A 56,048-nucleotide genomic window follows, 5' to 3' on the forward strand; every position below is an offset into this window, starting at 1 on the left:
GGAACACCCCTCATCCGTCGCCTTCGGCGACACCTTCTCCCACAAGGGGAGAAGGAAGAAACTGCACTACGGCCTCCTGAACCCGGTCGGGCCGCCATAGAGATAACCGATGCGATCAACCGCGTCCTTCAGCCCTTCGCGCGACACCAGCATGGTGTGGCCGTTGGCATGGATCATCGTGTCGGCGTCGGTCATGACGGCGACATGGCCCTTCCAGAACACCAGATCGCCGCGTCGCAACCCGGAGAAATCAGATCCTGGTTCCAGCGGCTCGCCAAGTGTCGCCGCCTGCATGTCGGAATCGCGCAGCACGTCTCTGCCGGCCATTCGCATCGCCAGTTGCACCAGGCCCGAACAGTCGATGCCGAAACCGGAAGTGCCACCCCAGAGATAGGGCGTGCCGAGAAACGCCTCGGCAACTGCGACATAGTCGGGGGCAGCTTCACTGAGCGGCCGCAGATGAACTGCAATCAGCGTCTCCCCGGAAGGCAGGACCGCATAGTGCGTACCGCGTGTCTCGGCAGCCTCGGTCACTGTCACCGTCGATCCCATCGACAATTGTCCGGCGATTGGAAAGCGCAGATCCGGCCCGGGGTAGAGGAAGGTGCGCGGCACGCAGACGATGTGCGTCGGCGCATGGTCCCGTTTGCCCAGCATCGTGTCGGCGACGTAGCCGACATAGCCGTCGCGTTCGGCCTGGACCCAGGCCCAGCCCTCAGCGACATCGAAGACCAGGACATCGTCGCCGAACAGCGCTTGCGTGTTGACACCGGCGTCCGGCCGCGGCGCCTTGCGCATATCGGCCACTGACGCGGTGACCCGCGCCGGCCGGCCGGCGACGAAGCGCTCGGCGGTGACCTCGCCCTTCAGCCTTGCATCGGCGAGGTCGGAGCGAAAAGCGTGAAGGCGGGCATCCCTGGCAGTCAAATCGAACACTCTGTTGAAAAGGTAATGCGCTCACATCGGCAGTTCGAGCGCCTTGGCGATGATACCATCGCCGAAGCGCTCGACAAAGAGCGCGCCCTCGACCGTGCGCCTGATCAGAACATTGCGCTTGTCGAGTTCGTCGCGATGGCGCGACACAAGTTTCAAAGCGCCCATCGTGTCGAGGGCGCGGGTGATCACCGGCTTGGTGACATTGAGGCGCGCGGCGAGCCCGCGCACGGTATGTGGCGGCGGATCGAGATAGATGGTGAACAGGATCGCCGTCTGGCGCATGGTCAGATCGGGCGCGTCGTCGCGCACCTGTGACAGCATCACTTGCTGCCACAGTCGCAAGGCCTGGCTCGGGCGCATAGCAATCGACATCGCGCCAGCATGACGGCAAATTGTTTCGGTTCCGTTTCAGTCGAGGCAATTTTGCCGGCTCTGCCTGCAACCGTCAGCCGTAGCGTTTCGCGATGATCCGCTCTAGGGCGCGGATGCCTTGTGCCTCGCCGCCGGCGGGGCCATGCGGGCGATCGGCCGGGTTCCAGGCGAAGATATCGAAATGCGCCCAGCCCGCGGTCTTTTCGACGAAGCGTTTCAGGAACAGCGCCGCCGTGATCGAGCCGGCGAAACCGTCTGATGTGACATTGTTGATGTCGGCGATCTTCGACGACAATTTTGCATCGTAGGGCCGCCACAGCGGCATGCGCCACAGCGGATCCTCGACCGCGACGGAAGCCGCCGCAAGATCGGATGCCAGCGCTTCGTCACTTGTGTAGAACGGCGGCAGATCGGGGCCGAGCGCGACGCGGGCAGCCCCGGTCAGCGTCGCCATGTCGACCAGAAGCTGCGGCTCCTCCTCGTCGGCCAGCGCCAGCGCATCGGCCAGCACCAGCCGCCCCTCGGCATCCGTATTGCCGATCTCGACAGTGATGCCCTTGCGGCTCGCAAGCACATCTCCGGGCCGGAAGGCGTTGCCGGCAATCGAATTCTCAACCGCGGGAATGAGCACGCGCAGCCGCACATTCAGCCCGGCAGCCATGATCATCGAGGCGAGGCCAAGGACATTGGCAGCACCGCCCATGTCCTTTTTCATCAGCAGCATGCCGGACGATGGCTTGATGTCGAGACCGCCCGTGTCGAAGCAGACGCCCTTGCCGACCAGTGTCACCTTCGGCGCCCCTTGCTGCCCCCATCGCATATCGATCAGGCGCGGTGCGCCGGCCGACGCACGGCCGACAGCATGGATCATCGGGAAATTCCGGTCGAGGAGATCGTCACCCTTGACCACCGAGACTTCGGCCTTGTGCCTGGCGGCCAGGGTCCGCACCGCCTGCTCCAAATCTTCCGGACCCATGTCGCTGGTCGGCGTGTTGACCAGATCTCGTGTGAGGAAGACGCCATCGGCGATGCGGCCTACGCGCCCGGCATCGACCCCGGCCGGCAGGCCGAAGCGCAGCGCCTTGCCTGACTTCTTGCCGTAACGGGTGAAGACATAGCCGCCGAGCAGCAGCGCGGTCGCCGCGAGGTCCGGCTCGGCCGGCGCCGAGGCGAAATGCCAGTCGCCTTCCGGCAAGGCTTTCGACAGCGCGCCAAAGGCGAGCGCGCCTTCGCCATCGCCGATACCAAACAAGGCGCCGCCGAGCGCCCCGTTTTCGCCGGGTACGACCAGCGTCCTGCCTGCCTCGCCGGAAAAGCCGTTGGCCCTGGCCCAGGCGACAGCGGCCGGCGCAAGGCCGGCCGCGTCCAGACCGTCCCTGGCGACCAGATGGACCGGCAGCGCGCCCGGCAATGTCTTCCTGACGAGTTCGACAGGCATGCGATGTTCTCCGTGTGAGTCGCCGTTCTTAACCGTCCGTTAGGGTTAACAGAATATTTCTGCGGGAGGGAAGACGGCCACGCAATGGCCGCGCATGAATGGAGGCTTAGGTGGCCATGCCGACCAACCGCAGGATCAACGCCAGGGGAAAACGGCTCATCACCACGGCCCTTGTGCTGGCGCTGGCGGCGGGCGTCGCCGGCTGCGGAACCGACAAGCTCTCCACCGGCTCTATCGCACGCACCAGCGGCAAACCGCTGGAAAGCATGTCGGCCGGGGAACTGCACAATGCCACCGGCGCACTCGGCCAATCCTACGCGAAGAACCCCAACGACAAGCGGATCGCGACGAATTATGCGGCGGCATTGCAGATGGATGGCGACGCCGATCAGTCGCTGGCCGTGATGCGCAAGCTCGCCATCGCTTTGCCCAAGGATCGTGACGTTCTTGCCTCCTATGGCAAGGCGCTGGCCGCCAATGGCCAGTTCGAGGCGGCACTCGACGCCGTGCGCCGCGCTCAAACACCGGAATATCCCGACTGGAAGCTGGTGTCGGCCGAAGCGGCCATCCTCGACCAGACCGGCCAGAAGGACGATGCGCGCCAGCTTTACCGCAAGGCGCTCGACCTTAAGCCGAACGAGCCTTCCGTGCTCTCCAATCTTGGCATGTCGTATGTGCTGGAAGGTGACCTGCGCACCGCCGAAACCTATATGCGCTCGGCCGCGCAGCAGCCGAATGCGGACAGCCGCGTCCGCCAGAACCTGGCACTGGTCGTCGGCCTGCAAGGCCGGTTCGACGAGGCCGAGAAGATCGCCTCGCAGGAGCTCTCGCCCGAACAGGCGCAGGCAAACGTCGCCTATCTCAGGCAGATGCTGGCCCAGCAGAATGCCTGGAGCCAGCTCAAGGACCAGGACAAGCCGAAATCCGCGACCAACTGAGACCACAATCCCGATGCCCAACGAAGAAGCCGCGCTGCATGCGCGGCTTCTTCGTTTGAGGGAATGCAGGAATTTGCCTTGCCGCTACTGGGCGTTTGTTGCCGGCGCCGGATGATCGCCGAAGATACCGCGCTGGCTGACCTGAATGCCGGCGGGACCCAGGATGATGGCGAAGAGCACCGGCAGGAAAAACAGGATCATCGGCACTGTGAGCTTTGGCGGCAGGGCGGCGGCCTTCTTCTCGGCCGCATTCATGCGCATGTCGCGGCTTTCTGCGGCAAGCACGCGCAGTGCATGCGCCACCGGCGTGCCGTAACGCTCGGCCTGGACGAGCGCCTGCGACACCGACTTGACCGAATCCAGGCCGGTGCGGCTTGCCAGGTTCTCGTAGGCCTGCTTGCGCTCCGGCAGGTAGGAAAGCTCGGCGTTGGTGAGGATGAACTCTTCCGCCAGCGCCACCGATTGCGCGCCGATCTCGTCGGCGACCTTGCGCAGTGCCGCTTCCACCGACATGCCCGATTCGACGCAGATCAGCATCAGATCGAGCCCATCCGGCCATGCCATCTGGATCGACTGCTTGCGCTTGGTGGCGCGGTTGTTGACGTAGATGACCGGTGCGTAGAAGCCGCCGTAAGCAACGAGGATGCAGACGAACAGCCTGATGACCAATGGCTTGTCGGGCAGTCCTCCGAGCACGAAGATGTAGATTGCGGCCAGCGCGAAACCGACAAAAGGAAGCACGAGACGGAAGAAAAGAAACCGCGTCAGCGGATTCTGTCCACGAAAGCCGGCCACCTTGAGTTTCTGCAAGGTGCCTTCATCGGCGAGCGCGCGTCTCAGATCCAGCCGGTCGACAATGTTGCGCATGCCGATCGACTGTTCCTCGCGCAAGCCCTTGCGACGGCGGTCGGCCTCGACCGCAAGCCGGGCGCGCTGTTGCGCACGCAGTTCGTCGCGTTCCAGCGCAACGGATTTCATGCGTGATTTGAGCTGGTTTCCGCCAAACGCCGGAAGCAAGGTGAAGACGGTCGCAAACACCGCTATCGCGACCAGCATCGCGATCAGGAAGCTCGGATCCGTCAGGGTCTTGATGACTTGCTCGGTCATGCCAGCATCCTAGACTTCGAAGTTCATCATCTTGCGCATCACCAGGATGCCGATCAACATCCAGACCGCAGAGCAACCAAGGATCAGGTTTCCGACGCTGGTGTTGAAGAGCGGCATCAGGTAGGCCGGGCTCGACAGGTAGACGAGAAAGGCGACGATGAAGGGCAGCGCGCCGATGATCGCGGCGGACGCCTTCGCTTCCATCGACAGCGCCGCGACCTTGGCTTTCATCTTCTTGCGATCGCGAAGCACGCGCGAAAGATTGCCCAGCGCCTCGGAGAGATTGCCGCCGGCCTGCGACTGTATCTGGATAACGATGCCGAAGAAGCTTGCCTCGGTACAAGGCATGGTTTCGGGCATGCGCAAGGTCGCGTCGGGGATAGAGAGGCCCATCTGCTGTGAATCGACGATGCGGCGAAACTCGGTCTTCACGGGTTCGGGCGATTCGTTGGCGATCAAGCGCACGGCGTCGTTCAGCGGCAGGCCGGATTTGACCGCGCGCACGATGATGTCGAGCGCATTTGGAAATTCGTTGAGGAATGCCTTGACCCGGCGGGCGCGACGAAACGTGACGAACCAGCGCGGCAGGCCCAGCCCCCCGGCCAGCAGCACGCCCGGCAAGGCGATCAACGGGGCTCCGGCCACAAAGGCGACAATCGTCAAAACGACGCCGCATATTGCAGAATATATGTAGAAACGCTCGATGGTGGTCTTGAGGCCGGCCTGACGAAGCTGGGCTTTCAGCGGCGGTTTCTTGACGCGGCTGTCCTTGGTTTTCTGCTTGGCATCGAGTTCGTTGAGCGAATCCTGAACCGATTTGCGCCGCTTGACGGCTTCCGCCACGCGGTCACGCGAGGCCTTGACGACGGAGCGATCCGTCTCGGCGGTCTTGATCGTTTCGAGCCGCTTGCCGACCTGTTTCTCGTTGCTGATCCGGGTGAACAGAAATGCATAGGCGACGGCGCCGGCGCTGAAGCCGGCGAGCACGACAAACGCCAGTACTGTGCCGTCAATTCCAAACATTGGCCCGAACCCTTACACCCCAGCATGCGTCAGTCAGCGCGTTTCTCCATCGCCTCGAGCGCAATGGCGAGACGCTGCTCCTCGCCGTAATAGCGTGCGCGCTCCCAGAAATGCGGACGGCCGATGCCCGTCGATACGTGCTCACCCAACAGCCTGCCGTTGGCGTCCTCACCCTTGATGTTGTAGAGGACGATATCCTGCGTGATGATGACGTCGCCTTCCATCCCGATCACCTCGGTGATGTGGGTGATGCGGCGCGATCCGTCGCGCAGGCGCGCCGCCTGGATGATCACGTCGATGGAACCGACGACGATTTCGCGCACTGTCTTCTGCGGCAGCGAATAGCCGCCCATGGCAATCATGGATTCGATACGGTTCAGGCATTCGCGCGGGCTGTTCGAGTGGATCGTGCCCATCGAGCCGTCATGGCCGGTGTTCATCGCCTGCAGAAGATCGAACACCTCGGGTCCGCGCACTTCGCCGACGATGATGCGCTCTGGCCGCATGCGCAGACAGTTCTTGACCAGGTCGCGCATCGTCACCTCACCCTCGCCCTCCAGATTGGGCGGGCGGGTTTCGAGGCGCACCACATGCGGCTGCTGCAATTGCAGCTCGGCCGAGTCTTCGCAGGTGATGACGCGCTCCTCGCGGTCGATATAGTTGGTCAGGCAATTGAGCAGCGTGGTCTTGCCCGAACCGGTGCCGCCCGAGATCACGATGTTGCAGCGAACACGACTGATGATCTTGAGAACTTCGGCGCCCTGCGGCGAGATGGCGCCGAACTTGACCAGCTGATCGAGCGTCAGCTTGTCCTTCTTGAATTTGCGGATGGTGAGCGTGGCGCCATCGATGGAGAGTGGCGGCGCGATGACGTTGACGCGGGAGCCGTCGGGAAGGCGCGCGTCGCAGATCGGGCTGGATTCGTCGACGCGGCGGCCAACCTGGCTGACGATACGCTGGCAGATGTTGAGGAGCTGCTGATTGTCACGAAAGCGGATACCGGTCTGTTCGACCTTGCCGTTGACTTCGATGTAGACGTTCCTGGAGCCGTTGACCATGATGTCGGCGATGTCGTCGCGGGCGAGCAGCGGCTCGAGCGGCCCATAGCCGAGCACGTCGTTGCAGATGTCCTCGAGCAGCTCTTCCTGCTCGGCGATCGTCATTGCGAAGTTCTTGATCGCGATGATGTCGTTGACGATGTCGCGGATTTCCTCGCGCGCGCTTTCAGGATCAAGTTTGGAAAGCTGCGACAGATCGATGGTGTCGATGAGCGCGGAGAAGACCTGGCTCTTGGTGTCGTAATAAGTTTCGCTCTTTTCGCGCTGTACCCGCTTCGGCTCAGGCGCCAATGGCGGTGCCTCGACCGCACGGCGCGCCGGCGGCGCGACAGGCGCGCTTGGCGCCGCCGCGGGCCGGGTCAGAACCGCTGTGTCCATGGAACTTGCAGCCGGCGGCGCAACCGGCGCCGGTGCTGGCTGGCGAAATTCCGGCGTGAACCGGTTGCCGTCGTCGCTGCCTCTTTTACCAAACATGATCGACTACCGATTCCACTGCTGAAGCGTCACTTCTTGTTGCGCGAGAGCTTGCCGAGCAGGCTGCCGAGCCCGGCCTTCTTCTTGGCCTTGATTTCGCTGCGCCCGGTCAGCACATGCGCCATTTCGTTGATCATCGCGACAACCGGGTTCTTGGCATCCATTTCGCCAAGCATGCGTCCGTTGTTGGCGGCATTGCCGAACAGCAACGGATCAAAAGCAATGACCGACATCGGCGACAGGCCGAGCGGCTCGGCGAAATCGGACGGCGAAATCTCCGGGCGCTTCGGCACGCCGGCCTGGTTGATGATCAGCTTGGGCGGCGGATCATTGGGACGAAGCCGCTTGAGCATATCGACCAGGTTCTTGGTGTTGCGCAGATTGGCGAGTTCCGGTGTCGCGGTGATGACGATCTCATCGGCCTTGACCAGGGTGTTCTTGGTCCAGCCCGTCCAGGCATGGGGGACGTCGAGCACCAGAAGCGGCACGCTGCGCTGGGCGGTGTCGATCAGCTGAACGAAGGCCTCGGGATCGAAATCATAGACCCGTTCGAGCGTCGAAGGCGCTGCCAACAGCGACAGATGCTCGGCGCACTGGGTCAGCAGCCGGTCGAGATAGACTTCATCGATGCGTTCCGGTGAAAACACCGCCTCGGCGATGCCTTGCGCCGGATCCTGGTCGAAATTGATGTTGGCGGTGCCGAAAGCCAGATCGAGATCGGCGACGACCACTTCGGATTTGAACAGGGAGGACATCGCCCAAGCCACATTGTGGGCGATCGTCGAGGAGCCGACACCGCCCTTGGCGCCGACGAAGGCGATCGAGCGGCCGAGCGGCTCGGCTTCCGGATCGATGAAAATCGACGACACCACGCTGACGATGTCGGCCATCGAGACCGGGGCGATCACATATTCGGAAATGCCGTTGCGGATGAGCTCGCGGTAGAGGCCGACATCATTGTAGTGGCCGATCACCACCACCTTCGACGTCGGATCGCAATATTCCGAGAGCTGGGCGAGTTGTTCCAGCAATTGCTTCGGCTCGCTGCGCGATTCCAGCAGGATCAGGTTGGGCGTCGGCGCCGATTGGTAGAATTCGATGGCGGTGGGGACGCCGCCCATATGGACCTTGAGATGCGCCTTCGTCATGCGGCGGTCCTCGCCGGCGCGCTCGACCGGGTTGGCAACACCCTCGGTCTCGCAGAATGCCTGGATCGAGATGCGCGGGATCGGCCGCAACGCCTGCATCGCGGCGATGTCCTGCTGCGAGGTATCGCTGCCGTCCACCGGGGCGTCGTAGGCAAGGTTGCTCATCGTCATGCTCTTTCCCGTGGCCTGTTCTGTCCAAGACTGGCGGCTCAGTACGTCACTTCCGAATTGCCGAGGAACTCTTCCGAAATGCCTCTTGCGCGGTAGACATCGATCACCGCGCCGCGGTTTTCAGCATCAATGGTGGAAGGTTTGCGCGGGCCGAGCAGATCGGCGGGGTTGGCCATCTGGGCAGCAAGATTGTTCTGATAAGAGCAGCCGAAATCGGCATAGTGCTTGTTTTCGGACGTGTCGACGAGGTCGGCTGGCCAGCGTCCGCATTTGTCGGTCTGCGCCCTCACCGCAACATAAGCGACGCGGACCGGCGAGGATATCTCGCTGGAGGCAGCCTGATAGGAGGTGACGACAAGCCGGTTGCGCTTGACGCCGCTGGCGATCGCGAGCCGGGCGAAATCACGGGCCGCCGCGGTCGCGGCGACCTCGTTGGCCGATCCGCTCGGGACCTGGATCGTCAGCGTCGGGGCGGCACTTCTGTCATAACCATCCAGGAAGCCAAGAAGCGTATCGCGCTGAGAGCCCGTCATGCCACGGTCACCGGCACCAACCGGGAGGTCGATCTTTTGATTCTTCTCGGCGATCACGATCGGATGGTTGGTGCGGTAATCGTCCGGTATGGCGCCGACCGTGATGCTGTCGCGCTGGGCGCAGCCGGCCAGCAGCGCAGCCACCGCAACCGCCAGGACAGGAACGGCTTGCCGGCAGACCCGCGAGCGGCCAAAGCGCATCGCTGCCGCGATGGTGCTTGCCTTCAATGCTGACTGAGACATGTCCGCTTCCCCGCTCACTTGTAGATGAAGCCGACAACGCCGTGGTAGCGGCCGTTGGGCTTGTCTGTCTGCATGGTGCCGTAGACGCGATTGACGCGGCCAAGGAACATGCCGGCGCCATCGCTGGCGGCGTTGAAATTGTCATCCGGCTTGGCAAGGTCGTTGCGGGCCACCGGCTTCACCAGATAGGGCGTTATGATGATGACGAGCTCGGTCTCGTTGCGGACGAAGTCCCTGCTGCGGAAGAGCGAGCCGAGCACCGGGATCTTGGCCAGACCAGGCAGGCCCGAGATAGCCTGGCGAACGTCGTCGCGAACGAGACCGGCGATCATCATCGACCCGCCCGAAGGCAATTCGACAGTGGTATCGGCAAGCCTTTTGCGGATCGACAATATCGTCATACCGGGTTGAGTGCCCGAACCTTCGAGGGTCGGCGCACCATCCGTGGTCGGCTCCGATACGGAGGTTCTGACCTTGAGGCTTATGCGCCCCGCCGACAACACGACCGGCTGGAACTCGAGGCCAATGCCGTATTCGATCTTTTCAAATGAATATGTCGTCAGGCCGGTCTGATTGTCGGTCGAGACATTGCTCGAGCGACCGGTGGCCAGATTGTACTCGCCGCCGACCTTGAACGTTGCCTTCTCGCCCGACACGGCGGTGAGGGTCGGCTCGGCCAGCGTCTTCATCACGCCGCTTTGCTCCATGGCATTGATGTAGGCCTGGAGGCCGTTTCCGATCCCGTCTCCCAGCAACAAACCGGAACTAGCCGAAATCGGCTTGCCCAACCCGAAAGCAGGCGAACTTGCCGCGCTGTAAGAAATGCCGTTGGAGCTGCCGCTGCCGACCATGTTGACGCCGAGCTGCTTCATCACGGAACGGCTGACTTCGGCGACCGTGACCTTCAGCGTAACCTGGTCGTCGCCAATGATCTGCAGCAGGTTGACGATCTTGCTGGTGCGGCGCTCCTGGTCCGGATTGTTGATGTCGACACCGCTCTGGGCCGAACCGCCGGCTGCGGTCTGCGAATACTGTCCCGTCGTCGCTTCACCACCCGAAACGAAGATCGTCGCCAGGTCGACCGCGCGTTTTGCGTCCAGCGGCGTGTCGACCGTTCCGGTCAGGACGACGTTGTCGTTGAGCAGTTCCACCTTGATGGCCGACGTCGGCAGGAAGCGCCTGATATAATCCTCAAGGCCGGCAACGTCGCGTTCGACAGCCAGGTCCAGGCTGACGATCTGCTCGCCATTCGGGCCGAAGACAAAAATGTTCGTCTCGCCGACCGCCTTGCCGAACAGATAGATGCGCCGCGCGGTGCGGGTCACCGCATCGGCAACCGCCGGGTTGGCGACGAGAATGTCGTAGGCATCGCTCGGCAGGTCGATGACCACCGACTTGTTGAGGCCGAGTTTGACGCGCTGGGTGGCCGTCGATGCCGTGACCTGCGCGTTCTTTGCCTCGACAACGCTGCCTTGCACATTCGTTCCGACGAGCAGCAGGCCGAATGCCGCGGCTACGATTGCCGGCAGTTTACCGCTTAGCCTCATTTCCTTGCCCCTACTTCGGAAACTTCGCCCGACTTGATCAGCCTCACCGTTCCCCTGCGGCCATTGCCGGAAACGAGATAGTCGGCCTCACCCAGATTCTTTTCCTGCGTGTCCGCGACTGCCCGCAGCGCCAGGGTCAGGCGATCCGCCATCTGTTGGGCGACGGTGATGATCTCCGCCTGCTTGGGCGTCAGTTCCAGCGTGGCGGTCTGACCTACCCTGGTCTTCTTGCCTTCCTCGTCTTCCTGAATGGTCTGATCGATGGCCAGGACGCGGATGTTCTTGAGGATGGTCTCGGTGTTGAAGCCGGCGGCGCCGCTGGCGGCATCGGCCCTGCGGGTCATGATGACGTCGACGAAATCGTTGGGAAGAATGAAGCCGCCGGCCGAGGTATCGGCCGAGATGGCCGTGGCGACCGCCCGCATACCGGAAGGCAGGATCGACGACATGAAGCTCTGGCCCTCGCCGATCAGCTTGGAGCGCCGCAGCGGTTCTCCGGCATACATCGCCACACGGGCAACGGAACTCTTCAGCTTGTCCAGTGCCTCGGGCTCGGCGGTGCGGGTGATGAAATTCGCGTTGACGCCGTCGGCGGGCCAGGATTGCCAGGCGATGTTGTTTTGGATCGGGTTGCCCATCGGAACGTCGCCTGAAAGCACAAGCACATCCTGGAGCGCCACCGCCGGGGCCTGGGGACCGGAATCGACGACGACCTGGGGCGGCGGTGCCACCATGTTCTTCGCGACATAGCCAGCGCCACCCGCCGCGGCCACCGCCACGCTCAGAATTATCAATCGCGATGCTGGCATTTGTCCGAACCCTTGCCCTGGCAAACCACGTAGCCAAGCCGGACTTTGCAGCGGCAATCGTCAAAACAAGGTTAATGTAATGCTTACGATCGTGATTAATTTAAGGTTTACATAAATTAGCCGGAATGTGGCCTGAACGGCCAAAATGGCCGGACCGGCCCTGTTGAGAACGGGGTTTCGGCAATGCTGACAGACAATAAAAATAAGATCGTGCTCAAGTCGCCAGCCTGGCAAGCGCCCATACCATCAAAGGCGAATCCGGATAGGTCAGCAACCCGCCAAGGCCGAGGGCGACGCCGTAGGGAACACCTTTTGCCTCGTCGGCGAAATGGCGCAGAAACGGATTTTGGCCGGTAACGGCCGCAAGCAGCGACTTCCGGTAGAGGATGATCGCCAGCGTCAGCAGGCCGCCGATGATTGTCGAGGCGACAAGATACTCCACGAGATTGATATTGAGGCCCATCCACATCGCGGTGGCGGCCAGAAGCTTGGCGTCGCCGCCGCCCATGGCGCCCATTGCAAACAGGCCGAACGTCACGGCCAGGACCAGGGCGCCGGCGGCGAAATGTCCGCCATAGGCCGCCCAGTCCATGCCTGTCAGGGGCGCGACCAGCGCGAAGACAACGACGAGCAGCACCGGCACGCGATTGGCGATCGTCATCGACAGCATGTCGGAAATCGCGGCAAACAGCATGCAGAACGGAAAGACGACGAAGATCAGGGCTTCAAGCATCGGCGCTGTGCCTATTGTTCAATTCCAATGCGGCCAGTCTAGACATGTTCGATTAACGATTGATGAGGCCCGCTGCTAAAACGTCTTGGTACCCTAAGGTCTCCCAAACAAAGCAAGGGCCGCCAGTGAGGCGGCCCTTGCTGCAAGTTGATTGCTTCAGCGATAGCGAATCAGTTGCCAGCGCCGTTCAACGTGGATCCGATGTTGGTGAACTTGGCATTGAGCGCAGTACCGAGCTGGCCCGCGCCAGTGATGATGGCGAGCGCAATGAGAGCGGCGATCAGACCATATTCGATAGCGGTCGCGCCGGATTCGTCCTTCACAAAACGTGCGATGAGATTAGACATTCGAGAGCTCCTACTCCACGTGTTACAGCACTTCCGTCAACTTCTGTGATGGTTGATCGGATGCTGCTAATCTAGGGAGAAGCTCTTTCGATCGGCTTAAGAAACAGCCTTACCGATTCCTTTCCCGGTTCGAACACATTGCGTGGTTAACCTGGGGCTAATATACCACTGAGCCTTCTCGCCCCGGGTTTGTGGACTTCCGCACAGTGCCCGGCGGGCGTCCTTGTCTGCCATCGCATCATTGGCGACACCGCATTGGCGACACCGCATGCTTAACCGTTGGTTCACCAATCTCGTTCATATTCCGTTGATCAGTCCGCCTGCGTGGAGCGCCTCAATGGCCCAGCCGAGATCGTCAATCCTGATTGCCGCGCTTCTTGCCGCCACGACCTTCGGCACGCCCGCCATGGCCGGCGCCGGCATCGAGGTCACGATGAATCAGGCCAAGATCGTCAAACTGTCGCGCCCCGCCGACACCATCGTGGTCGGCAACCCGGCAATCGCCGACGCTTCCGTGCAGGACGCTTCGACGATCGTGCTCACCGGCAAAGGCTTCGGTGTCACCAATCTGGTCGTGCTCGATACGGACGGCAGCCCCATCGTGGACGAGCAGGTTACCGTGGTGCGGCAAGCCGCCTCGTCCGTGCGCATTTACCGGCGCGCCGAAATCCAGACGATGTCGTGCACACCCTATTGCGAAAGCTCATACAAGAGCGAGGCGGAGAAGTCTTCGGAAGCGGAGATGAGCGTCAGCCGATAGGTGGCGTTGCCGACTGCCGTTCCGGTTATTGTCTGGTTAAGAGGCCTGCGCCGACTTTAACGATCATCCAAACCGGACCTCAATCGGTTTGCGCTAATGCTCCTTCCGAGACCGCATAGAGATCGGCAGGATCGGACATGAGCAAGGAATTCGGCCGCGCAGGCGACCACAAAGTGAGACGCCCAAGGTTTTTCGCCCGCTTCCTTGGTGACCGGCGCGGCGCCACGGCAATCGAATTCGCGATCCTTTCGGTCCCCTTCGCGCTGCTTGTCTTTGCCATTCTGGAAAGCTGCATCTCGTTTGCCGGCCAGGAAGTGATGGCCAACGTCACCGACGATGTCGCGCGCAAGCTGCGCACCGGCCAGTTGAGGGCGGCTGACGTTGCCGGAACCAATTTGCGAGACATGATCTGCACGAAACTGCAGATCATCGTTTCCCAGGATTGTCCCAATCAACTGCTGGTGGATCTTCGCCAATATACGTCGTTCGCCGATGCGGCCACGGCTGGCTTCAAGATCCAGAACGGCGATGTCGTACTGACGAAAGGCACCGCGACCCAATCCTTCTCAGTGACAGCGGGGGCGGCGGAGTCGAGGAACATGCTTCGGGTCTTCTACAAGTGGCCGATCATGACCGATCTGCTGGCGCAGTCGATGGGCGGCAACAAGACCCTGCATTTCGCATCGGTGACCTGGCAGAACGAGCCGTTCGACAACTGAGCGGAATGCACGAGCAGTATAAGAAAAGAGCAATGGGCATGATGCGTGCGGGGGCACATCTTATGATTACGGGAGTTTGGCGGAAAGCAAGTCGATTCTGGTCCGATCGGCGCGGCATCGCGGCGGTTGAATTTGCGTTGATCATGCCAATTCTGCTGATCATGTACTTCCTCACAATGGAAGCGTCGCAAGCCATCGAGACCAGCAAGAAGGTCAGCCGTATCGGCAGCATGGTGGCCGATCTCGTCACCCAGCAGACAAGCGTCCTCAAGGCGGACGTCGACGCCATCATGCAGATCGGCAGCGTCACCCTTCAGCCTTACAACCGCTCAAACCCGACCATCACCATCACGGCAATCCAGGTCTCGGCCGATGCGACGAGGGCACTGGTGGTGTGGTCACGCAAATTGGTCGCCGGCGTAGCCAGCCCCGGCGCCGCCGCCACTACCGAGACAACGGTCCCGGCGTCGCTCAAGGTCGCCAACACTTTTCTCATCCGCGTCGAAAGCAACCTCGGCTATACGCCGGTCATCGCGTGGAGCGCGAGCAGTCAACAGAAGCTTGGACTGACCTCGGCTTTCAGCAACATAACCGTGGGCGAAACCTATTATCTGCGCCCCCGCAGAAGCGTGACGATCCCTTGCAGCAACTGTTGAACAGAACCAGCCAGGCCCTGTGCAGGGGCCGCTCCAGCTACTGCTGCGGCTCACGGTCCAAAACGAAGCGCACGATAGCAGCGGCCATCTCGTAATCTTTTGGCGCCACGCGAGCGAAGCCGCCGGAATGTCTCGATTCCAGGAGATCGTAGATATCGGGCGTCGTCGACTTGAGGTTGGTGAGGAACACGGCAAGCCTGCGCTTGGCTTCCGGGTCGAGATCGCTGCGGACTGCATGGGGGCCGTATCTCAACAGGCCCGACGTCCATACGATCCGAAGCGCCGTCACCGAGAGCCCTGCCGCCTCCAGCCTGGCCTGCGTGCCCGACGGTTCTCGCGGGCCGTCGGCAGCGGCCGTCACCCAGCCGAACAGGCTATCGGCCTTGCCGTCGACCAGCATCGTCTCGGCCGCCGCGGCCGAATCGGCACGGGCCAGAAACGATGCATCTTCCGCGATCTTGCGGCCTTCCGCGGCCAACGCCGCCAATGGCAGGAGAGAACCGCCGACGCTGTCCGAAGGCGCCATGGCGATACGATGGCGGTCCATCGCCGCCAGGGCAGGCAGCTTGCCGTCCCGCGTCAGCAGAACGGAGCGGATGCCGATCGCGCCGTCTGAATCAACCGGAGCGACAAGCGGCTCGATACATAAGCAGCGCTGCGAGGCCGTTGCATAGGCGGTGGCCGAATAGATCGCATATTCGATGCGGGAATCGGCCTGCGCCTCGATCAGCGCGGCATAGTTGCGGGCAACGACAAACTCGACCTTCATGCCCAAGGCCTTGGTGTAGGCGTCGGTCAACACAGCCAGCCCCGGAACGGCATTGCCGGCTCCTGGCTCGGCAACGATGCCGATACGAAACGTGCCGATATCATCGCGCCAGTCGGCATGCGCCGGGTTGGACCAGAGCCCGACGAGCGTCAGCATGAGAGCGGCATAAGTCTTCAGCGCAACCCTCATGACAGGAACCACAGTCTGTTGTCCTCGATCCATGCCCATCCCAGTACACTGGACTATCACGCCAAGCCGTTGCCGTTTAGTTTCCGAATTGCCAATGAAGTCGCGGAACCCTATGTCTGGTCGGTCAAACTGGCAACAACTCGATGGCGCGCGCTTTCCTCTTCGTTCTGGACTCCTTCGGCATCGGTGGAGCGGCCGACGCCGACCGCTACGGTGACGCGGGCGCCAACACATTCGCGCACATCGCAGAAGCCTGTGCGGAGGGCCGCGCGGATCGCGAAGGGCTTCGCAGCGGACCGCTGTTTGTCCCTCACATGGCGTCGCTCGGGCTTGGCAAGGCCGCCGAAACCGCGACGGGACTGGGGTTTGCCAACAGCGGGGCGGATCTGCTCCCAACTGCCTTTCACGGCGCCGCACAGGAGGTTTCGAGCGGCAAGGATACGCCATCCGGCCATTGGGAAATCGCCGGCCTGCCGGTGCGCCTCGACTGGGGCTATTTCCCGGATACGATTCCCGCCTTTCCGGCCGAACTGACCGAGGCGATCATCCGCGAAGGCAAGGTGCCGGGCATTCTTGGCAATTGCCATGCGCCGGGCACCGAGATCATCGAGCGCTTCGGTGAGGAGCACACCCGGACCGGCAAGCCGATCTGCTACACATCGGTCGACTCGGTCCTGCAAATCGCCGCGCATGAAGTCCATTTCGGCCTCGACCGGCTTTATGAATTCTGCCAGGTGGTGCGCAGGCTGGTTGACCCGCTGAGGATCGGACGGGTGATCGCGCGGCCGTTCGTCGGCGAAACCACCGTCACTTTCGAGCGGACATACAACCGTCATGATTACGCCGTGCCCCCGCCGGAACCGACCCTGCTCGACCGGCTGACAGCGCGTGGCAGCCGTGTCATCGCCGTCGGCAAGATCGGCGACATCTTCGCCCATCGCGGAATTTCGCAAGTGCGCAAGGCGGCAGGCAACATGGCGATGTTCGACGAGGCGCTGGGTGCGATTGATGATGCCGGCGACGGTGACCTCGTCTTCGCCAATTTCGTCGACTTCGACACCGAATTCGGTCACCGCCGCGATGTCGCAGGCTATGCTGCCGCGCTCGAGGCCTTCGACCTGCGGCTGCCGGAGGCATTTGCGAGGCTGCGGCAGGGCGATCTCCTCATCCTGACGGCCGACCACGGCAACGACCCGACCTGGGGCGGGACCGATCACACGCGCGAGCGCATTCCGGTGATCGGCACTGGACCGGGTCTCAAGGGCGGCGACATCGGACTGAGAACGACATTCGCCGACATTGGCGAGACCGTGGCCGAGCATCTCGGGATGGCGCCCGGCCGCTACGGCACTTCTTTCTATACGGCGATCGGCGGTCATGCCTGAATTGCCGGAGGTCGAAACCGTCCGGCGCGGACTGCAGCCGGTTCTGGAAGGCGCCACCATCGCCCGCGTCGAGGCGCGCCGACCGGATCTGCGCTTTCCATTTCCCGAGAAATTCGCGCAGCGGCTGACCGGCAAGACGATCACGGCACTCGGCCGCCGGGCCAAGTATCTGACGATGGACCTGGAAGGCGGGCCCGTGCTGATCTGCCATCTCGGCATGTCGGGCTCATTCCGCATCGAGACGGCCGATGGCAGCGACATGCCCGGCATTTTCCGGCACGACCGCTCGAAGAGCTCCAATCACGACCACGTCGTCTTCCATGTCGTGTCTCCGGCCGGTGCCCGGTCCCGCGTGATCTTCAATGATCCGCGCCGCTTCGGCTTCATGCTGTTTGCGGAAGGGCTGCCGGACGTTCATCCGATGCTGGCTGGACTTGGCGTCGAGCCAACCGGCAACACATTGGACGGTGCGCTGCTCGCCTCATTGATGAAGGGGCGGCGATCACCGCTGAAGGCAGCGCTTCTCGACCAGAGGCTGATCGCCGGGCTCGGCAACATCTATGTGTCGGAGGCGTTGTGGCGTGCCGGCCTGTCGCCGCTGCGCGAGGCGGGCACGATCGCCAGGCCCGGAAAGAAAGCCCAGGCCCAAAGCGAACACCTCGCGCAAGCCATTCGTTCGGTGATATCGGATGCGATCGCAGCCGGCGGCTCCTCACTGCGGGACTATATGCAGACCGATGGGTCGCTGGGCTATTTCCAGCACGCCTTCGCCGTCTACGACCGCGAGGGGGAGGCCTGTTCCAAACCCGGCTGCGGCGGCCACATCGAACGTGTCGTGCAGAGCGGCCGATCGACCTTTTATTGCCGGACATGTCAGCGGTAAGTTGGAGCAATTCCAGGAAAAGTGTGAAACGGTTTTGCGTCGAGAATTGCGTCGAGACAAGGAGATGGAGCGGTTCTGCGTTCCGTGAAACGATGAACCGCTCTAGACGAGCGTGAGCAAGGAGAAGCAGCCATGGCCTATGAGACGATCATCACCGAGACGCGCGGCAAGGTCGGGCTGATCACGCTGAACAGGCCGCAGGCGCTCAACGCGCTGAATTCGCAGATTCTGACCGAGGTGGTGGCGGCCGTGAACGGGTTCAGCGCCGATCCCGGTGTCGGCGCCATGGTCATCACCGGTTCCGAAAAGGCTTTCGCCGCCGGCGCCGATATCAAGGAGATGCAGTCCATCTCCTACGCGGACGCCTACGCCCAAGACTTCTTCGTCGGCTGGGAGGAACTGACGCGGGCGCGAAAGCCTATTATCGCGGCGGTGGCGGGCTATGCACTCGGCGGCGGCTGCGAGTTGGCGATGATGTGCGATTTCATTATCGCCGCCGACACGGCCAAATTCGGCCAGCCCGAGATCACCCTCGGCGTCATTCCAGGCATGGGCGGGTCACAAAGGCTGACCCGCTTCGTCGGCAAGTCGAAAGCGATGGACATGTGCCTGACCGGGCGGATGATGGATGCCGCCGAGGCCGAGCGTTCTGGCCTGGTGTCGCGGGTCGTGCCTGCCGGCGAGCTTGTCGAGGAGGCGCTGAAAGCCGCAGCCAAGATCGCCGCTTTCTCGCTACCATCGGTGATGATGGCGAAGGAGGCTGTCAACCGCGCCTTCGAGACGACTCTTGCCGAGGGATTGCGGTTCGAGCGCCGGCTGTTTCACTCGCTGTTTGCACTGGACGATCAGAAGGAAGGCATGGCGGCCTTTGCCGAGAAGCGGAAGCCGAATTTCACCAACCGCTGACGCCAATCCCTTGGCTGCGAAGAAGATGGCTGCTGGCCGCCAAAAAGAAGGCCGGGCAGCGTTGACGCGCCGGAAAAGCTGAACTATAAGCCGCACCAACCGAGGCGGCCCCGTGGCTGCCCGTTTGTTTTTTGCGCCCTGCGGCATCCCGCATGCGCCGACCAGATCAGAAGAGAGGCATCATGGCCAATACATCCTCGGCCAAAAAGGCAACGCGCAAGATCGTCCGCCGCGCAGCGATCAACAAGAACCGCCGCTCGCGCGTCCGCACCTATATCCGCCAGGTCGAAGAGGCGCTTGCCTCCGGTGACAAGGCTGCCGCACAGGCTGCCTTCAAGATCGCGGAGCCGGAATTGATGCGTGCCGCGACCAAGGGCGTGATCCACAAGAACACGGCGTCCCGCAAGGTGTCGCGACTGGCTCAGCGGGTCAAGGTACTGTCGGCCTGACATTACTTGCCTAGACTGACGTTCTTCGAACCCGGCCGTTTGTGCCGGGTTTTTTCGTTTGCCGGCAAGCACTTAAAAAGAATGTCCGGAAACGCCGTCTTATGCGGCATTTCACAATTAGGAATAGTTTGCCGGCATATGCATGCCTGCTGGTGATCGGCATGCTTGAAACGGCCGACCTAAAGATTCTTAACTGTCAGAAATAGCTTATATCTTTCAGTGACTTACAGATGGTGATCCACAGCTTGTCCACACCGGACCGGCCCGATCGTGGAGAAGTCGCTGTCAAGCGAATTATTTCAGAATATTTCTGTCAGCGCCCGGTTTTTCATATTCGCCGGAAAAGGGTTTGAATCACAATGGCTTTGTTAAAATGTGCCGTCGCGGCACGCCACTCGAACCCGCCTCCACTAACCAGATTCCTTAAAAATCCGTTAGACGTGGCCTTGCCCTATCCACAGCGATTTCGGTAGTGTCGATCTATCGAAAGGGACGGGCTCTGGCTCTTAACCCAAGCCTGAATCGGCCAGCTTAAATTGGCGGGATTTGCAACGCGGATCAAGTCCGCGGACGGTTTTGGTTTGTCTTTTTCGATACGGTAGGGGACTGGCGTAACTAGACATGGCAGGTAGACGGCGCGCCGGCGCTCTTTTCGCCGGACGGTGTTGTATTGCCCTGACATACCCAACGCGGACTGGCTTCCATGGGCCGGCACCGGTTCCCGCGGATAATGGGCGACGTTCATCTGCCGGCGGCGGTAGCGGACAGCGTAACAAAGACTTAGGTCGCCGGAACCGGATGCAGGAGGCGCATCCCCGGTGGAAAACAGGTACGGAAGGACAAGGAAAAGATCATGCAGAGCGGCATTGAAAGGGAACTTACGGGCGACCTCCCATTTCCTGGAACTTTGATCGGAGCAAACGACATGGCGGTGTCCAGCGACGCGGAACAGAAATTCGACCGGGTCAAGACCCAGTTGAAGGCGCGCCTGGGAACCGAAGTCTATTCGAGCTGGTTTGGCCGCATGAAGGTCGCCGAGGCTTCCAAGGGCATCGTCCGCATCTCCGTGCCTACCGCCTTCCTGCGTTCATGGATCAACGGCCACTATCTCGACCTCATTTCAGAGCTGTGGAAGCAGGAGGATGCCGATCTCCTCAAGATCGACATCGTCGTGCGCACGGCAACTCGTCAGGGACGCAGCCAGGCCGAGCCAGAGGTAACGCCAGCACGCAGCAAGATGACACGGCAGACGCAGACGGCACTTGCCGCCGGCACAGTCAGCCCCAGCCGGGTGGAGCGCGCACCGGCTCCGCGTCCGGGCACACCGATCGAGAGCGAATTTCGCCACAACGTGCTGGGGTCGCCGCTCGATCCGCGTTACACGTTCGGCTCCTTCATCGAGGGACCGTCGAACCGGGTGGCCTTCGCCGCCGCCAAGGCGGTAGCGGAATCGCAATCGAGCGCAGTGCGCTTCAATCCGCTTTTCCTTCACGCAACCGTCGGGCTCGGCAAGACACATTTGCTGCAGGCCATCGCTGCGGAATCGCTGAAACAGAACCCCAAGTCGCGCGTCGTCTATCTCACGGCCGAGTATTTCATGTGGCGCTTTGCCACCGCGATCCGCGACAACAACGCGCTGACGCTCAAGGAACAGCTGCGCGACATCGACCTGCTCATCATCGACGACATGCAGTTTCTGCAGGGCAAGTCGATCCAGCATGAATTCTGCCACCTCATCAACATGCTGCTCGACAGCGCCAAGCAGGTCGTCGTCGCCGCCGACCGGCCGCCATCGGAACTGGAATCGCTCGAACCGCGGGTCCGTTCGCGCCTCAATGGCGGTGTCGCGCTTGAAATGTCGGCGCCCGATTTTGCCATGCGCCTCGGCATGCTCAAATTGCGCCTTGCCACGGCCAGGGGCGACGACGCATCGCTCGACATTTCGGAGGAGATCCTCAATCACGTCGCCCGCACCGTGACCGGCAGCGGACGCGAGCTGGAAGGCGCCTTCAATCAGCTTTTGTTCCGTCAATCCTTCGAGCCGCAGATCACCATCGACCGGATCGACGAAATCCTCGGCCACATCTATCGCACCGGCGAGCCGAAGCGTGTCCGTATCGAGGACATCCAGCGCATCGTGGCGCGTCACTACAATGTGTCGAAGACCGAATTGCTGTCCAACCGGCGCACGCGCACCATCGTCAAGCCGCGGCAGGTCGCCATGTACCTGTCGAAGGTGATGACGCCGCGCTCGCTACCCGAGATCGGACGGCGTTTCGGCGGCCGCGATCACACCACGGTGCTGCATGCCGTGCGCAAAATCGAGGACCTTTCCGGCAACGACAACACGCTGGCGCAGGAACTTGAGCTTCTGAGGCGGTTGATCAACGACCAGGCCTGATCCTCCGGGGATGGCTGAGCCGGAACAATACCGGAATTCAATGGCTTGCCAGTGCGGCGCTGGGCCTGGATCGGGCTCGTGGCGCCGCCTGGAAGCGATCTGGATTTCGGTTTTACGACACTGGCTCGCGGACTTCGGGCGCGTTATCCCCAGAAAGCCCGCGTAGCCGGCCTGAACCGGTGGCGCGGGCTTGCGTTTGCTGGTTTTTTCCTGTCAGTTTACGCAGATTCTGAGCCTGTTCAGACCTTTCGCGGGACGCCGCTCACTGGTGACCCGTCATTCATTCAAGCGAGCCTGTTTCGTCATGCGTGTTATCCTGGAACGGTCCAATCTCCTGAAGTCGCTCAACCACGTCCATCGCGTGGTCGAGCGGCGAAACACTATACCGATCCTGTCCAACGTGCTGCTCAGCGCCGAAGGCGCCAGCCTTGAAATGAAGGCGACCGATCTCGACCTCGAGGTGACCGAAGCGACACCCGCCAAGGTGGAGCGCGGCGGGGCGACGACAGTCCCGGCACATCTGCTCTACGACATCGTGCGCAAGCTTGCCGATGGCGCCGAGGTGATGCTGAAGACGGACGAGGACGGCAACGCCATGACGGTGACGTCTGGCCGCTCGAGCTTCCGCCTTCAGTGCCTGCCGCAATCCGACTTCCCGGAGCTCTCGGCCGGATCGTTCTCGCATATCTTCCGTCTCGACTCGGTTGCCCTGAAAGGCCTGATCGAGAAGACCCAATTCGCCATCTCCACCGAGGAGACGCGTTATTACCTGAACGGCATCTATCTGCACACGCATGAGGTCGGCGGCAAGTTGAAGCTGCGCTCGGTAGCGACCGACGGCCACCGCCTGGCGCGCGCCGAGATCGATGCGCCAGCGGGTTCCGAAGGCATGCCGGGCATCATCATTCCGCGCAAGACGGTGAGCGAGCTGCAGAAGCTCGTCGACGATCCGGATGTCGCGGTCACCACCGAACTGTCGGACACCAAGATCCGCTTCACGATCGGCAGCGTGGTTTTGACCTCGAAGCTGATCGACGGCACCTTCCCCGACTATCAGCGGGTCATTCCGACCGGCAACGACAAGAAGCTGATCATCGACCGCCAGAGTTTTGCCGCCGCTGTCGACCGCGTCTCGACCATCTCTTCCGAACGCGGCCGCGCGGTGAAGCTCTCGATCAGCGAGGGTCAGGTGACGCTTGCGGTCAACAATCCCGATTCAGGCAGCGCCACCGAAGAGCTGTCCGCCGACTATTCATCCGATCCGATCGAGATCGGCTTCAACGCGAAGTACCTGCTCGACGTTGCCGCGCAACTGACCGGCACGGAAGCCAAGTTCATGCTGGCCGACGCCGGCTCGCCGACGTTGATCCACGACATGGCCGACGAGACCGCACTCTATGTGCTGATGCCGATGCGGGTGTAGCGGCGCGGTGTCAGCACTTCGGTCCTGTTGTGGACCGGCAAGCGCGATATTTACGGCAACTTCTAGAGCAATTCCAGGAAAAGTGTGAAGCGGTTTTCCCGGGAAAGGCGCATAGCGCTTTCCCTTGGGAATTGCGTTAAAACAAAGAGATAGATTGGTTTTGCGTTTCCGTGAAACGATGGAACGCTCTATAGGCGGATAGCGGTTGCCGGCACAGAACCACATAAGTAAGCTTACACTTACCAATTTCCGAAACTACGCGGCGCTGACGATCGATCTGGCGCCAGGTGCCGTGGTTTTTTCCGGCGACAACGGCGCCGGCAAGACCAATCTCCTCGAAGCAATCTCCCTTTTGACACCGGGGCGTGGTTTGCGCCGCGCCCCTTACGTGGATGTCGCACGCGAGGGCGGCGACGGCGGCTTTGCATTGCATGCCCGGCTCGACGGACCTGACGGCCAGGTCGAGATCGGAACAGGCATTTCCGGCGGCGACACCGCCGGCGAAGGCGGCAGGCGGGTGCGCATCAACGGAGCGTCGGCGCGCTCGGCCGAGGACATGCTGGAATGGCTGCGCGTGGTGTGGCTGACGCCAGCCATGGACGCGTTGTTCACCGGGCCGGCCGCGGATCGCCGGCGATTTCTCGATCGGCTCGTGCTGGCGATCGATCCCGGGCACGGGCAACGTGCGATCGACTACGAGAAGGCGATGCGCGGTCGTAACCGGCTGCTTACCGAAAACTCCCGGGACGACCGCTGGTTCGACGCTATCGAGACGCAGATGGCCGAAACCGGCGTGGCGATAGCCGCGGCGCGGGCCGAAATGGTGCGCCTGCTCGCCAACATGATCGACAGGCTGCCCGACACGGGACCATTTCCGCGGGCCGATATCGGCCTTTCGGGCGATCTGGAAGCCGAAATCGCCGCCGCGCCGGCGGTCGATGTCGAGGAACGCTTCCGTCGGACGCTTGCCGAGGGCCGTGAGCGCGATCGCGCCGCCGGGCGCACGCTCGACGGCCCACACCGTTCGGATCTGGTGGTTCGACACCGCCCCAAGGCGATGCCGGCCGAACTCTGCTCGACCGGCGAGCAGAAGGCACTGCTGGTCGGCATCGTGCTGTCGCATGCAAGGCTGACCGGCGAAATGTCGGGCATGACGCCGATCCTGTTGCTCGACGAGATCGCCGCGCATCTCGACAGCGGGCGGCGCGCGGCGCTGTTCTCCATCCTGGAGGAACTGAACTGCCAGGCGTTCATGACAGGAACCGATGCTGCGCTGTTTTCCAGTCTCCAGGGGCGCGCGCAATTCCTGACTGTCGACCATGGGACGGTTGGGCCAACCGAAGACCCCTGACAAGGTTTTTCCGTCCCTGTATGATCAGGCAATGACCACTGCCGCCCTGACCGCAGACGAGATCGAACGCTATGCCCGCCACATCGTGCTGCCGGAGATCGGCGGCGCCGGCCAGCAAAGGCTGAAACAAGCCCGGGTGCTGGTCATCGGCGCTGGCGGACTGGGCGCGCCGGTGCTTGAATATCTTGCCGCCGCCGGCGTCGGCACACTCGGCGTGATCGATGACGACACCGTTTCGCTGTCCAACCTGCAGCGCCAGGTCATTCACGGTACCGACACTGTCGGCCTGCTGAAGACCGATAGCGCCAAGGCGGCAATCGCTCGCATCAATCCCAACACCACAGTCGAACCGCATACGTTCCGGCTGACCAAAGACAATGCGCCCGCCCTCGTCGCCCGCTATGACATCGTCGTCGACGGTTCCGACAATTTCGAAACGCGCTATGCCGTGGCCGATGCCTGCGCGAGCGAAGGCAAGCCGTTGGTGCATGCCGCCGTCGGACGCTTCGATGGTTCGGTGACGGTGCTGAAGCCATTCGAAGACGCCAAGGACGGCAAGCCCAACCCAAGCTATCGTGATCTGTTTCCCGAGGCGCCACCGCCGGGCCTGGTGCCGTCCTGTGCCGAAGCCGGCGTGCTTGGCGCGCTGACCGGCGTCGTCGGCACGCTGCAGGCCATGGAGGCGATCAAGCTGATCACCGGCGTCGGCGAACCGCTGGTCGGCCGGCTGCTGCTCTATGACGGGCTGGCAGCGCGCTTCGACACCATCCGCTACAAGAGAAGCTGAATTCTTGGACCGGATCGAAGCTGTCTCCATCACGCGGATCCCGACCGATTCCGACCGTTGGGACGATGTGCTCGCATTGATCATGCGCGCTTTCGCTTCGATGGACGGCGTTGTCGACCCGCCCTCCTCGGCCCACCATCTGACCGCCGACACCCTGAGCGACAAGGCGCGGCTGGAGACCGGCTTCGTGGCGGTGCAGGGCGACAGGATCGTCGGCTGCGTCTTTGCCCTTGAGAGGGCGGCGGACCTTTATGTCGGCAAGTTCGCGGTCGCGCCGGACCGCCAGGGACAAGGCATTGGCCGGCGGCTGATGCAGGCAGTCGAAGACCTTGCCCGTAGCCGCGGCAAGGCCGCCGTCGCGCTTCAGACGCGGATCGAGCTGACCGGGAATCATGAGGCCTTTGCTCGCCTCGGCTTTCGCGAAACTGAACGGACGGCGCATGAGGGCTATGCCAGGCCGACCTCGATCACCATGCGCAAAGCTATCTCGTAAGGTTTATCTTACGGTTTGTGGGCCGCGACAGCGTCAGGTCCTGAGCGGCAGCACCCGATCTGGCGGGCGGTGGCCGTCGACGAAGGCACGGATATTGATGATGACCTTCTCGCCCATATCGATGCGGCCCTCGAGCGTCGCCGAGCCCATATGCGGCAAAAGCACGACCTTGTTCTTGGCGGCGAGCTTCAGCAGCTTGCTGTTCAAAGCCGGCTCATGCTCGTAGACGTCGAGGCCGGCCCCGGCGATCTTGCCGTCCTGAATCAGCTTGACCAGCGCTTCCTCGTCGATGATGTCGCCGCGCGCGGTGTTGACGACATAGGCGGTGGGCTGCAGCAGCGCCAGCCGCCGCGCTGAAAGCAGATGGAAGGTTGCCGGCGTCGAGGGACAGTTGACCGAGATGATATCCATGCGGGCCAGCATCTGGTCGAGGCTTTCCCAATACGTCGCCTCCAGCCCGTCCTCCACGGCCGGCAGCACGCGGTGGCGGTTGTGGTAGTGGATCGACAGGCCGAAGGCCTTGGCCCGTCTGGCGACGGCGGTGCCGATTCGCCCCATGCCGACAATGCCGAGCCGCTTGCCCCAGATGCGCCGGCCCAGCATCCAGGTCGGAGACCAGCCGGCCCATTTCTTGTCACCGGTGAGCACATTGGCGCCTTCCGCCAGCCGCCGCGGCACCGCCAGCATCAGCGCCATGGTCATGTCGGCGGTGTCCTCGGTCAGGACATTCGGCGTGTTGGTGACGGTGATGCCCCTCTTGGCCGCGGCCGCGACATCGATCTTGTCGACGCCATTGCCGAAGTTGGCGATCAGCTTGAGGTTGTCGCCGGCCTGGGCGATCAGTGCGGCGTCGATCTGGTCGGTTACCGTCGGCACCAGCACGTCGGCCTCCTTGACTGCGGCGACCAGTTCCGGCTGCGTCATCGGCCGGTCCTCGACATTCAGCCTTGCGTCGAACAACTCGCGCATGCGGGTCTCGACCGGGTCGGGCAGCTTTCGCGTGATGACGACGAGAGGCTTCTTTTTGCCTGCCATTGTTTCCCTCCCGAGTACTTGCCGCAATTCCGAACGCAAAACCGCATCACACTTTTGCTGGAATTGCTTCTAACCCGATCTCGTTGAGACCTCTTTAACCAAGACCGGCGAAACTGAAAGCCGGTCGCGGTGCCGATTACTCCCTGTAACAAGCGGTGCCGCCGAAGACAAAGAAAAAGGGGCGCCGAGGCCGATGGGCAAGCGCCGAAAGGAATGAAAGTGTCTGGTTTCGCGTCGCTTCGCCTGACCCTCAGCGCAGCATTTCTCGGCGCTCTGCTTTATTCTCCGCTTGCCGTGGCGCAGAGTGCCGCTGCACCTGCCCAGGGCGTCGTCACGCTTGGTCCGAGTGGCCTGCCGCTGCCGCGCTTCGTCAGCCTGAAATCCGGCCGCGTCAACTCGCGCGTCGGTCCCGGGGCCAACTACTCGGTCGACTGGATGTATATGAAGGCCGGCCTGCCGATGGAGATCATCCAGGAATTCGACACATGGCGCCGCGTGCGCGATGCCGATGGTTCGGAAGGCTGGATCAACCAGTCGCTGCTGTCCGGCCGGCGCACGGCAATCGTTGCTCCGTGGCAGCGCGGCAAGGGTGCCCAGATCAACCTTCTCAACAGCCCCAACAAGGACGCAAGGGTGGTCGCGATGGTCGAGCCGGGCGTCATGGGCACGATCAAATCCTGCGACGGCCAGTGGTGCGAAATGACATTCGATGGCCACACAGGCTGGCTTGCCCAGTCGATCGTCTGGGGCGCCTATCCCGGCGAACGGGTCAAGGACTGATTCTTGACCCAGAATCTTATCCCCGATCCTTCACGGCCCGGTTGGGTGTGTTGAAATTCAGGTCAGCCTAGCGCCCGATACGGCCGAGATGGGTGTCCTGAAAGCCGGTTGGCAGCTTCAGGCCATAGGCCAGCGCACGGTCGATGGCGATGTGCGCGATCCAGATCAGCGCAACCGCCATCGCGGCCGCATTGCCCCACATGTGCCCGCCGAGCAGCAACAGCACGGGCACGGTAAGGGGGCCTCGCCGGTCATTCGCGGCGTTTGGGGCGCAGCCTCACCACGATATCGACATTGGCGATCTCCATCCCTTCCGGCGGCTCCGGCAGGTTGGCGACCGTCACCGGACCACTGTCGATGTCGAATATGCGGTTTTCGCCTTCGATGTAGAAATGGTGGTGGTCGGAGGTGTTGGTGTCGAAATAGGTTTTCGCGCCCTCCACGGCGAGGATGCGCAAAAGTCCCGCCTGGGTAAACTGGTGAAGGGCATTGTAGACGGTGGCCAGCGACACCGGCACGCCGGCGGCAACCGCCTCCTCGTGCAGTTCCTCGGCCGACAGATGCCGGTCGCCCTTGGCGAAAAGCAGATCGGCCAGCGCAATGCGCTGACGCGTCGGCCTCAGGCCAGCTTCACGGACCCGCTTGTCCACAGCGACATTTTCCTTCCGGCCGTCCAGGTCCATCTTCTCGTCGAACCCCACAGTTCCGCCCCAAGACACGCCCAGAATGGCAAAAAATGAACATCTGCCGAAACCGGACCTCTCAGGACATATATTCTGTCGTCCGAATGCGATCAATAGCGCGCATTGACCCAGGCAGACGAGCAGGCTAAGCGCAAACGCCGGTTTCCGGCCTGAAACAGATTGTGTTAGGAAACCAACGACAAGGGCACCCGATAGCCCGGAACGATATGGGGATGAGATTGATGGCGGGTAAATCCAGCTACGAGTACGACGAATTGCTGGCCTGCGCCCGCGGCGAACTATTCGGACCGGGCAACGCCCAGCTCCCCTATCCGCCGATGCTGATGTTCGACCGCATCACCGAGATCAGCGAGACGGGCGGCGCCTTCGAGAAGGGTTTCATCCGCGCGGAGTTCGACATCAAGCCGGACCTGTGGTTCTTTGCCTGCCATTTCATCGGCAATCCGATCATGCCGGGGTGCCTCGGCCTCGACGCCATGTGGCAATTGACGGGCTTCTATCTTGGCTGGCTGGGCGAACCCGGCAAGGGGATGGCGCTGTCGACCGGTGAAGTGAAATTCAAGGGCATGGTCACGCCCTCGGTGAAGAAGGTCGAATATGGCATCGACTTCAAGCGCGTGATGCGGGGCCGGCTGGTGCTCGGCATCGCCGATGGCTGGCTGAAGGCGGATGGCGAACCCATATACGCGGCAACGGATTTGAAAGTCGGTCTGTCCAAGCAGTCGGCGGTTGGCTGACCGGCATCCCTGGCCAGCTCTCTGGCCAGCACCACTGGAAGGAGTTGCGAATGAGACGTGTCGTAGTCACAGGCATCGGCATTGTGTCGTCGATCGGCAACAATGCCAACGAGGTGCAGACCTCTCTGCATGACGCCAGATCCGGCATCAGCTTCTCCGATTCCTTCGCCGAACACGGCTTCCGCTGCCAGGTCTGGGGAGCGCCGACGCTCGATCCATCGGCCATGATCGACCGCCGTGCGATGCGCTTCCTGAGCCAGGGGGCTGCCTGGAACCATGTCGCCATGGATCAGGCGATCGCGGATGCGGGCCTCGGCGAGAGCGACATCACCAATGAGCGCACCGGCATCGTCATGGGATCGGGCGGACCATCCACCCGCACCATCGTCGAAGCTGCCGAAACGACGCTGAAGAACGGCAGTCCCAAGCGCATCGGTCCGTTCGCGGTGCCGAAGGCAATGTCGTCGACCGCATCGGCGACGCTTGCCACCTGGTTCAAGATCCACGGCGTCAACTACTCGATCTCGTCGGCCTGTTCGACCTCGGCGCATTGCATCGGCAATGGCTATGAATTGATCCAGTGGGGCAAGCAGGACATCATCTTTGCCGGCGGCCACGAGGATCTCGACTGGACAATGTCGGACCTGTTCGACGCCATGGGCGCGATGTCGTCGAAATTCAACGACAAGGCATCGACCGCTTCCCGCGCCTATGACGCCAATCGGGACGGCTTCGTCATCGCCGGCGGCGCCGGGGTGCTGGTGCTGGAAGAGCTTGAGCATGCCAAAGCGCGCGGCGCGAAAATCTATGCCGAGATCGTTGGCTATGGCGCGACGTCGGATGGTCACGACATGGTTGCCCCTTCAGGCGAGGGCGCGGTCCGCTGCATGCGCCAGGCGCTGGCCACGGTTTCCACACCGATCGACTACATCAACACCCATGGTACCTCGACGCCGGTGGGAGATTCCAAGGAAATGGGAGCGATCCGCGAGGTGTTCAGCTCAGAGATGCCGTATATCACCTCGACGAAGTCGCTGACCGGCCATTCGCTGGGCGCGGCTGGCGTGCAGGAATCCATCTATTCGATCCTGATGATGCAGGGCGGCTTCATCGGCGAAAGCGCCCATATCGAGAGCCTCGACCCCGAATTCGAGGGCATGCCGATCGTGCGAAAGCGCATCGACGACGCCAGGATCGACACTGTCTTGTCCAATTCGTTCGGCTTCGGCGGCACCAACGCCACGCTCGTTTTCCAGCGCTATTCCGCATAAGGATTTGCCGGCCATGGACGGATTGATGAAGGGCAAGCGCGGGCTTGTCATGGGTGTCGCCAACGATCACTCGATCGCCTGGGGCATCGCCCGGAAATTAGCCGAACATGGCGCGGAACTCGCCTTCACCTATCAGGGTGATGCCTTCGGACGCCGGGTCAGGCCGCTGGCCGACAAGCTCGGCGCCTCGCTGGTCGTGCCGTGCGACGTCGAGGACAGCGATTCTATCGCGGCCACGTTCGAGACTCTGGGCAAGGAATGGGGCGGGCTGGATTTCGTCGTCCACGCCATTGGCTTTTCCGACAAGAACGAGCTGAAAGGCCTCTACGCCGACACCAGCCGGGACAATTTCGTCCGCACCATGTTGATCTCCTGCTACTCCTTCACCGAGGTCGCCCGCCATGCGGCCACCTTGATGAAGGACGGCGGATCGATGATCACGTTGACCTATGCGGGGTCGGTCCGCGTCATGCCGAACTACAATGTCATGGGCGTCGCCAAGGCAGGGCTGGAGGCGAGTGTCCGGTATCTTGCGAACGACTACGGTCCGCGCGCCATCAGGGTGAACGGCATATCGGCTGGACCGGTGCGCACGCTTGCCGGCGCCGGCATTTCCGATGCGCGCCACATGTTTTCCTACCAGCAGCGAAACTCGCCGCTGCGCCGCACGGTGACCATCGACGAGGTCGGCGGCTCGGCGCTTTATCTGTTGTCGGATCTGTCTTCCGGGGTTACCGGCGAAATCCACTATGTCGATTCCGGCTATCACATCGTTTCCATGCCGACGCTCGACGAATTGAAGCAGACCGACGGCGCACGAGACTAACGCCTGCCGCCCAAAGATGCGCGGCGGTTTTAAAATGGCGACATTTGAAGACACGAAGCTTAGGCGCGCCAGTTGAATCCGTTTCAGCGCCATGCGCGTTGATCCGCTCAAGAAATACTTTCGGTCCAATAAAATTGGATTCATTCGCGGAAACTCATTTTAAGGAGATATCCGCTAGAAAGCCCCGTACTCAGGGGAACTTTCAATGCTCGCCGTCAGCAACCCGAAGCGAACACCGGTGTTCCGACTGCTCACCATAGCGAGTTCGGGTCTCGGCAGTTTCGTCCTCGGGCTCTGGGGCCTGAAGCTCGGTCTCGGCGATGGTTTTGCCGGCATCTCCGCGGACATGATGGTCTCGGTGATGGCCGCTCTTTGCGCACTGGCGGCGTCGGTCGCCGCGATGTCCTTCTTCGCCGGCGTCGATGAATCAGCGGATTTCGTCTTCACGGAAACCCATTTCGACAAGCTGACCGGCCTGGTGGCACGCCCGGCGATGGTCGGCAAGATTGCCGAGGCGGCATGCGCGACCAGCCGGACCGGCGAGCCGATGTTCCTCATCGATATCGACATCGACCGCTTCAAGCAGATCAACGACGCCATCGGCTACAGCCAGGGCGACGAGTTGATCCGCGCCTTCACCAAGCGCTTGAAGACGTGCGTGCCACCGCGCGCGCTGATCGGACGCATCGGCGCCGGTGAATTCGCGATCCTGCTGCCCGACAATCAAGTCTCAGGGTCCTTGGAAAGCACCATAGAGAGGCTCATCGACGAGATGATGGAGCCCTATGATCTCGGTACGCACCTGCAATCGGTCAGCCTGTCGGTCGGCATCGTGGCGATGCCAAAGGACGGCATCGATCCGGTCCTCATCCTGCGCCGCTCCAATCTGGCGCTGCAGAACGCGCGCGCCAGCGGCGTGGGCAACTGGTCGGTCTTCCATGCCGAAATGGGCAGGGTCGCCGACCATCGACAATGGATCGAATCCGAACTGCACATAGCCTTCGAACGTGGTGACTTCGACCTTCATTACCAGCCGCAGCTCGATCTCCCGACCGGCCGCATAGTCGGGTATGAAGCGCTTATCCGCTGGCGGCATCCAGAACGCGGCATGATCCCGCCGATGGAGTTCATTCCGATCGCCGAGGAAACCGGCATGATCGGCCCGATCGGCGAATGGGTGCTGCGCAAAGCCTGCAGCGACGCCCGGCATCTGCCCGACGACTGCTTCGTCGCCGTCAACATCTCGCCCGTCCAGTTCATGACCAAGGATTTTGTCGGCATCGTGCGCGACGCCATGACGAGCACCGGCATCAAGCCGTCGCGGCTGGAGCTGGAAGTGACCGAGACGGCGATGATGCAGGACCGCGACCGCGCCGCCGCCATCCTGAAGGAGCTCGCGGATATGGGCATCTCGGTCGCCGTCGACGATTTCGGCACCGGCTATTCCAATTTGAGCTACCTGATCGATTTCTCGTTCGGCAAGCTGAAGATCGACCGGTCCTTCGTCAGCCGCCTCGACACCGATTCCAGCTCGGGTGCGGTCGTCTCGACCATCGTCGGGCTGTCGCGCGCGCTCGGCGTCAGCATCATTGCCGAAGGCGTCGAGACCGAAAGCCAGGCGACGCTGCTCAGGGCAGCCGGCTGCGAGGTGGTGCAAGGCTACCTGTACGGCAGGCCGGCCCCCCTCAGGATCAGGGTCGGCGACGTGCATGTCACCGATGAGGTCCGACGCGTCGCCAATCTGCATTGAACGCGGTGCATTGTATCAACGACGAGCGACAAGCACCTTGAACATGCCGTCGCGGGCGAGTTCGGCATGGCTCGAAAAAGCGGCCGCCAGGATCGGCTCATAGGGAAGCTGGCGGTTGGCGACCATGAACAGCCGCCCACCTGGTTTCAAGGCCTTGGCCGCCGCGCGGATCATGCCGGCGCCGATCTCCGGCTCGGCCGCCCGGCTGCGGTGAAAGGGCGGGTTCATGGCGATCGCGTCGTAGCGCTTCTCGACCGGTTCCTTCAGCAGATCGATCCAGAAGAAATTCCTGGCGATCGACTGGCCGACCCCTGCCAGATGGAGCTTTGCGGCTTCGAGCGAGGCGAAATCGGCCTCATAGAGGTCGAGCGCTGAAATGCCCGGTGAGCGGACGGCGATCTCGGCAGCCAGATACCCCCAGCCGGCGCAGAAATCGGCAATGTTGCCACGCAGATCATTGGGCAGGTTCTCGACCAGCAATTTCGAGCCGGTATCGATCCGGTCGAAGGAAAACATGCCGGGCGCGGTGCGGAACCGGTTTTCAACCAGCAGAGCGGGATTGGCGGCGCGCAATTCTTCCGCCGCGGCGAGGTCCGCGGGACGGCGTAACCAGAAGGCGATGCCGTGATATTTCGGCAGATGGCCCTCCAGGGGGACAAGTTCGCCGACGCGCTTGCGCAGGCTGGCAATGCCATCGTCCTTGCCGCCGCCAACGACGACTAAGCCGCCCGGCGCCACACGCTCAAGCGCCTCCGCGAGGCGCACTTCGTTCAGACCCCGATGCCGGCCGGCAAGCACAAGTGCCATATCGAAGCCATCGCCTTCCACTTGCGCGGTGACGACGCAGCCAGACGCCTGCAGCGCGCTAAAATGCGGCCGGAAGCCCTGCACGAGGTGAAGCGTCGCCTCGAAGCCTTCAGGCAGGCGAAAACCCGGCTCAGCGCCGAGAAACAGGGCGCGCGTAGCCTTTCCCGGCAAAGAAACAGCCTCGGCCTCGAAGGGATGGAAAAGCGTCTTCAACGGCTCGGCGGACATTGTTCGATCTCGACTTGTCTGGGCGATTTGAAAGTGAAAACCGGGGCTGAAATGAAAACGGGCGCGACATAAGCCGCGCCCGCTTCAATTCATGAACTCAAGACGTTCAAGCGGCGTTTTCTTCGCCTTCGGTCTTCTTGTCGCGGGCGAGTTCCTTGCCGGTGGCCTGGTCGACGACCTTCATCGACAGGCGGACCTTGCCGCGCTCGTCGAAGCCCATCAGCTTGACCCAGACCTTGTCGCCTTCCTTGACCACGTCCGAGGTCTTGGCGACCCGGTCGTTGGCAAGCTGCGAGATGTGGACGAGGCCGTCACGCGGACCGAAGAAGTTGACGAAAGCGCCGAAATCCGCGGTCTTGACGACCGTACCTTCGTAGATCTCGCCGACTTCCGGCTCGGCGACGATGGTGTGGATCCACTTCTTCGCCGCCTCGATCTCCTTGGCGTTGGACGAAGCGATCTTGACCGTGCCGTCGTCCTCGATGTTGATCTTGGCGCCGGTCTTTTCGACGATCTCGCGGATCACCTTGCCGCCCGAGCCGATCACGTCACGGATCTTGTCGGTCGGGATGTGCATCACTTCGATGCGCGGTGCGAACTCACCCAGTTCCGAACGCGCGCCGGTCAGAGCATGCGCCATCTCGCCGAGGATGTGCTGGCGGCCATCCTTGGCCTGGTCCAGCGCGATCTTCATGATCTCCTCGGTGATGCCTTCGATCTTGATATCCATCTGCAGCGAGGTGATGCCGTTCGCGGTGCCGGCGACCTTGAAGTCCATGTCGCCGAGGTGATCCTCATCACCAAGGATGTCGGACAGAACGGCGAAACGCTCGCCTTCCTTGATCAGGCCCATGGCGATACCGGCGACCGGCTTTGCCAGCGGCACGCCGGCATCCATCAGCGCCAGCGAGGTGCCGCAGACGGTGGCCATCGACGACGAGCCGTTGGACTCGGTGATCTCCGAGACGACGCGCAGCGTGTAGGGGAACTGGTCGGCACTCGGCAGCATCGGGCGAATGGCGCGCCAGGCGAGCTTGCCATGGCCGATTTCGCGACGGCCCGGCGAACCCATGCGGCCGGTCTCGCCGACGGAGTAGGGAGGGAAGTTGTAGTGAAGGAGGAACTTCTCCTTGTACATGCCGGTCAGCGAATCGACATACTGCTCGTCCTCGCCGGTGCCGAGCGTGGCAACGACCAGCGCCTGGGTCTCGCCGCGGGTGAACAGCGCCGAACCGTGGGTGCGCGGCAGGACGCCGACTTCGGAAACGATCTTGCGGACCGTCTTGAGGTCACGGCCATCGATGCGCGAGCCGGTGTCGAGAATGTTCCAGCGCACGACCTTGGCCTGGAGTTCCTTGAAAACCGAACCGATCTGCTCGGAGGTGTACTTGGCGTCTTCGCCTTCGGCCGGGGCGAACGCTGCCTTGACCTTCGCCTTGACGGCGTCGACGGCGGCGTAGCGCTTCTGCTTGTCGACGTTCTTGTAGGCATTGCTGAGTTCGTCGCCGACGATCTTCAGCATCTCGGCTTCAAGCGCGGAATAGTCCGGCGCGGTGAAGTCGCGCGGCTCCTTGGCGGCGACTTCGGCCAGCTTGATGATGGCGTCGATGACCGGCTGGAAACCCTTGTGGCCGAACATGACGGCGCCGAGCATCAGCTCTTCGCCCAATTCCTTGGCCTCGGACTCAACCATCAGCACGGCGTCGGTGGTGCCGGCGACGATCAGGTCGAGCTTCGATTCCTGCATCTCGTCGACATGCGGGTTGAGCACGTATTCGCCGTTGATATAGCCAACGCGGGCGCCGCCGATCGGGCCCATGAAGGGCACGCCCGAGAGCGTCAGGGCAGCCGAGGTGGCCACGATCGACAGGATGTCGGGATCGTTCTCGAGGTCATGTTGGACGACGGTGACGACGATCTGCGTGTCGTTCTTGTAGCCGGAGGCGAAGAGCGGGCGGATCGGGCGGTCGATGAGGCGGGAAACCAGCGTTTCCTTCTCGCTCGGACGGCCTTCACGCTTGAAATAGCCACCCGGGATCTTGCCGGCGGCGTAAGTCTTTTCCTGGTAGTTGACGGTCAGCGGGAAGAAATCGAGGCCGGGCTTCGGCTCCTTCATCGAAACAACGGTGGCGAGAACCTTGGTCTCGCCGTAGGTGGCGAGCACCGCGCCGTCAGCCTGGCGTGCGATCTTGCCGGTTTCGAGGATGAGCGGACGGCCGCCCCATTCGATTTCCACTTTGTGGTGATTGAACATGTCTTGTCCTTAATATGAGGAAAGGGCCGCGCCGTTTCACGGTGCGCGGATGCCCTTTCCCTGGCTTCCTTTCTCGGGCAGCCACGGGCAAGACAACGGGAAGCTCGGGTGATTTCGGCGCACTGCGCGCGCGAGCGTCCTGCAATCCTGCCCCATGACCGTCCATGGGCGGTTTCGAGTGCCCTCTGCACGATCGAAACCGGGTCTGGCCAGTCGATACGACTGGCAGAATGCGCGACCGGCGGGCTCTCCTTCGAAAGCCCGCCGGTCAATTCGTCAACGACGCAGACCGAGCTTCTCGATCAGCGTCTGGTAGCGCGCGTCGTCCTTGCGCTTGAGATAATCAAGCAGGCTGCGGCGCTGGGAGACGAGAGCAAGCAGACCACGGCGGGAATGGTTATCCTTCTTGTGGTCCTTGAAATGGTCGGTCAGGTTCTTGATGCGCTCGGAAAGGATGGCCACCTGGACTTCCGGAGACCCGGTATCGCCCTTGGCGGTTGCGAATTCACCCATCAATTCCTGTTTGCGCTCGGCAGTAATCGACATCGTGTTTTTCCTTATCTGTTTGAGGAAACGGGTCGCCCTCAGCCGGGATGTCGTCCAGCAGGGGCCGGTGCAAGCAAAGCGTCACAGCGCTATGCTGCGGCGCATATAGTGCAATTCCCCGGAAAACACCAGCCCAATTCACCAGCCGGCTTTTCAGGCCCAAAATGGCAGGTTTATCCTTGTCAAAGCCATTTCTTCCATTTGAAGAAGGCGATCAGCCCGAACGCGACAAGCGCCATGAACAGCAGCGACAAGGGATAGCCATAATAGGCCTTCAGTTCCGGCATGTTCCAGGGCGAAGACTCCGGGTCGAAATTCATGCCCCAGATGCCGACCAGGAAGGTGAGCGGCATGAAGATGACCGATACGATGGTGAGATAGCTGATGACGTCGTTGGTGCGCGCCTGGCTCAGCGACAGGTGCATCTCGATCAGGCCGGTCAGCATGTCGCGCTGGGTTTCGACCAGTTCGATCAGCCGCAGCGCATGGTCGAGCGTGTCGTTGAGGAAGATCTTGGTCTCGGCCTTCACATAGGGCACATCGTTGCGGATCAGCGTCGCCAGCGCATCGCGCATTGGCCAAAGCACGCCTTTCAGCACGTTGGCGTCGCGCCGCAATTCATGCAGCTGCCGCATCTGATGCTTGTGCGGCGAATGCAGCATCTCGTCCTCGATGCTGTCGACCGTATCGCCGGCGGCCTCGATCGGCGGAAAGGAGCTGTCGACGATGGCGTCGATCAGCGCATAGGCGAGGTAATCGGCACCGCGGGCGCGCAGCCGGTTGGGCGCCGAACTTTCGATGCGCTTGCGCACCGGATCGAACGGATCGCCTTCCCGCTCCTGGAAGGTGACGACGAAGTTGCTGCCGAAGAAGACGGCGATCTGCTCATAGCGATGCGAGGTGACGTCGTCGATCATCCTGACGACGACGAAGGCATGGTCCTCGAAGAAGTCGACCTTCGGCCGCTGGCCGGTGTTGACGACGTCCTCCAGCGCCAGCGGATGCAGGCTGAAAATGCGGCCGATCTCCTCGATCAGCGGGATGTTGGCGAGGCCGGTGCAGTCGAGCCAGAGGACCGGCCATTTGTCGCAATGGGTGTTGAGGTCGTCGATGCTGGCATTTTCGATGGTCTTGAATTTTTCGGGCGAGATCAGCGTCAGCCTGAGTTCGCTGCGCCGCGCCGAGGGGTCGGCGATCAGCGTGCCAGGCGACGCACCGACCGGCGGCCGCCGCGTCTTCACCGGCGCCCGTTTGTTCACCGCTTCGGCCTTTGCCATGTGCCCCTCGAACGTAGAGTCGAACTGAAGTTAGACGAGAGCCGTCACCCGGCAAAGACCCGCTTGGGCTTGAACATGCCCTGCTCGATGGCACCGATGGCGACCAGCTTGCCGCGCGCCGTGGCGCAGGCTTCCTCGGCTTCTACCGGTGCATCGCGGCCGCGGATGATGACTGGGTTGCCAAGGCGGATCTTGGTCGCTGCATCGTCGCTGATGGCTATCTGCGGCAGGCAATCGAGGGCAGCCGATGTGTCGACCAGGAGCGCATCGATGGCATCGAAGTCGATCGGTGCTTCCGCCGCGCCTGCGGCTTCTGTCGCGTCGGCGGCTTCCGTCGCGTCGGCGATATCAGTCGCGTCCGCGTTTCCCTCCACCACGCCGAAACGGGCGGCTTCCAATTCGGCGATAGTGACGAAGTCTTCCGAGGTGAACGGTTCGACCTCGACCCGGCGCAATTCGGAGATATGGCCGAAACAGCCCATGTCGCGGCCCATGTCGCGGGCCAGCGAACGCACATAGGTGCCCTTGCCGCACTCGACCTCGAAAACAGTATGGTCGGCGCCATGCTCGACAACGTCCAGACGGCCGATCTCGATCTCTCGCGCGGGTATGTCGACCGTCGCACCGTCGCGGGCCAGATCATAGGCGCGCTCGCCGGCGATCTTGATGGCCGAGAATTGCGGCGGCGTCTGCATGATGACGCCGGTGTATTTCGGCAGCAGGGCGAGCACCTCGGCTTCCGACGGACGCAGATCGGACTCCTTCGTCACCGGACCTTCGAGGTCATCGGTGGAGCGCTCCTGCCCCCATGCGACGGTGAAGCGATAGATCTTGGCGCCGTCCTGCACGTAGGGAACGGTCTTGGTGGCCTCGCCAAGCGCGATCGGCAGCATGCCAGACGCCAGCGGGTCGAGCGTGCCGGCATGGCCGGCCTTTTCGGCCTGGAACAACCATTTGATCTTGGAGACGGCTTCGGTCGAGCCCATGCCGACCGGCTTGTCCAGGATCAGCCAGCCCGAGATCGGCCGGCCCTTCTTCTTGCCGCGGCGCGCCACTATTCGGTGTCCTTGTTGTCGTCTTTGTCCTGGTCCGCGTTTTGCTGGTCCTCAGGACTCAGATCGCGCGCCACTTCCGGCGATTTCAAGAGGTCGTTGATCCTGGCGAAATTGTCGAAGGAGGTGTCGAGTTTGAAGCGAAACTCCGGCATGAATTTCATCTGCCGCAGCGCGCCGGAGACACGGCCACGGATGAATTTCGCATGCTTGTTCAGCGCCTCGACCACCGCATCGGTATCCTTGGCGCCGAGTGGCGAAACGAAAGCGGTAGCGACCTTCAAATCGGGCGACATGCGCACTTCCGAGACCGACACCACGGTGTTCTCGATCAGCGGATCGATGATCTCGCCGCGCTGCAGGGTTTCGGACAGCGCATGGCGCACCTGTTCGGCGACGCGCAGCATGCGCTGGGATGGGCTGGATGTGGTTGGACGGGGCATTTTTCTCTATCCTGAAGCGTGAGGCGCGGGATGGGACCGTGCCGCATGTCTCATATGGGTCGTTCTCAATAGACCTCGGGCGGCGGCCTTTCGGCCACCGCCCGGTATGGACAAGTCACTCGAACTCAGAGTGTCCGGGTCACCATCTCGACGCGGAAGCACTCGATGACGTCGCCGACGCGCATGTCCTCGTAGTTCTGGAAGGCCATGCCGCATTCCTGGCCGCCGGGAACTTCCGAAACTTCGTCCTTGAAGCGCTTCAGGGTCTTCAGCGTCCCTTCGTGGATGACGACGTTGTCACGGATCAGGCGCACACCCGCACCACGCTCGACCTTGCCTTCGGTGACACGGCAGCCGGCGATCTTGCCGACTTTGGTGATGTCGAAGATTTCGAGGATCTGCGCATTGCCGATGAAGGTCTCGCGACGCTCCGGCGACAGCAGGCCCGACAGAGCCGCCTTCACGTCATCCACAAGGTTGTAGATGATCGAGTAATAGCGGATCTCGATGCCAGCCGCCGCTGCGGCGGCACGCGCCTGGACGTTGGCGCGGACGTTGAAGCCGATGATCGCGGCACCCGAAGTCTCCGCCAACGACACGTCGCTTTCGGTGATGGCGCCGGCGCCGGCATGGACGATGCGCGCACGGACTTCGTCGGTGCCGAGCTTGTCGAGCGCGGCGTTGATCGCCTCGATCGAGCCCTGCACGTCACCCTTGATGACCAGCGGAAATTCCTTCAGCCCGCTTGTCTGCAATTGCGACATCATCTGCTCGAGCGAACCGCGCTGGCCGGCATGCTTGGCAACGGCCTTCTCGCGCGCCAGACGCTGGCGGTATTCGGTGATCTCGCGGGCACGGGCCTCGTTGTTGACCACGGCGAAGCGGTCGCCGGCCTGCGGGGTGCCCTGCAAGCCAAGCACTTCCACCGGCATCGCCGGCGGCGCTTCCTTGATCTGCACGCCACGATCGTTGACCAGCGCACGCACCCGGCCCCATTCGTTGCCGGCAACGAGGATGTCGCCCGGCATCAGCGTGCCGGTCTGCACCAGCACGGTGGCAACGGGACCACGGCCCTTGTCGAGCTGGGCTTCGATGACGACGCCTTCGGCGGTACGATCCGGATTGGCCTTCAGGTCGAGAATTTCGGCCTGCAGCAGGATCGCCTCGAGCAGCTTGTCGAGATTGGTGCCCTTGGTCGCCGACACTTCGACGTCCAGAACTTCACCGCCCATGGATTCGACGAAAACCTCGTGGCGCAGCAGTTCGGAGCGCACTTTCTGCGGATCGGCATCATGCTTGTCGATCTTGTTGATCGCCACGATGATCGGAACGCCGGCCGCCTTGGCATGGCTGATCGATTCGATCGTCTGCGGCATGACGCTGTCGTCGGCGGCAACCACCAGGATGGCAATGTCGGTCGCCTGGGCGCCACGAGCACGCATCGCCGTGAAGGCGGCGTGGCCGGGCGTGTCGATGAAGGTGATCTTGTGACCGTTCTTCTCGACCTGGTAGGCGCCGATATGCTGGGTGATGCCGCCGGCTTCGCCGGAGACGACATTGGCGTTGCGGATCGCGTCGAGCAGCGAGGTCTTGCCATGATCGACGTGACCCATGATCGTCACGACCGGCGGACGCGAAACCAGGTCCTCGGCATTGTCGGCGATGTTGAACAGGCCTTCCTCGATGTCGGACTCGGCGACGCGGCGGACCGTGTGGCCGAATTCGGTAGCAACCAGCTCGGCCGTGTCGGCATCGATGACGTCGCCCGGCTTCAGTATCTGGCCCTGCTTCATGAAGAACTTGACCAGGTCGACCGCGCGCTCGGACATGCGTTGCGCCAGTTCCTGGATCGTAATGGTCTCTGGTAGGATCACTTCGCGCATGACTTTCTCGCGCGGCTCATTGTGCATCGCGCGCTTGAATTTTTCCTGGCGGCGACGCATCGACGACAGCGAACGGGCTCGCGCATCTTCGTCGGACAAGGCTGAATTCAGCGTCAGCTTGCCGCGGCGGCGGTCTTCCTCGGCCTTGGTCGGCTTGGCCGGACGCGCCACTTCGGGCGTGACCGGACGGCGCACCGGTGCGCCGGCACCAACACGCTTCGGCTTGGCCACTTCCTCGTCATCGACCGTTGCCAGTTCGGCAGCCAATGGCGCGCGTCGACGGGCCTCTTCCTCAGCCCGACGGCGGGATTCGGCCTCGGTCTGCAACCGCGCCTCTTCCTCGGCCTGGCGGCGTGCGGATTCATCGCGTTCGCGCTTGCGGCGCTCTTCGTCCTCGGCACGACGCTTGGCATCCTCGGCGGCGCGCTGGCGGTCCTCGACCTCGCGAACCTTCGAGCCCTCGAGCGCCCTGCGGCGCGCTTCCATTTCACTGCGCGACAGTTCGTTCAGCACCATACCGCTGCGTTCGACCGGGGCCGGCGGCGGTGGTGGTGCCTTCGGTGCTTCCGGCACGACGACGGGTGCGGCCACGACCGCCGGCTTCGGTGTGAAGACCGGGGCGGCAACAGGCTCCGGCTTGTCGCCGGGCATCGAGAACTTGCGCTTCTTGGTTTCGACGACGACCTGCTTGGTGCGGCCGTGCGAGAAGTTCTGGCGCACAGTGCCCTGTTCCATACCGGGGCGCTTCAGCGTCAAGGTCTTCTTCGGCGTCACACTCAGCGTATTGTCGTCACCCGATTTCGTATCGCTCATTCCATATCCTCTGCGGCATCATCTTCGTCAGCAACAGCCGCAAGCATTGCCAGATCGTCCGGGGAACCGCCCCGATACCGGTCGAGCGCAACCATGCGCTTCTGGACCGCCCTGCCCGCGTCTCCCGCGAGAACGGCAGCATGTATCACATTTGTACCGCCCAATGCCAAGCTCAACTCGGCCTCGGAGAAAAGTTTGTAGGCAAGGATAGCGGGCCCGCCGAGATGGACTGTCGCCCGCCGCGCCTGGCTGATCTTGCGCACGCCGTCATCGGACGCCTCGGTCGCGTGGAGCACGAAAAGCGCCAATCCGCCGCGAACAGCACTTTCGACCTTGGTAGCACCAAGCGAAATTGCGCCTGCCTTACGGGCAAGACCAAGCATGCCCAGAGCGTGCCTGGAAAGCAGCCCGTCGATCATGCCGCCAAGATCGGGCGGCACGACCACCTGTGCCTTGAAGGCGCGGGCAAAGAGGTTCTTCGCCGCAGCCTTCTCGATATGTAGGCGGTCGGCGCTCACCCAGCAACCGCGGCCGGGCAGATTTCTCTTGATGTCGGGAACGACGGCCGAATCCGGGCCGACGACGAACCGGATCAGTTCATCCGGTTCGGCTTGTTTGCGCGTAACGATGCAGGTGCGATCGTTCATCTCGTCCAGGGGCGGGTTCGGTGCGATGCGGTTTCACCTCACGCACCAACGGCTTCGTCAGCCGAGACTTCTTCGGCTGCAAGCTCGTCTTCGGTGATCCAGCCGGCCTTGAGGCGGGCGGCCAGAACCATCTGTTCGGCGTCCGCGCGGGTCACGCCATGATTGGCCAGTACGCCCGGATAGACCTTGGTCTCACCGTCCTTGCGTTCCTTCCAGCCGGTCAGGTCGTCGGCGGCATAGCCGGCGAAATCCTCGATCGTCTTCACGCCGTCCTCGCCAAGCGTCACCATCATGGCGGTGGTGACGCCGGGGATTTCGCGCAACTCGTCCGAAACACCGAGCGCCTTGCGCTTGTCATCATGCTCGGCCTCGATCTTCTCCAGATATTCGCGGGCGCGGGTCTGGATTTCCGAAGCGGTATCCTCGTCGAAACCGTCGATCGAGGCGATCTCGCCGGAATCGACATACGCGACTTCCTCGACGCTGGTGAAGCCTTCGGAGGCCAGCACCTGGCCGACCATCTCGTCGACGTCGAGGGCTTCCATGAACAGCGACGAACGCTCTACGAATTCCTTCTGGCGACGCTCGGATTCTTCGGCCTCGGTGAGGATGTCGATATCCCAACCGGTCAGCTGCGAAGCCAGACGCACGTTCTGGCCGCGGCGGCCGATGGCCAGCGACAGCTGGTCGTCGGGAACCACGACTTCGATGCGCTCGGCATCCTCGTCGAGCACGACCTTGGCGACTTCCGCCGGCTGCAGCGCGTTGACGATGAAGGACGCCGCAGAAGGCGACCACGGAATGATGTCGATCTTCTCGCCCTGCAATTCGCCGACGACGGCCTGGACGCGGCTGCCGCGCATGCCGACGCAGGCGCCGACCGGATCGATCGAGCTGTCGCGCGAGATAACGGCGATTTTGGCGCGCGAACCCGGGTCGCGGGCGACCGATTTGATCTCGATGATGCCGTCATAGATTTCCGGCACTTCCATGGTGAACAGCTTGGCCATGAACTGCGGATGGGTACGCGACAGGAAGATCTGCGGGCCGCGCTGCTCGCGGCGCACATCGTAGACATAGGCGCGGACGCGGTCGCCATATTTGTAGTTTTCACGCGGGATCAGCTCATCGCGACGGATGATCGCTTCGCCGCGGCCGAGATCGACGATGACGTTGCCGTATTCGACGCGCTTGACGGTACCGTTGACGATCTCGCCGATGCGGTCCTTGTACTCGTCATACTGGCGGTCGCGTTCGGCCTCGCGGACCTTCTGCACGATGACCTGCTTGGCCGACTGGGCCGCGATGCGGCCGAAATCCATGGGCGGCAGCTGTTCGGCGATGAAGTCGCCGAGCTGGGCGTCGGGATTGCGCTCGCGAGCCGAGGAAATGGCGATCTGCGTGGCGTAGTCATCGACCTTCTCGACCACTTCCATCAGCCGCTGCAGCTTCATCTCACCGGTGTTCGGGTTGATGTCGGCGCGGATGTTGGTCTCCTGACCGTAACGCGAGCGCGCCGCCTTCTGGATCGCATCGGCCATGGCGGCGATGACGATCGACTTGTCGATCGACTTTTCACGCGCGACCGCGTCGGCGATCTGCAGCAATTCAAGTCTGTTGGCGCTTACAACCATCGTTTTTCTCCGGAGCTTGTTTGCCGGGCCTTTGCGCCCGGCAGCTCAATCATAGTTCCTGTTCGTGGTCTTCCGTGCCGTCCGCTTCCGCACCCGACTCGTCGTCGTCCGGTTCGCCGCGGCGCTTCTTGGCTTCCTTGCGCGCCCTGTTGTCCTTCGACAGGGCATCGCGGATGAGATCGTCGGTCAGGATCAGGCGCACGTCGGCAATCGCATCGTAGGGGACACGCACCGTCGGCTCCTCGCCATAGGCTGCCTTGTCGCGCTCGATCAGCACATCGTCTTCGCCGGCTTCGGCGATCTTGCCCTTGAAGCGCTTGCGGTCGGCGACGACCATCGATGTTTCCATCTTCACCAGATGACCCGTCCAGGTCGTGAAATCCGATTTACGGACCAGTGGCCGGTCGATGCCGGGCGACGAGACTTCGAGGTGATAGGCCTTTTCGATCGGATCATCGACGTCGAGCGCCGGCGACACCGCGCGGCTGACCTCTTCGCAATCCTCGACGGTCATGGTGCCGTCCTCGCGTTCGGCCAAGATCTGCAGCGTCAGCCCGTTCTGGCCCGACAGATGCACCCGCACGAGGCGGAAGCCGATGCCGCGCAGAACCGGCTGGACGATCAGCGCGATGCGCGCATCGATGCCGCTTTCGCGGATGATGCGATCGTCGCCCTCGCTTGCCGTTGCAGTCATTGAAGCCCTGTCGTTCTCTACCAAGTTATCGGCAGGTAATAAAAAAGAGCGGGACCGGGTGGACCCACTCTTCGTCATACCGACCAAGAATTTGAGGCTGATATAGACGATGACGGCCTGTGTTTCAAGCCCGCTGTGCTGGTCGGGCAACGCCGCCATCGAGGCGGCCCGCGCCAGCGTTGCATGGGGCGCATGGCGCCTATGCGGCGATACCCATGGGATCGGCGCTAAAACGCACCTATTTATGTTGCGCTGCACAAATGTGGCCGTGCGCCATACGTGCGCGAAAGGACATGATCATGAGCAACCGCAAGATATTTTCTGCAATAGGCGACTTCTTCACCGTATTCGGCAGCGCCGTGGCCGCTTCGCGGGCCGTGGAAGCCGGCCGCAGGCCACGCGCCAACGACCTGCGCAATCTCGGCGTCGAGCCTGCCGCCTTCGATCGCATCGGCCGCCGCTTCTAGCTTTGACGCAATTCCGGACGGAAAACCGTTTCACACTTTTCCTGGAATTTCTCTAAGACCGCGAGCTTATTTCCGAATGAAGGTAAGATAGGCCGGCCGCCGGCCCTCACGGATGGCCTTGGCCTCGTAACGGGTGCCCGGCCAACCTTCATAGGGCCGGTGCCAGTCCACCGCCTCGCGAGCCTGCCATGCGAACGCGCCATGCGCGCGGCAATGCAGCAGGGTCCAGTTGACATAGGTGTCGATGTCGGACGCGAAGCGGAATTTTGAACCAGGCTTCAGCACACGCGCGAACCGCTCGAGATTGGCCGGGCTGACGAAGCGCCGCTTCCAGTGTTTCTTCTTCGGCCAAGGGTCGGGATAGAGCAGATCGATGCCGTCGAGCGAGGCTTGCGGCAGCCAGTCGAGCAGCCTTGTGGCGTCGTCGTCATAGACCCGCAGATTGGCGAGTGGTTTCTCGCGCACCGCCATCATCATCTTGGCCATGCCGTTGACGAAGGGCTCGACGCCGATAAAGCCGATCGAAGGCGCCTCGATCGCACGATGCAGGAGATGCTCGCCACCGCCGAAGCCAATCTCGAGGCGAACCGCGCTGACATCCGTCTCAAACAGAGTGCTGAGCTCGGTCGGCGGTTCAGCCGTCAGATCGAGCCGATATGTGCCAAAGCCGCTTTCCAGTGCGGCCGCCTGCTGCGGACGCATGGTTTTGCCGCGCCGGCGACCGAAAAAGGCTTCGGTCGCGCGGCTTGGTCTGTCCTTCGGATCCATGGTGGGACTTTGCGGCGCCGCTGTCAGGCGGCGACCGCGTCCTTGAGCGCCTTGGCGAGATCGGTCTTTTCCCAGGAGAAAGACCCATCACGGCCGGCCTTGCGGCCGAAATGGCCGTAGGACGACGTCTTGGCGTAGATCGGTTTGTTGAGATCGAGGTGACGGCGGATGCCCGACGGCGACAGATCCATCACCGTGCGCAGCGCGTCCTCGAGCTTTGCCTCGTCGACCTTGCCGGTACCGTGCAAGTCGACATAGACCGACAGCGGCTGAGCAACGCCGATGGCGTAGGAAAGCTGGATGGTGCAGCGGTCGGCGAGTTTCGCCGCCACGACGTTCTTGGCCAGGTAGCGCGCCGCATAGGCCGCCGAACGATCCACCTTGGTGGTGTCCTTGCCGGAGAAGGCACCGCCGCCATGGGGTGCGGCACCGCCATAGGTGTCGACGATGATCTTGCGGCCGGTCAGCCCGGCGTCGCCGTCCGGCCCGCCGATGACGAACTTGCCGGTCGGATTGATGTACCACATGCAGTTGTCGGCGATCTTCAGCTCGCCCAGCGCCTCCCGGATATAGGGTTCGACGACCTTGCGGACCTTCTTCGAATCCCAGCTCGCATCGAGATGCTGCGTGGACAGCACGATCTGCGTCGCCTCGGCGGCCTTGCCGTCGACATAGCGAACGGTGACCTGGCTCTTGGCATCCGGTCCGAGCCTGCCGGCTTCACCGCTGCCCTCGTGGCGGGCGGCTGCCAGCAATTCGAGGATCTTGTGGCTGTAGTAGATCGGCGCCGGCATCAGATCCGGCGTCTCGCGGCAGGCGTAGCCGAACATGATGCCCTGGTCGCCGGCACCCTCTTCGCCCTGACGGTCGGAGGCATTGTCGACGCCCTGGCCGATGTCAGGCGACTGGCCGTGCAGCAGAACCTCGATCTTCGCAGTTTTCCAGTGAAAGCCGGCCTGCTCGTAGCCGATCTCGCGGATCGCCTTGCGGGCGACCGACTTGAACTTGGCCGGATTGACGACCGAATGCCCGGCGGCATCCTTGAGAATATTGCCTGCCTTGTCCCTCTTGAGCAGCGTGTCGGGAACACGCACTTCGCCGGCGATGACGACACGGTTGGTGGTGGCCAGCGTCTCGCAGGCGACACGGACTTTCCACGGGTCCATGCCGGTCTTCTTGGCTTCGCGATACACCAGATCGACGATCTCGTCGGAAATCCGGTCACAGACTTTGTCGGGATGGCCCTCGGCAACGGATTCCGAGGTAAAGAAGTAGTTCTGCCGCGTCACGGGTGTCCCCTCTTGAAAAACGATCGGCAGGCTGCCGATTTTGGCGCGCCACGTGTTAGCGGGGCGAAGCGCCGCTCGTCAAGCGGTGCTTCGGCTCTGGCATGAATGTCGATGCAGTTATCTTGTGCCACCAGCGGCAAGACGCCGCCGGTGCTGGCGAGATTGAGGATCAGTCGGGATCGTCGGCGGAGAGGGACTTGACCAGGTCTATAATCCTGCGGCGCACCTTGGCATCAGCGATCTTGACAAAGGCCCGGTTGAGCTGAAGGCCTTCAGGGCTGCCGCAGAATTCGACAGCGAAAGCCATCGACGCGTCCTCGGCAAATCCACGGCCCGCCACGGGCTCCTGGCCGGGCGCATCCTCGAAAAAGAAGGCGACCGGCACGCCGAGTATGGACGCTATCGCCTGCAATCGGCTGGCGCCGACGCGGTTGGTGCCTTTTTCATATTTCTGAATCTGTTGAAATGTGATGCCGAGGTTTTCTCCCAGCTTTTCCTGGCTCATTCCCAGCATGTTGCGGCGAAGCCGGATGCGACTGCCAACATGGATGTCGATCGGATTCGGTTTCTTCTTGTTGTCTTCTGTCATTTTTTCCTCGCCGAATTTTTTCGGCTTTCTCTATTTTTCTTGCCCAAACAAAGCCGGAGGCAACTGCCCCAACAGAACGATCCACCGGCTTCGAGAAATTTTCAGGCACTTACAGTATGAGTTTCTAATGTGTTGGCTGTCAATTCACCCGTAGCCTTTGCCTTACGTTCAACAGCGCTGCCCCAACGGCAAACAGCAACATGATCAGCATTCCGTTAATGCGCCGTTGGCCGGGAGATATGAGCGCCTGTCCGGAAATCGGTATGTGGGCATCGATGGCGCCGCGTGCGTCGATCGCAAGCGCATCGACGATGCGCCCACGCGGATCGACGACGGCCGAGATGCCGTTGTTGGCAGCACGTACCAATGGCAATCCATTTTCCACCGCGCGGATCTGGGCCTGCCTGAAATGCTGATACGGACCCGGCGTGTCGCCGAACCACGCATCGTTGGTAACGTTCACAATAAGCTGCGCTGACGCAGCGTCAACTGCCACAAGATCGGGAAAGATCACCTCATAACAGATAAATGGCAGCGCACGGATGCCATCGGGCAGCGTGATGGCGTGCCGCTCATTGCCGGCCGCGAAACTCATCGGCCCGGCAACCAGTTGCTCGATGCCGAAACGCTGGAGCAGATCGGCGAAAGGCAGGTATTCGCCGAACGGCACCAGGTGAACCTTGTCGACGGCGTCAGCGATTTCACCCTTGTCGTCGATCGCCACCACGGAGTTGTAGTAACGGCTGTCGGCATTCGCGGCCGAACCGCCTTCCTCGCGAACGACGCCGGCAATCAGCATCTGGCCAGGTCCGAGCATGTCCCCCAGTGCCGTCAATGCGTCCGGACGCTCGGTGAAGAGGAAAGGCACCGAGGTTTCGGGCCACAGGATCAACTGCGGCTTTTGATGGCCTGGGTCCGGCGCCTTGGCCGAGAGCCCCATCAGGACCGCGAAGATGCGGTCGCGCACCGAGGCATCCCATTTTTCCGACAGGTCCACGGCCGGCTGAACGATGCGGACATCCAGGCTGCGTGAAGCTGGCGGTTCGGGAGCGCCAAGCCTGACATAGCCGAAGCCGACATGGGCGGCGGCGAGCATGACAAACAGTGCCGCGCCGAGGCGCAGGTGCCGACGTGCCGCCAGCAGTGCCGGCAGTGCGAAGACGAACACGGCGAGCGCGTTCATGCCAATCATGCCCGTCACCGAGACGCTCTGCATCAGCAGCGGCACGGGCATGGCCGCGTAGCCGACGGCATTCCAGGGAAAACCGGTGAACAGGAAATCGCGCAGCCATTCCGCCAGCCCGAAGCCGAAGGCAAGGGCGGCGATGCGGCCAATGTCGTTGCTCCACAGCAGCCGGGCAACGATTGCCGCAAAGCCGTAGAAAAAGGCGAGCATGAAAGGAATGCCGACCACGGCGAAGGGGAGCGCCCAGGCAAAGCTGTCGGCCTCGACCAGCACCGCCGAACCGATCCACCAGAGGCCGGCGAGGAAATAGCCGAAACCGAACCACCAACCGACGGCGAAAGCCGGCCGCAGACGCCGGAACAGACTGCCGGAAGCTTCGCCGGTGGCGCCGTCGAGCAGCCAGACCAGCAGCGGAAACGAGACGAAACAGGCGGCGAAGAAATCGTAAGGCGCCTGCCCAAGCACGGCAAAAGCGCCCGCGAGAAACGCCACGAGCGCACGCCGCCAACCCCAAAGCAGAATTATCCGGCCGGTGAGGCGCTCCATGCATACTTCCGAGTCGCGAATCAGGACACAAGATTTAACAGGCTGCGCTCCGCGCTCCAAACGGGCGGATGGCTGGCTGAGATGCACAGCTCCGGCTCTGCCCTACCGGTGCCAACCCTCGATTTGAACGCCGCCCAGCCGCTCGGCCTCCTCGCGCGGAACCGAACGGATGGTCTGCGTGAAGGTCCAGACATGGCCCTCGGGGTCGCGGGCACGATACTGGCGCTCGCCGTAGAACTGATCCGCCGGCTCCTGGATTATCTCAGCGTCGACCGCCCGCGCCTGCTCGCAATGCGCATCCAGGCCGCCCTTCAGCCTGACATAGATCGACTGCGTGTTCCTGCCCGAGACCGAAGCCGGGCTGGCGACATAATCGCTCCATTCGGAATCGACGATGATGTAGCTGTCGCCGAACCGCATCTCTGCATGGACGAGTTTTCCCTCGGCATCGCTGACCACCATGCTGCGCTCGAAGCCGAAGGCGGCTTCCAGCCAGTCCAGCGCGGCACGAGGGTCCTTGTAGAAGACACCGGACCCCAGACTTGGATGCTTGAACGGGTCGTCGACAGTCATCGGGCGAGCGTGACGCTCACGCCTGTTCGGTGCGCGCGGTGGCGCGCCGGCGGCGCTCACCCTTCTGGCTCTGCACGATGCGCACGCGCTTGACGCGGCGCGGATCGGCATCGAGGACGTGGAATTCGAAGCCGGGTATGGCCTGCACCACCTCGCCGCGGGCCGGAACACGGCCAAGCGTGTTGAAAATCATGCCGCCGATCGTGTCGACATATTCGCCATGTTCACCGGCGGCGAAATCCCCGCCGATCATCTTGGCGACGTCGTCGATCTCGGCCTTGCCGTCGACGATGAACACGCCGTCGCCGCTCTGGGTGATCATCGGCTCGTCGTCATCATGCTCGTCCTCGATGTCGCCGACCACCATCTCGACGATGTCTTCCAGCGAGGCGAGGCCGTCGGTGCCGCCATATTCGTCGATGACCAGCGCCATCTGGGTGCGCGTCGTCTGCATGCGGCCCATCAGGTCGGAGGCAAGCATCGACGGCGGCACGAACAGCACCGGGCGGATCAGATTGAGGTCGCCAATGGTGCGTGCGAGGTCGACCTGGGCAAGATCGAGAACCGTGGCAGCGGGGGTTTTCCTGGTCGTGCGGCCCTTCTTGACGCGCGCGATCTTGGTGATGTGGGCCAGCACGTCACGGATATGGACCATGCCGCGCGGATCATCGAGCGTCTCGGAATAGACCGGCATGCGGGAATGGCCGGATTGTTCGAAAGTGCCCAGGAGATCGCCGAGCGTCGTCGTGATTTCGACCCCCTGAATGTCGGCGCGCGGTACCATGACGTCCTCGACGCGCACTTCGCGCAGCCGCAGGATGTTGTTGAGCATGGCGCGTTCGCCGGGCGAGAAGGCGCCGGCATCGCTCGTCGTCTCGGCAAGCGCGCCGGCAATTTCCTCACGCAGGCTGGTTCCGTTGCGTTGCCGAAACAGGCCCAGAACGCGGTCGAACAGGGAGGGACCGGCAGGCAACGTCTCGCTGGCAGCGCTGCCAGCACCGGCAACAGCAGAGGTACTGCTAGCGCCAGAGGTACTGTTAGCACCAGAGGTAACGGTACTCGGACTTGATCCCTCTTCCGACGTGTCGGAAGCCTTGGTCGCACTGCCGGCGTCGGGGCGGGCGGCAGTTTCTGGTTTGTCGTTCATCGTCGTCCGGTCAATTGATCAGATGTAGTTACGCGTAGGGGTCGGGAATGGCAAGCCTTGCAAGCGCCGCGCGTTCGACGGCTTCCATCGCCTCGGCTTCAGTGTCGGTCTCGTGATCGTAACCCAGCAGATGCAGCAGGCCGTGGATGACGAGATGGGTGATATGGTTCTCGACCGGCTTGTCTTCCAGTGCCGCTTCACGCGCGACCGTCTCGGCGGCGAGCACGATGTCGCCCAGCATCGGCGGCAACGGTCCGCCTTGCACAAACGGAAAAGCCGGGAAAGACAAAACGTTGGTCGGTTTGTCCTTGCCGCGCCAGCCGGCGTTGAGAACCCGGACATGGGCGTCGTCGGTAAAAACGAGGCTGAGTTCGGAACGGCCCGCCACGCCGGTTTCGGCAAAAGCCGCCTTGACGGCGCGATCGACCAGCCGCGTCAGGCTTGCCTCGTCGGGCCAGTTGCCCGCCTCAACCGATATGTCGATGTCGACGGGAACATTCCCGTCGCCGGATGTTATGTCCTCAGGCATGAAGCCGCATCGTCACATCAATTCTCGGCGCCGAGGCCGCGCGCCAGCTTGGCGTCCCGGTCGTAGGCTCTGACGATTTCCGCCACCAGCGGATGGCGGACCACATCGCCGTCGTTGAAGCGCACGGTGACCGCGCCCGCCACGCCGTCCAGCACCCGCAAGGCTTCGACCAGTCCCGATTTGGTGTTCGAAGGAAGGTCGATCTGGGTCGGATCGCCGGTGACGATCATGCGTGAATTTTCGCCCAGACGCGTCAGGAACATCTTCATCTGCATCGGCGTGGTGTTCTGCGCCTCGTCGAGGATGACGGCGGCATGCGCCAGCGTGCGGCCGCGCATGAAGGCGAGCGGCGCGATCTCGATCACTTCGGCGGCAATGGCGCGCTCGACCTTGTCGGCGGGCATCATGTCGTAGAGCGCGTCATAGAGCGGCCGCAGATAGGGATCGACCTTCTCCTTCATGTCGCCGGGCAGGAAGCCCAGCCGTTCGCCGGCCTCGACCGCAGGCCGCGAGAGAATGATGCGCTCGACCATGCCGCGCTCGAGCAGCATCGCCGCATGGGCCACCGCCAGATAGGTCTTGCCGGTGCCGGCCGGGCCGATGCCGAACACCAGTTCCGACCGTTCCAGCGCCCGCATATAGGCGTCCTGGTTGAGTGAACGGGCATAGATCGTCTTCTTGCGGGTGGCGATCTGGGCGGCGGAAACCTTGCCCTTGCGCTCCAGCGTCGGCAGGGTCAGCTGATCGTCGGCGGCGATCGCCATGCGCACGGCGCCGTCGACGTCGGACTGGCCTATATCGACGCCTTTCTGGAGAATGCCGTAGAGGTTGTCCAGGGCGCGGCGCGCCTGCTCGGCGGCCGACGCCGAACCCTTGATGGTCAGCTGGTTGCCGCGTGAGCGGATGTCGACGCCAAGCTTCTGCTCCAGCCTGGCGAGGTTTTCGTCGAACTGACCATAAAGGGCGCTGGCAAGCTTGTTGTTGTCGAAAGTCAGAACGATGTGCGCCATGTCAGAAGCCCCAGATGCCGGTACCGGGGGCAGGTTCTTCAGCTCTGCTGCGCTCAACCGTCTCTCCTCATCTGCCGAGACCCTCAGGCCAATTCGGCGAACAGGCTGTTGTAGCCCGTCTTCGTGATTCGCACCTGGATAATGTCACCGATTTCGCCGGCCTTTTCATCAACAATAACCGGCTGCAGCCAAGGCGAGCGGCCAACCTTCTGGCCGGCCTGACGGCCGGGCTTCTCGATCAGCGTGTCGATGGTGGTTCCGACGAGGCTCAAACCGAAATCCTGCTGCTGCTTCACAAGCAGAGCCTGCAGTCTCTGCAAGCGCTCGTCCTTGACCGTTTCCGGCACGTGATCGGCCATTTCGGCGCCCGGCGTGCCGGGGCGCGGCGAATATTTGAACGAAAAGGCCGAGGCGTAATTCACCTGACGCACCAGCTCCATGGTCGCCTCGAAATCCGCCTCGGTCTCGCCGGGAAAGCCGACGATGAAGTCGCCGGAGAGCGCAATGTCAGGCCGCGCGGTACGGATACGGTCGAGCAGCGCCAGATAATCCCTCGCCGTGTGCCGGCGATTCATCGCCTTGAGGATGCGGTCGGAGCCGGATTGCACCGGCAGATGCAGATAGGGCATCAATGCCGGCAGATCGCGATGGGCCGCTATCAGTTCGTCATCCATGTCGCGCGGGTGGCTGGTGGTGTAGCGCAAACGCGCCAGCCCGGGGATTTCGGCCAGCCTGAACAGCAGGCGGCCAAGCCCCCACTCCTGACCGCTCCCGCCCTGGCCATGCCAGGCATTGACGTTCTGGCCGAGCAGCGTCACTTCGCGCACGCCGGCTTCGGCCAGGCGCTCAGCCTCCGCGACAATCTGCGCCACCGGCCGGGAGACCTCGGAGCCCCTTGTATAGGGCACAACGCAGAAGGTGCAGAACTTGTCGCAGCCTTCCTGCACGGTGAGGAAGGCGGTGACGCCGCGCTTGATGACCTCGGCGCGCTTGGGCTGCGGCAGGTGCTCGAATTTGTCCTCGAGGGCGTAGTCGGTCTCGACGATCTTTTCGCCGCCGCGCACCCGCGCCAGCACGTCCGGGAGCCGGTGATAGGTCTGCGGACCGATGACCAGGTCGACTGCCGGCGAACGGCGGATGATCTCGGCGCCTTCGGCCTGCGCCACGCAGCCGGCGACGCCGACCAGCATCTCACGGCCGGCCAGGGCACGCTCGGCTTTCATGTCGCGGATACGGCCGAGCTCGGAATAGACCTTTTCGGCCGCCTTCTCCCTGATATGACAAGTGTTCAGCAGCACCAGGTCGGCCTCGCCAATGGCATCGGTCGCGGAATAGCCGTCGGCAGCCAGCGCATCGGCCATACGCTGTGAATCATAGACATTCATCTGGCAGCCATAGGTCTTGATGAAGACTTTTCTCGCTGCCGCGGGAAGCACCGCCGGCTGTCCAGCCGTAGTGCCGATGTCGTCGCTTTCTATCGTGTTCAAGTCCATAAGGCGGCTTCTAACGCCTTTCCGTGACAAAAAACAGACGATTCTCGGCCCGCGCCAGCAAGAGCGTGCCGGAGCTACCGGCTCGGCCGCGGGTCGGCAAGCGCCGCCTGCATCATTTCACGCACCTGGCTTTCCATCAGTTTCGACGTCTCCTTGCGGTTCGAACCCTTGGAAAAGGCGATCGCCTCGCCGAAATGCACCTCGACGTCGAGCGCGCCCTCCGCCAGCAGAACCTTGAGATGCGGCATCAAATCCTCATCGCCGATCCAGGCGGCAAGCGGGCGATGCCGGCGGCCGAGCGGCACGCCGTGCAGACGCGTATAGGCGATCGCCACCGGCTGGATGAACACCTGTTCCGCCGCGCCTTCGGATATCGCCATCGAGGCGGCGCCGAACAGCGTGCTCTTGAACGGCAGGACCATATTGCCGTCGCCGGTCGAGCCCTCGGCAAACAGCACCATCGCATCGCCCTTGGCCATGCGGCTGGCAATCTCGCTTGCCTGGTCGCCCGACGAACGCTTGCGCTCGCGCTCGATGAAGACGGTGCGCTGCAGCTTCGACAGCATGCCGATCAGCGGCCAGCCTTCCATATCCGCCCTGGCGATGAACTTTACGTCGGCAAAAGAGCCGAGCACCATGATGTCGGTCCAGGAGATGTGATTGGACGCAACCAGCAGCGGGCGCTTGTCGGACAGCGCTCCCTTGACATGGATGCGCATGCCGAGCGCCCTGACGATCAGCCTGTGCCAGACCTTGAGGATGAAGGTTTCCGGCCACCAGCCAGTCTTCATCGACAGGATCTGTAGCGGCACGAGGACCAACGAACCGGCGACAACGAGGCCCAGCGCCAGGAAAATCCTGATTTTCTTGATCATCGCCCCATCCCGGCCGTCTCGCTAGCGAAGATCGCGGCGCATGACAAGCGCGCCGGTCGGTCCGTGTTCGGCCGATCTGTAGTAATTCGGCCGCTTGCCGACCTCGCGGAAGCCCAGCCGACGATAAAGCGCGATCGCCGCGACATT

At 62.5% G+C, this 56,048-nt stretch carries 55 protein-coding genes and 1 pseudogene (1 of these 56 running past the window's edge); 19 read left to right on the forward strand and 37 right to left on the reverse strand.

All coding sequences use genetic code 11. From position 1 onward, the window contains the following. Positions 1-66: 66 nt before the first annotated feature. The 3 genes from EOB49_RS13940 to EOB49_RS13950 all read right to left on the reverse strand — a co-directional run bounded on the left by EOB49_RS13940 (position 67) and on the right by EOB49_RS13950 (position 2,746). A complete protein-coding gene (locus EOB49_RS13940; RefSeq protein ID WP_127381295.1) occupies positions 67-927 on the reverse strand; it encodes an NlpC/P60 family protein in 861 nt (286 codons plus the stop codon). 30 nt (positions 928-957) lie between these two features. Beyond that, positions 958-1,308, reverse strand: coding sequence for a MarR family winged helix-turn-helix transcriptional regulator (locus tag EOB49_RS13945; RefSeq protein WP_013533675.1), 351 nt, complete (start codon positions 1,306-1,308; stop codon positions 958-960). A 73-nt stretch (positions 1,309-1,381) separates the two neighbouring features. Next, complete coding sequence (locus EOB49_RS13950; protein WP_127381296.1) at positions 1,382-2,746, reverse strand: M17 family metallopeptidase; 1,365 nt, start codon at positions 2,744-2,746, stop codon at positions 1,382-1,384. 116 nt (positions 2,747-2,862) lie between these two features. Here EOB49_RS13950 and EOB49_RS13955 point away from each other — a divergent pair, with 116 nt between their 5' ends. Then, on the forward strand, positions 2,863-3,684 hold the full coding sequence (locus EOB49_RS13955) for a tetratricopeptide repeat protein (RefSeq protein WP_127321198.1): 822 nt from the start codon (positions 2,863-2,865) through the stop codon (positions 3,682-3,684). An 84-nt stretch (positions 3,685-3,768) separates the two neighbouring features. Here EOB49_RS13955 and EOB49_RS13960 read toward each other — a convergent pair whose 3' ends face one another. From EOB49_RS13960 to EOB49_RS14000, 9 genes are all read right to left on the reverse strand, one after another. Next, the gene (locus tag EOB49_RS13960; protein ID WP_127321199.1) at positions 3,769-4,791 is read right to left on the reverse strand and encodes a type II secretion system F family protein; all 1,023 of its coding nucleotides are present in this window, start codon (positions 4,789-4,791) and stop codon (positions 3,769-3,771) included. Between the two features lie 9 nt (positions 4,792-4,800). Continuing rightward, positions 4,801-5,814 carry a type II secretion system F family protein gene (locus EOB49_RS13965; RefSeq protein WP_127327688.1) on the reverse strand — a complete coding sequence of 338 codons (1,014 nt, stop codon included), beginning with the start codon at positions 5,812-5,814 and terminating at the stop codon, positions 4,801-4,803. 29 nt (positions 5,815-5,843) lie between these two features. Further along, entirely contained in the window at positions 5,844-7,346 is a 1,503-nt protein-coding gene (locus EOB49_RS13970; protein WP_127381297.1) for a CpaF family protein, read from the reverse strand. Between the two features lie 29 nt (positions 7,347-7,375). Further along, the gene (locus tag EOB49_RS13975; protein WP_127381298.1) at positions 7,376-8,665 is read right to left on the reverse strand and encodes a CpaE family protein; all 1,290 of its coding nucleotides are present in this window, start codon (positions 8,663-8,665) and stop codon (positions 7,376-7,378) included. 38 nt (positions 8,666-8,703) lie between these two features. Then, entirely contained in the window at positions 8,704-9,441 is a 738-nt protein-coding gene (locus EOB49_RS13980) for a CpaD family pilus assembly protein (RefSeq protein WP_127381299.1), read from the reverse strand. A 14-nt stretch (positions 9,442-9,455) separates the two neighbouring features. Further along, a complete protein-coding gene (locus EOB49_RS13985; protein ID WP_127381300.1) occupies positions 9,456-10,988 on the reverse strand; it encodes a type II and III secretion system protein family protein in 1,533 nt (510 codons plus the stop codon). Continuing rightward, positions 10,985-11,797: a Flp pilus assembly protein CpaB gene (gene cpaB / locus EOB49_RS13990; protein WP_127327693.1), complete on the reverse strand. Its 813-nt coding sequence runs from the start codon at positions 11,795-11,797 to the stop codon at positions 10,985-10,987. The genes EOB49_RS13985 and cpaB overlap by 4 nt, the downstream gene beginning before the upstream one ends. Before the next feature lie 214 nt (positions 11,798-12,011). Beyond that, positions 12,012-12,530 carry a prepilin peptidase gene (locus EOB49_RS13995; RefSeq protein WP_127381301.1) on the reverse strand — a complete coding sequence of 173 codons (519 nt, stop codon included), beginning with the start codon at positions 12,528-12,530 and terminating at the stop codon, positions 12,012-12,014. A 170-nt stretch (positions 12,531-12,700) separates the two neighbouring features. Next, on the reverse strand, positions 12,701-12,877 hold the full coding sequence (locus tag EOB49_RS14000) for a Flp family type IVb pilin (protein WP_127327695.1): 177 nt from the start codon (positions 12,875-12,877) through the stop codon (positions 12,701-12,703). Positions 12,878-13,214: 337 nt separating this feature from the next. Between EOB49_RS14000 and EOB49_RS14005 the strand changes: the two genes are divergently transcribed. From EOB49_RS14005 to EOB49_RS14015, 3 genes are all read left to right on the forward strand, one after another. Continuing rightward, entirely contained in the window at positions 13,215-13,637 is a 423-nt protein-coding gene (locus EOB49_RS14005; protein ID WP_127381302.1) for a pilus assembly protein N-terminal domain-containing protein, read from the forward strand. Positions 13,638-13,774: 137 nt separating this feature from the next. Then, the gene (locus EOB49_RS14010) at positions 13,775-14,356 is read left to right on the forward strand and encodes a TadE/TadG family type IV pilus assembly protein (RefSeq protein WP_127381303.1); all 582 of its coding nucleotides are present in this window, start codon (positions 13,775-13,777) and stop codon (positions 14,354-14,356) included. Between the two features lie 38 nt (positions 14,357-14,394). Further along, complete coding sequence (locus tag EOB49_RS14015; protein WP_127381328.1) at positions 14,395-15,012, forward strand: TadE/TadG family type IV pilus assembly protein; 618 nt, start codon at positions 14,395-14,397, stop codon at positions 15,010-15,012. Between the two features lie 37 nt (positions 15,013-15,049). On the opposite strand, the gene EOB49_RS14020 is transcribed toward EOB49_RS14015, so the two are convergent. Continuing rightward, entirely contained in the window at positions 15,050-15,970 is a 921-nt protein-coding gene (locus EOB49_RS14020; protein ID WP_164781672.1) for a PhnD/SsuA/transferrin family substrate-binding protein, read from the reverse strand. Positions 15,971-16,113: 143 nt separating this feature from the next. Between EOB49_RS14020 and EOB49_RS14025 the strand changes: the two genes are divergently transcribed. The 9 genes from EOB49_RS14025 to EOB49_RS14065 all read left to right on the forward strand — a co-directional run bounded on the left by EOB49_RS14025 (position 16,114) and on the right by EOB49_RS14065 (position 26,048). Next, positions 16,114-17,355, forward strand: a complete 1,242-nt coding sequence (locus EOB49_RS14025) for a phosphopentomutase (RefSeq protein ID WP_127381305.1) — start codon at positions 16,114-16,116, stop codon at positions 17,353-17,355. Further along, positions 17,348-18,238 carry a bifunctional DNA-formamidopyrimidine glycosylase/DNA-(apurinic or apyrimidinic site) lyase gene (mutM, locus tag EOB49_RS14030; protein ID WP_127381306.1) on the forward strand — a complete coding sequence of 297 codons (891 nt, stop codon included), beginning with the start codon at positions 17,348-17,350 and terminating at the stop codon, positions 18,236-18,238. Before EOB49_RS14025 ends, mutM begins: the two co-directional genes overlap by 8 nt. 132 nt (positions 18,239-18,370) lie before the next feature. Continuing rightward, on the forward strand, positions 18,371-19,144 hold the full coding sequence (locus tag EOB49_RS14035; RefSeq protein ID WP_127381307.1) for an enoyl-CoA hydratase: 774 nt from the start codon (positions 18,371-18,373) through the stop codon (positions 19,142-19,144). A gap of 182 nt (positions 19,145-19,326) precedes the next feature. Further along, complete coding sequence (gene rpsT, locus EOB49_RS14040) at positions 19,327-19,593, forward strand: 30S ribosomal protein S20 (protein ID WP_013533694.1); 267 nt, start codon at positions 19,327-19,329, stop codon at positions 19,591-19,593. A 925-nt stretch (positions 19,594-20,518) separates the two neighbouring features. Continuing rightward, positions 20,519-21,994 (forward strand): chromosomal replication initiator protein DnaA, encoded by a 1,476-nt coding sequence (gene dnaA, locus EOB49_RS14045; RefSeq protein ID WP_245463546.1) that lies wholly within the window; start codon positions 20,519-20,521, stop codon positions 21,992-21,994. A 304-nt stretch (positions 21,995-22,298) separates the two neighbouring features. After that, positions 22,299-23,417, forward strand: a complete 1,119-nt coding sequence (gene dnaN / locus EOB49_RS14050; RefSeq protein WP_023811387.1) for a DNA polymerase III subunit beta — start codon at positions 22,299-22,301, stop codon at positions 23,415-23,417. A 205-nt stretch (positions 23,418-23,622) separates the two neighbouring features. Continuing rightward, complete coding sequence (gene recF, locus EOB49_RS14055; RefSeq protein WP_127381308.1) at positions 23,623-24,768, forward strand: DNA replication/repair protein RecF; 1,146 nt, start codon at positions 23,623-23,625, stop codon at positions 24,766-24,768. A 31-nt stretch (positions 24,769-24,799) separates the two neighbouring features. After that, positions 24,800-25,555 carry a molybdopterin-synthase adenylyltransferase MoeB gene (locus EOB49_RS14060; protein ID WP_127381309.1) on the forward strand — a complete coding sequence of 252 codons (756 nt, stop codon included), beginning with the start codon at positions 24,800-24,802 and terminating at the stop codon, positions 25,553-25,555. Positions 25,556-25,559: 4 nt separating this feature from the next. Then, the gene (locus EOB49_RS14065; protein WP_127381310.1) at positions 25,560-26,048 is read left to right on the forward strand and encodes a GNAT family N-acetyltransferase; all 489 of its coding nucleotides are present in this window, start codon (positions 25,560-25,562) and stop codon (positions 26,046-26,048) included. Between the two features lie 33 nt (positions 26,049-26,081). Here EOB49_RS14065 and EOB49_RS14070 read toward each other — a convergent pair whose 3' ends face one another. Beyond that, positions 26,082-27,083, reverse strand: a complete 1,002-nt coding sequence (locus EOB49_RS14070; RefSeq protein ID WP_023811391.1) for a D-glycerate dehydrogenase — start codon at positions 27,081-27,083, stop codon at positions 26,082-26,084. 219 nt (positions 27,084-27,302) lie between these two features. Here EOB49_RS14070 and EOB49_RS14075 point away from each other — a divergent pair, with 219 nt between their 5' ends. Next, positions 27,303-27,863, forward strand: a complete 561-nt coding sequence (locus tag EOB49_RS14075; protein ID WP_127267923.1) for an SH3 domain-containing protein — start codon at positions 27,303-27,305, stop codon at positions 27,861-27,863. Positions 27,864-27,930: 67 nt separating this feature from the next. On the opposite strand, the pseudogene EOB49_RS14080 reads toward EOB49_RS14075, so the two are convergent. Together EOB49_RS14080 and irrA are read right to left on the reverse strand one after the other, a co-directional pair. Next, positions 27,931-28,095, reverse strand: a pseudogene (locus EOB49_RS14080) (DUF4260 family protein); the annotation flags it as partial. Between the two features lie 19 nt (positions 28,096-28,114). Next, positions 28,115-28,546: an iron response transcriptional regulator IrrA gene (gene irrA / locus EOB49_RS14085; RefSeq protein ID WP_024503471.1), complete on the reverse strand. Its 432-nt coding sequence runs from the start codon at positions 28,544-28,546 to the stop codon at positions 28,115-28,117. Between the two features lie 242 nt (positions 28,547-28,788). On the opposite strand from irrA, the gene fabA reads away from it, so the two are divergent. The 4 genes from fabA to EOB49_RS14105 all read left to right on the forward strand — a co-directional run bounded on the left by fabA (position 28,789) and on the right by EOB49_RS14105 (position 33,151). Next, positions 28,789-29,304 carry a 3-hydroxyacyl-[acyl-carrier-protein] dehydratase FabA gene (gene fabA / locus EOB49_RS14090; protein ID WP_013527885.1) on the forward strand — a complete coding sequence of 172 codons (516 nt, stop codon included), beginning with the start codon at positions 28,789-28,791 and terminating at the stop codon, positions 29,302-29,304. Positions 29,305-29,354: 50 nt separating this feature from the next. Further along, the gene (fabB, locus tag EOB49_RS14095; protein WP_127381311.1) at positions 29,355-30,575 is read left to right on the forward strand and encodes a beta-ketoacyl-ACP synthase I; all 1,221 of its coding nucleotides are present in this window, start codon (positions 29,355-29,357) and stop codon (positions 30,573-30,575) included. A gap of 13 nt (positions 30,576-30,588) precedes the next feature. Further along, entirely contained in the window at positions 30,589-31,401 is an 813-nt protein-coding gene (gene fabI / locus EOB49_RS14100) for an enoyl-ACP reductase FabI (RefSeq protein ID WP_127381312.1), read from the forward strand. A gap of 205 nt (positions 31,402-31,606) precedes the next feature. Continuing rightward, positions 31,607-33,151, forward strand: a complete 1,545-nt coding sequence (locus EOB49_RS14105) for a bifunctional diguanylate cyclase/phosphodiesterase (RefSeq protein WP_127381313.1) — start codon at positions 31,607-31,609, stop codon at positions 33,149-33,151. A 15-nt stretch (positions 33,152-33,166) separates the two neighbouring features. On the opposite strand, the gene EOB49_RS14110 is transcribed toward EOB49_RS14105, so the two are convergent. The 10 genes from EOB49_RS14110 to rimP all read right to left on the reverse strand — a co-directional run bounded on the left by EOB49_RS14110 (position 33,167) and on the right by rimP (position 45,429). Beyond that, positions 33,167-34,186 (reverse strand): class I SAM-dependent methyltransferase, encoded by a 1,020-nt coding sequence (locus tag EOB49_RS14110; protein WP_127381314.1) that lies wholly within the window; start codon positions 34,184-34,186, stop codon positions 33,167-33,169. Positions 34,187-34,292: 106 nt separating this feature from the next. Then, positions 34,293-36,440 carry a polyribonucleotide nucleotidyltransferase gene (gene pnp, locus EOB49_RS14115; protein ID WP_127318977.1) on the reverse strand — a complete coding sequence of 716 codons (2,148 nt, stop codon included), beginning with the start codon at positions 36,438-36,440 and terminating at the stop codon, positions 34,293-34,295. Between the two features lie 276 nt (positions 36,441-36,716). Further along, positions 36,717-37,028 (reverse strand): 30S ribosomal protein S15, encoded by a 312-nt coding sequence (gene rpsO / locus EOB49_RS14120; protein ID WP_269470859.1) that lies wholly within the window; start codon positions 37,026-37,028, stop codon positions 36,717-36,719. A gap of 140 nt (positions 37,029-37,168) precedes the next feature. Further along, the gene (gene corA / locus EOB49_RS14125) at positions 37,169-38,263 is read right to left on the reverse strand and encodes a magnesium/cobalt transporter CorA (protein WP_127381315.1); all 1,095 of its coding nucleotides are present in this window, start codon (positions 38,261-38,263) and stop codon (positions 37,169-37,171) included. A 44-nt stretch (positions 38,264-38,307) separates the two neighbouring features. Further along, positions 38,308-39,318 carry a tRNA pseudouridine(55) synthase TruB gene (truB, locus tag EOB49_RS14130; protein ID WP_127327713.1) on the reverse strand — a complete coding sequence of 337 codons (1,011 nt, stop codon included), beginning with the start codon at positions 39,316-39,318 and terminating at the stop codon, positions 38,308-38,310. Then, on the reverse strand, positions 39,318-39,758 hold the full coding sequence (gene rbfA, locus EOB49_RS14135) for a 30S ribosome-binding factor RbfA (protein WP_127327714.1): 441 nt from the start codon (positions 39,756-39,758) through the stop codon (positions 39,318-39,320). Before rbfA ends, truB begins: the two co-directional genes overlap by 1 nt. Before the next feature lie 125 nt (positions 39,759-39,883). Next, entirely contained in the window at positions 39,884-42,454 is a 2,571-nt protein-coding gene (infB, locus tag EOB49_RS14140) for a translation initiation factor IF-2 (protein ID WP_127294040.1), read from the reverse strand. Further along, complete coding sequence (locus EOB49_RS14145) at positions 42,451-43,101, reverse strand: RNA-binding protein (protein WP_127327716.1); 651 nt, start codon at positions 43,099-43,101, stop codon at positions 42,451-42,453. Before EOB49_RS14145 ends, infB begins: the two co-directional genes overlap by 4 nt. Positions 43,102-43,139: 38 nt before the next feature. Then, positions 43,140-44,735, reverse strand: coding sequence for a transcription termination factor NusA (gene nusA / locus EOB49_RS14150; protein ID WP_013527896.1), 1,596 nt, complete (start codon positions 44,733-44,735; stop codon positions 43,140-43,142). Positions 44,736-44,784: 49 nt separating this feature from the next. Further along, a complete protein-coding gene (gene rimP, locus EOB49_RS14155; protein ID WP_127381316.1) occupies positions 44,785-45,429 on the reverse strand; it encodes a ribosome maturation factor RimP in 645 nt (214 codons plus the stop codon). Positions 45,430-45,728: 299 nt separating this feature from the next. On the opposite strand from rimP, the gene EOB49_RS14160 reads away from it, so the two are divergent. Then, positions 45,729-45,896, forward strand: coding sequence for a hypothetical protein (locus EOB49_RS14160; RefSeq protein ID WP_127381317.1), 168 nt, complete (start codon positions 45,729-45,731; stop codon positions 45,894-45,896). Positions 45,897-45,962: 66 nt separating this feature from the next. Here EOB49_RS14160 and EOB49_RS14165 read toward each other — a convergent pair whose 3' ends face one another. The 11 genes from EOB49_RS14165 to rimI all read right to left on the reverse strand — a co-directional run. Beyond that, positions 45,963-46,664 (reverse strand): tRNA (guanosine(46)-N(7))-methyltransferase TrmB, encoded by a 702-nt coding sequence (locus EOB49_RS14165; RefSeq protein WP_127381318.1) that lies wholly within the window; start codon positions 46,662-46,664, stop codon positions 45,963-45,965. Between the two features lie 23 nt (positions 46,665-46,687). Next, positions 46,688-47,953, reverse strand: a complete 1,266-nt coding sequence (metK, locus tag EOB49_RS14170) for a methionine adenosyltransferase (protein ID WP_127266944.1) — start codon at positions 47,951-47,953, stop codon at positions 46,688-46,690. A gap of 169 nt (positions 47,954-48,122) precedes the next feature. After that, a complete protein-coding gene (locus tag EOB49_RS14175) occupies positions 48,123-48,542 on the reverse strand; it encodes a helix-turn-helix domain-containing protein (protein WP_013527901.1) in 420 nt (139 codons plus the stop codon). Positions 48,543-48,681: 139 nt separating this feature from the next. Continuing rightward, positions 48,682-50,274: an apolipoprotein N-acyltransferase gene (gene lnt / locus EOB49_RS14180; protein WP_127381319.1), complete on the reverse strand. Its 1,593-nt coding sequence runs from the start codon at positions 50,272-50,274 to the stop codon at positions 48,682-48,684. 102 nt (positions 50,275-50,376) lie between these two features. Continuing rightward, positions 50,377-50,847 carry a VOC family protein gene (locus EOB49_RS14185; RefSeq protein WP_127381320.1) on the reverse strand — a complete coding sequence of 157 codons (471 nt, stop codon included), beginning with the start codon at positions 50,845-50,847 and terminating at the stop codon, positions 50,377-50,379. A gap of 16 nt (positions 50,848-50,863) precedes the next feature. Then, on the reverse strand, positions 50,864-51,994 hold the full coding sequence (locus tag EOB49_RS14190) for a hemolysin family protein (protein ID WP_127321192.1): 1,131 nt from the start codon (positions 51,992-51,994) through the stop codon (positions 50,864-50,866). A gap of 28 nt (positions 51,995-52,022) precedes the next feature. Next, positions 52,023-52,523: an rRNA maturation RNase YbeY gene (ybeY, locus tag EOB49_RS14195; protein WP_127381321.1), complete on the reverse strand. Its 501-nt coding sequence runs from the start codon at positions 52,521-52,523 to the stop codon at positions 52,023-52,025. Between the two features lie 17 nt (positions 52,524-52,540). Beyond that, positions 52,541-53,533, reverse strand: a complete 993-nt coding sequence (locus tag EOB49_RS14200) for a PhoH family protein (RefSeq protein ID WP_023758127.1) — start codon at positions 53,531-53,533, stop codon at positions 52,541-52,543. Between the two features lie 83 nt (positions 53,534-53,616). Next, positions 53,617-55,026 carry a tRNA (N6-isopentenyl adenosine(37)-C2)-methylthiotransferase MiaB gene (gene miaB / locus EOB49_RS14205; protein ID WP_127381322.1) on the reverse strand — a complete coding sequence of 470 codons (1,410 nt, stop codon included), beginning with the start codon at positions 55,024-55,026 and terminating at the stop codon, positions 53,617-53,619. A 74-nt stretch (positions 55,027-55,100) separates the two neighbouring features. Next, positions 55,101-55,901, reverse strand: coding sequence for a 1-acyl-sn-glycerol-3-phosphate acyltransferase (locus EOB49_RS14210; RefSeq protein WP_127266949.1), 801 nt, complete (start codon positions 55,899-55,901; stop codon positions 55,101-55,103). A 21-nt stretch (positions 55,902-55,922) separates the two neighbouring features. Beyond that, a protein-coding gene (gene rimI, locus EOB49_RS14215; protein WP_024503455.1) for a ribosomal protein S18-alanine N-acetyltransferase crosses the window boundary here: on the reverse strand, positions 55,923-56,048 show its end. 369 nt of this gene lie beyond the right edge of the window; only the last 126 of its 495 coding nucleotides appear in the window; its start codon lies off the right edge, out of view; the stop codon is at positions 55,923-55,925.

The organism is Mesorhizobium sp. M7A.F.Ca.MR.148.00.0.0, from assembly GCF_003997735.1.
GTDB lineage: Bacteria > Pseudomonadota > Alphaproteobacteria > Rhizobiales > Rhizobiaceae > Mesorhizobium.

Excerpts from the sequence above, each read along its gene's own strand:
- EOB49_RS13945 (WP_013533675.1), bottom strand. The coding sequence starts at position 1,308 with ATGTCGATTGCTATGCGCCCGAGCCAGGCCTTGCGACTGTGGCAGCAA.
- EOB49_RS13950 (WP_127381296.1), bottom strand. The coding sequence starts at position 2,746 with ATGCCTGTCGAACTCGTCAGGAAGACATTGCCGGGCGCGCTGCCGGTC.
- EOB49_RS13955 (WP_127321198.1), top strand. The coding sequence starts at position 2,863 with ATGCCGACCAACCGCAGGATCAACGCCAGGGGAAAACGGCTCATCACC.
- EOB49_RS13960 (WP_127321199.1), bottom strand. The coding sequence starts at position 4,791 with ATGACCGAGCAAGTCATCAAGACCCTGACGGATCCGAGCTTCCTGATC.
- EOB49_RS13965 (WP_127327688.1), bottom strand. The coding sequence starts at position 5,814 with ATGTTTGGAATTGACGGCACAGTACTGGCGTTTGTCGTGCTCGCCGGC.
- EOB49_RS13970 (WP_127381297.1), bottom strand. The coding sequence starts at position 7,346 with ATGTTTGGTAAAAGAGGCAGCGACGACGGCAACCGGTTCACGCCGGAA.
- EOB49_RS13975 (WP_127381298.1), bottom strand. The coding sequence starts at position 8,665 with ATGACGATGAGCAACCTTGCCTACGACGCCCCGGTGGACGGCAGCGAT.
- EOB49_RS13980 (WP_127381299.1), bottom strand. The coding sequence starts at position 9,441 with ATGTCTCAGTCAGCATTGAAGGCAAGCACCATCGCGGCAGCGATGCGC.
- EOB49_RS13985 (WP_127381300.1), bottom strand. The coding sequence starts at position 10,988 with ATGAGGCTAAGCGGTAAACTGCCGGCAATCGTAGCCGCGGCATTCGGC.
- cpaB (WP_127327693.1), bottom strand. The coding sequence starts at position 11,797 with ATGCCAGCATCGCGATTGATAATTCTGAGCGTGGCGGTGGCCGCGGCG.
- EOB49_RS13995 (WP_127381301.1), bottom strand. The coding sequence starts at position 12,530 with ATGCTTGAAGCCCTGATCTTCGTCGTCTTTCCGTTCTGCATGCTGTTT.
- EOB49_RS14000 (WP_127327695.1), bottom strand. The coding sequence starts at position 12,877 with ATGTCTAATCTCATCGCACGTTTTGTGAAGGACGAATCCGGCGCGACC.
- EOB49_RS14005 (WP_127381302.1), top strand. The coding sequence starts at position 13,215 with ATGGCCCAGCCGAGATCGTCAATCCTGATTGCCGCGCTTCTTGCCGCC.
- EOB49_RS14010 (WP_127381303.1), top strand. The coding sequence starts at position 13,775 with ATGAGCAAGGAATTCGGCCGCGCAGGCGACCACAAAGTGAGACGCCCA.
- EOB49_RS14015 (WP_127381328.1), top strand. The coding sequence starts at position 14,395 with ATGATGCGTGCGGGGGCACATCTTATGATTACGGGAGTTTGGCGGAAA.
- EOB49_RS14020 (WP_164781672.1), bottom strand. The coding sequence starts at position 15,970 with ATGAGGGTTGCGCTGAAGACTTATGCCGCTCTCATGCTGACGCTCGTC.
- EOB49_RS14025 (WP_127381305.1), top strand. The coding sequence starts at position 16,114 with ATGGCGCGCGCTTTCCTCTTCGTTCTGGACTCCTTCGGCATCGGTGGA.
- mutM (WP_127381306.1), top strand. The coding sequence starts at position 17,348 with ATGCCTGAATTGCCGGAGGTCGAAACCGTCCGGCGCGGACTGCAGCCG.
- EOB49_RS14035 (WP_127381307.1), top strand. The coding sequence starts at position 18,371 with ATGGCCTATGAGACGATCATCACCGAGACGCGCGGCAAGGTCGGGCTG.
- rpsT (WP_013533694.1), top strand. The coding sequence starts at position 19,327 with ATGGCCAATACATCCTCGGCCAAAAAGGCAACGCGCAAGATCGTCCGC.
- dnaA (WP_245463546.1), top strand. The coding sequence starts at position 20,519 with ATGGCGGTGTCCAGCGACGCGGAACAGAAATTCGACCGGGTCAAGACC.
- dnaN (WP_023811387.1), top strand. The coding sequence starts at position 22,299 with ATGCGTGTTATCCTGGAACGGTCCAATCTCCTGAAGTCGCTCAACCAC.
- EOB49_RS14060 (WP_127381309.1), top strand. The coding sequence starts at position 24,800 with ATGACCACTGCCGCCCTGACCGCAGACGAGATCGAACGCTATGCCCGC.
- EOB49_RS14070 (WP_023811391.1), bottom strand. The coding sequence starts at position 27,083 with ATGGCAGGCAAAAAGAAGCCTCTCGTCGTCATCACGCGAAAGCTGCCC.
- irrA (WP_024503471.1), bottom strand. The coding sequence starts at position 28,546 with ATGGACCTGGACGGCCGGAAGGAAAATGTCGCTGTGGACAAGCGGGTC.
- fabA (WP_013527885.1), top strand. The coding sequence starts at position 28,789 with ATGGCGGGTAAATCCAGCTACGAGTACGACGAATTGCTGGCCTGCGCC.
- fabB (WP_127381311.1), top strand. The coding sequence starts at position 29,355 with ATGAGACGTGTCGTAGTCACAGGCATCGGCATTGTGTCGTCGATCGGC.
- fabI (WP_127381312.1), top strand. The coding sequence starts at position 30,589 with ATGGACGGATTGATGAAGGGCAAGCGCGGGCTTGTCATGGGTGTCGCC.
- EOB49_RS14105 (WP_127381313.1), top strand. The coding sequence starts at position 31,607 with ATGCTCGCCGTCAGCAACCCGAAGCGAACACCGGTGTTCCGACTGCTC.
- EOB49_RS14110 (WP_127381314.1), bottom strand. The coding sequence starts at position 34,186 with ATGTCCGCCGAGCCGTTGAAGACGCTTTTCCATCCCTTCGAGGCCGAG.
- pnp (WP_127318977.1), bottom strand. The coding sequence starts at position 36,440 with ATGTTCAATCACCACAAAGTGGAAATCGAATGGGGCGGCCGTCCGCTC.
- corA (WP_127381315.1), bottom strand. The coding sequence starts at position 38,263 with ATGGCAAAGGCCGAAGCGGTGAACAAACGGGCGCCGGTGAAGACGCGG.
- rbfA (WP_127327714.1), bottom strand. The coding sequence starts at position 39,758 with ATGCCCCGTCCAACCACATCCAGCCCATCCCAGCGCATGCTGCGCGTC.
- infB (WP_127294040.1), bottom strand. The coding sequence starts at position 42,454 with ATGAGCGATACGAAATCGGGTGACGACAATACGCTGAGTGTGACGCCG.
- EOB49_RS14145 (WP_127327716.1), bottom strand. The coding sequence starts at position 43,101 with ATGAACGATCGCACCTGCATCGTTACGCGCAAACAAGCCGAACCGGAT.
- nusA (WP_013527896.1), bottom strand. The coding sequence starts at position 44,735 with ATGGTTGTAAGCGCCAACAGACTTGAATTGCTGCAGATCGCCGACGCG.
- rimP (WP_127381316.1), bottom strand. The coding sequence starts at position 45,429 with ATGACTGCAACGGCAAGCGAGGGCGACGATCGCATCATCCGCGAAAGC.
- EOB49_RS14160 (WP_127381317.1), top strand. The coding sequence starts at position 45,729 with ATGAGCAACCGCAAGATATTTTCTGCAATAGGCGACTTCTTCACCGTA.
- EOB49_RS14165 (WP_127381318.1), bottom strand. The coding sequence starts at position 46,664 with ATGGATCCGAAGGACAGACCAAGCCGCGCGACCGAAGCCTTTTTCGGT.
- EOB49_RS14175 (WP_013527901.1), bottom strand. The coding sequence starts at position 48,542 with ATGACAGAAGACAACAAGAAGAAACCGAATCCGATCGACATCCATGTT.
- lnt (WP_127381319.1), bottom strand. The coding sequence starts at position 50,274 with ATGGAGCGCCTCACCGGCCGGATAATTCTGCTTTGGGGTTGGCGGCGT.
- EOB49_RS14185 (WP_127381320.1), bottom strand. The coding sequence starts at position 50,847 with ATGACTGTCGACGACCCGTTCAAGCATCCAAGTCTGGGGTCCGGTGTC.
- EOB49_RS14190 (WP_127321192.1), bottom strand. The coding sequence starts at position 51,994 with ATGAACGACAAACCAGAAACTGCCGCCCGCCCCGACGCCGGCAGTGCG.
- ybeY (WP_127381321.1), bottom strand. The coding sequence starts at position 52,523 with ATGCCTGAGGACATAACATCCGGCGACGGGAATGTTCCCGTCGACATC.
- EOB49_RS14200 (WP_023758127.1), bottom strand. The coding sequence starts at position 53,533 with ATGGCGCACATCGTTCTGACTTTCGACAACAACAAGCTTGCCAGCGCC.
- miaB (WP_127381322.1), bottom strand. The coding sequence starts at position 55,026 with ATGGACTTGAACACGATAGAAAGCGACGACATCGGCACTACGGCTGGA.
- EOB49_RS14210 (WP_127266949.1), bottom strand. The coding sequence starts at position 55,901 with ATGATCAAGAAAATCAGGATTTTCCTGGCGCTGGGCCTCGTTGTCGCC.